Annotated in this window: 54 protein-coding genes, 1 tRNA gene and 1 pseudogene (1 of these 56 running past the window's edge); 23 read left to right on the plus strand and 33 right to left on the minus strand. The window is 59.3% G+C overall.

The genetic code is table 11. The features are described 5' to 3' along the window. Positions 1 to 337: 337 nt before the first annotated feature. The 3 genes from nadA to CEC48_RS17150 all read right to left on the minus strand — a co-directional run bounded on the left by nadA (position 338) and on the right by CEC48_RS17150 (position 4,602). Positions 338 to 1,396 (minus strand): quinolinate synthase NadA, encoded by a 1,059-nt coding sequence (gene nadA, locus CEC48_RS17140; protein WP_003209852.1) that lies wholly within the window; start codon positions 1,394 to 1,396, stop codon positions 338 to 340. A gap of 219 nt (positions 1,397 to 1,615) precedes the next feature. Continuing rightward, positions 1,616 to 3,187: a lactate dehydrogenase gene (locus CEC48_RS17145; protein WP_256579725.1), complete on the minus strand. Its 1,572-nt coding sequence runs from the start codon at positions 3,185 to 3,187 to the stop codon at positions 1,616 to 1,618. A 128-nt stretch (positions 3,188 to 3,315) separates the two neighbouring features. Then, on the minus strand, positions 3,316 to 4,602 hold the full coding sequence (locus CEC48_RS17150; RefSeq protein ID WP_088424821.1) for an OmpP1/FadL family transporter: 1,287 nt from the start codon (positions 4,600 to 4,602) through the stop codon (positions 3,316 to 3,318). A gap of 440 nt (positions 4,603 to 5,042) precedes the next feature. Between CEC48_RS17150 and CEC48_RS17155 the strand changes: the two genes are divergently transcribed. Continuing rightward, the gene (locus CEC48_RS17155) at positions 5,043 to 7,001 is read left to right on the plus strand and encodes a PAS domain-containing sensor histidine kinase (RefSeq protein WP_088424822.1); all 1,959 of its coding nucleotides are present in this window, start codon (positions 5,043 to 5,045) and stop codon (positions 6,999 to 7,001) included. Here the strand turns inward: CEC48_RS17155 and CEC48_RS17160 are convergent. After that, a complete protein-coding gene (locus CEC48_RS17160; protein ID WP_088424823.1) occupies positions 6,998 to 7,903 on the minus strand; it encodes a LysR family transcriptional regulator in 906 nt (301 codons plus the stop codon). The genes CEC48_RS17155 and CEC48_RS17160 overlap by 4 nt on opposite strands. Before the next feature lie 107 nt (positions 7,904 to 8,010). Here CEC48_RS17160 and lldD point away from each other — a divergent pair, with 107 nt between their 5' ends. The 6 genes from lldD (at position 8,011) to pstB (ending at position 13,772) form a co-directional block, all read left to right on the plus strand. After that, positions 8,011 to 9,153 carry an FMN-dependent L-lactate dehydrogenase LldD gene (lldD, locus tag CEC48_RS17165; RefSeq protein ID WP_088424824.1) on the plus strand — a complete coding sequence of 381 codons (1,143 nt, stop codon included), beginning with the start codon at positions 8,011 to 8,013 and terminating at the stop codon, positions 9,151 to 9,153. A gap of 107 nt (positions 9,154 to 9,260) precedes the next feature. After that, complete coding sequence (locus CEC48_RS17170; protein ID WP_088424825.1) at positions 9,261 to 9,875, plus strand: hypothetical protein; 615 nt, start codon at positions 9,261 to 9,263, stop codon at positions 9,873 to 9,875. Positions 9,876 to 10,038: 163 nt separating this feature from the next. Beyond that, on the plus strand, positions 10,039 to 11,055 hold the full coding sequence (gene pstS / locus CEC48_RS17175; RefSeq protein ID WP_088424826.1) for a phosphate ABC transporter substrate-binding protein PstS: 1,017 nt from the start codon (positions 10,039 to 10,041) through the stop codon (positions 11,053 to 11,055). 67 nt (positions 11,056 to 11,122) lie between these two features. Then, positions 11,123 to 12,124, plus strand: a complete 1,002-nt coding sequence (gene pstC, locus CEC48_RS17180) for a phosphate ABC transporter permease subunit PstC (RefSeq protein WP_088424827.1) — start codon at positions 11,123 to 11,125, stop codon at positions 12,122 to 12,124. Continuing rightward, a complete protein-coding gene (gene pstA, locus CEC48_RS17185; RefSeq protein ID WP_088424828.1) occupies positions 12,121 to 12,993 on the plus strand; it encodes a phosphate ABC transporter permease PstA in 873 nt (290 codons plus the stop codon). Before pstC ends, pstA begins: the two co-directional genes overlap by 4 nt. After that, positions 12,993 to 13,772, plus strand: coding sequence for a phosphate ABC transporter ATP-binding protein PstB (pstB, locus tag CEC48_RS17190; protein ID WP_088424829.1), 780 nt, complete (start codon positions 12,993 to 12,995; stop codon positions 13,770 to 13,772). Before pstA ends, pstB begins: the two co-directional genes overlap by 1 nt. Positions 13,773 to 13,889: 117 nt before the next feature. Here pstB and CEC48_RS17195 read toward each other — a convergent pair. From CEC48_RS17195 to CEC48_RS17280, 18 genes are all read right to left on the minus strand, one after another. Continuing rightward, positions 13,890 to 13,965 (minus strand) — tRNA-Lys (locus CEC48_RS17195). A 63-nt stretch (positions 13,966 to 14,028) separates the two neighbouring features. Continuing rightward, positions 14,029 to 14,706 carry a 7-cyano-7-deazaguanine synthase QueC gene (queC, locus tag CEC48_RS17200; RefSeq protein WP_088424830.1) on the minus strand — a complete coding sequence of 226 codons (678 nt, stop codon included), beginning with the start codon at positions 14,704 to 14,706 and terminating at the stop codon, positions 14,029 to 14,031. 1 nt (position 14,707) lies between these two features. Next, positions 14,708 to 15,355, minus strand: a complete 648-nt coding sequence (gene queE / locus CEC48_RS17205; RefSeq protein WP_088424831.1) for a 7-carboxy-7-deazaguanine synthase QueE — start codon at positions 15,353 to 15,355, stop codon at positions 14,708 to 14,710. Between the two features lie 165 nt (positions 15,356 to 15,520). Then, on the minus strand, positions 15,521 to 16,357 hold the full coding sequence (ybgF, locus tag CEC48_RS17210; RefSeq protein ID WP_088424832.1) for a tol-pal system protein YbgF: 837 nt from the start codon (positions 16,355 to 16,357) through the stop codon (positions 15,521 to 15,523). Positions 16,358 to 16,363: 6 nt separating this feature from the next. After that, positions 16,364 to 16,864, minus strand: a complete 501-nt coding sequence (gene pal, locus CEC48_RS17215; protein WP_003209827.1) for a peptidoglycan-associated lipoprotein Pal — start codon at positions 16,862 to 16,864, stop codon at positions 16,364 to 16,366. 55 nt (positions 16,865 to 16,919) lie between these two features. Beyond that, a complete protein-coding gene (tolB, locus tag CEC48_RS17220; RefSeq protein ID WP_176438730.1) occupies positions 16,920 to 18,200 on the minus strand; it encodes a Tol-Pal system beta propeller repeat protein TolB in 1,281 nt (426 codons plus the stop codon). A 17-nt stretch (positions 18,201 to 18,217) separates the two neighbouring features. Next, positions 18,218 to 19,291, minus strand: a complete 1,074-nt coding sequence (tolA, locus tag CEC48_RS17225; RefSeq protein ID WP_088424834.1) for a cell envelope integrity protein TolA — start codon at positions 19,289 to 19,291, stop codon at positions 18,218 to 18,220. Then, positions 19,291 to 19,743, minus strand: coding sequence for a protein TolR (gene tolR, locus CEC48_RS17230; protein ID WP_161635741.1), 453 nt, complete (start codon positions 19,741 to 19,743; stop codon positions 19,291 to 19,293). The genes tolA and tolR overlap by 1 nt, the downstream gene beginning before the upstream one ends. Before the next feature lie 23 nt (positions 19,744 to 19,766). Continuing rightward, the gene (gene tolQ / locus CEC48_RS17235) at positions 19,767 to 20,462 is read right to left on the minus strand and encodes a protein TolQ (RefSeq protein WP_088424835.1); all 696 of its coding nucleotides are present in this window, start codon (positions 20,460 to 20,462) and stop codon (positions 19,767 to 19,769) included. 1 nt (position 20,463) lies between these two features. Continuing rightward, a complete protein-coding gene (ybgC, locus tag CEC48_RS17240) occupies positions 20,464 to 20,919 on the minus strand; it encodes a tol-pal system-associated acyl-CoA thioesterase (protein ID WP_010169950.1) in 456 nt (151 codons plus the stop codon). Between the two features lie 138 nt (positions 20,920 to 21,057). Continuing rightward, the gene (ruvB, locus tag CEC48_RS17245) at positions 21,058 to 22,116 is read right to left on the minus strand and encodes a Holliday junction branch migration DNA helicase RuvB (protein WP_071484352.1); all 1,059 of its coding nucleotides are present in this window, start codon (positions 22,114 to 22,116) and stop codon (positions 21,058 to 21,060) included. Then, positions 22,117 to 22,728, minus strand: a complete 612-nt coding sequence (gene ruvA / locus CEC48_RS17250) for a Holliday junction branch migration protein RuvA (protein ID WP_010169952.1) — start codon at positions 22,726 to 22,728, stop codon at positions 22,117 to 22,119. It lies immediately after the preceding gene. Between the two features lie 115 nt (positions 22,729 to 22,843). After that, on the minus strand, positions 22,844 to 23,368 hold the full coding sequence (gene ruvC / locus CEC48_RS17255) for a crossover junction endodeoxyribonuclease RuvC (protein ID WP_088424836.1): 525 nt from the start codon (positions 23,366 to 23,368) through the stop codon (positions 22,844 to 22,846). A gap of 76 nt (positions 23,369 to 23,444) precedes the next feature. Further along, positions 23,445 to 24,191: a YebC/PmpR family DNA-binding transcriptional regulator gene (locus tag CEC48_RS17260; protein ID WP_063027612.1), complete on the minus strand. Its 747-nt coding sequence runs from the start codon at positions 24,189 to 24,191 to the stop codon at positions 23,445 to 23,447. 151 nt (positions 24,192 to 24,342) lie between these two features. Beyond that, positions 24,343 to 26,118, minus strand: coding sequence for an aspartate--tRNA ligase (aspS, locus tag CEC48_RS17265; protein ID WP_076017427.1), 1,776 nt, complete (start codon positions 26,116 to 26,118; stop codon positions 24,343 to 24,345). A gap of 108 nt (positions 26,119 to 26,226) precedes the next feature. Next, the gene (locus CEC48_RS17270) at positions 26,227 to 26,448 is read right to left on the minus strand and encodes an FmdB family zinc ribbon protein (protein WP_003209804.1); all 222 of its coding nucleotides are present in this window, start codon (positions 26,446 to 26,448) and stop codon (positions 26,227 to 26,229) included. Between the two features lie 219 nt (positions 26,449 to 26,667). Next, positions 26,668 to 27,021 carry a ribbon-helix-helix domain-containing protein gene (locus CEC48_RS17275; protein ID WP_088424837.1) on the minus strand — a complete coding sequence of 118 codons (354 nt, stop codon included), beginning with the start codon at positions 27,019 to 27,021 and terminating at the stop codon, positions 26,668 to 26,670. Positions 27,022 to 27,234: 213 nt separating this feature from the next. Beyond that, complete coding sequence (locus CEC48_RS17280) at positions 27,235 to 27,708, minus strand: Dps family protein (protein ID WP_003209800.1); 474 nt, start codon at positions 27,706 to 27,708, stop codon at positions 27,235 to 27,237. Between the two features lie 428 nt (positions 27,709 to 28,136). Here CEC48_RS17280 and CEC48_RS32035 point away from each other — a divergent pair, with 428 nt between their 5' ends. Next, entirely contained in the window at positions 28,137 to 28,739 is a 603-nt protein-coding gene (locus CEC48_RS32035) for a cold-shock protein (protein WP_003209798.1), read from the plus strand. An 84-nt stretch (positions 28,740 to 28,823) separates the two neighbouring features. Here the strand turns inward: CEC48_RS32035 and CEC48_RS17290 are convergent, their stop codons facing one another. After that, a complete protein-coding gene (locus CEC48_RS17290) occupies positions 28,824 to 29,030 on the minus strand; it encodes a SlyX family protein (protein ID WP_017847119.1) in 207 nt (68 codons plus the stop codon). A gap of 3 nt (positions 29,031 to 29,033) precedes the next feature. After that, entirely contained in the window at positions 29,034 to 29,459 is a 426-nt protein-coding gene (locus CEC48_RS17295) for an HIT domain-containing protein (protein WP_088424838.1), read from the minus strand. A 374-nt stretch (positions 29,460 to 29,833) separates the two neighbouring features. Here CEC48_RS17295 and CEC48_RS17300 point away from each other — a divergent pair, with 374 nt between their 5' ends. Together CEC48_RS17300 and CEC48_RS17305 are read left to right on the plus strand one after the other, a co-directional pair. Next, on the plus strand, positions 29,834 to 30,115 hold the full coding sequence (locus CEC48_RS17300; protein ID WP_088424839.1) for a hypothetical protein: 282 nt from the start codon (positions 29,834 to 29,836) through the stop codon (positions 30,113 to 30,115). 227 nt (positions 30,116 to 30,342) lie between these two features. Then, entirely contained in the window at positions 30,343 to 31,614 is a 1,272-nt protein-coding gene (locus CEC48_RS17305; RefSeq protein ID WP_088424840.1) for an OprD family porin, read from the plus strand. A gap of 190 nt (positions 31,615 to 31,804) precedes the next feature. Here CEC48_RS17305 and CEC48_RS17310 read toward each other — a convergent pair whose 3' ends face one another. Both CEC48_RS17310 and CEC48_RS17315 read right to left on the minus strand, forming a co-directional pair. Beyond that, positions 31,805 to 32,647 carry a mechanosensitive ion channel family protein gene (locus CEC48_RS17310; RefSeq protein ID WP_088424841.1) on the minus strand — a complete coding sequence of 281 codons (843 nt, stop codon included), beginning with the start codon at positions 32,645 to 32,647 and terminating at the stop codon, positions 31,805 to 31,807. A gap of 136 nt (positions 32,648 to 32,783) precedes the next feature. Next, positions 32,784 to 33,269 (minus strand): YajQ family cyclic di-GMP-binding protein, encoded by a 486-nt coding sequence (locus tag CEC48_RS17315; protein WP_088424842.1) that lies wholly within the window; start codon positions 33,267 to 33,269, stop codon positions 32,784 to 32,786. 125 nt (positions 33,270 to 33,394) lie between these two features. On the opposite strand from CEC48_RS17315, the gene CEC48_RS17320 reads away from it, so the two are divergent. The 3 genes from CEC48_RS17320 to CEC48_RS17330 are packed head-to-tail and all read left to right on the plus strand — an operon-like array spanning position 33,395 to position 36,977. Then, the gene (locus CEC48_RS17320) at positions 33,395 to 34,312 is read left to right on the plus strand and encodes a putative 2-dehydropantoate 2-reductase (RefSeq protein WP_088424843.1); all 918 of its coding nucleotides are present in this window, start codon (positions 33,395 to 33,397) and stop codon (positions 34,310 to 34,312) included. A 46-nt stretch (positions 34,313 to 34,358) separates the two neighbouring features. Beyond that, positions 34,359 to 36,395, plus strand: a complete 2,037-nt coding sequence (locus CEC48_RS17325) for an ATP-binding protein (RefSeq protein ID WP_088424844.1) — start codon at positions 34,359 to 34,361, stop codon at positions 36,393 to 36,395. Positions 36,396 to 36,398: 3 nt separating this feature from the next. Beyond that, a complete protein-coding gene (locus tag CEC48_RS17330) occupies positions 36,399 to 36,977 on the plus strand; it encodes a cob(I)yrinic acid a,c-diamide adenosyltransferase (protein WP_088424845.1) in 579 nt (192 codons plus the stop codon). 144 nt (positions 36,978 to 37,121) lie between these two features. On the opposite strand, the gene CEC48_RS17340 is transcribed toward CEC48_RS17330, so the two are convergent. From CEC48_RS17340 to secA, 3 genes are all read right to left on the minus strand, one after another. Continuing rightward, positions 37,122 to 38,066, minus strand: a complete 945-nt coding sequence (locus tag CEC48_RS17340) for a Nudix family hydrolase (protein WP_088424847.1) — start codon at positions 38,064 to 38,066, stop codon at positions 37,122 to 37,124. A 152-nt stretch (positions 38,067 to 38,218) separates the two neighbouring features. Then, positions 38,219 to 39,436, minus strand: coding sequence for a bifunctional glutamate N-acetyltransferase/amino-acid acetyltransferase ArgJ (argJ, locus tag CEC48_RS17345; RefSeq protein WP_088424848.1), 1,218 nt, complete (start codon positions 39,434 to 39,436; stop codon positions 38,219 to 38,221). Positions 39,437 to 39,557: 121 nt separating this feature from the next. Further along, positions 39,558 to 42,293 (minus strand): preprotein translocase subunit SecA, encoded by a 2,736-nt coding sequence (gene secA / locus CEC48_RS17350; RefSeq protein WP_088424849.1) that lies wholly within the window; start codon positions 42,291 to 42,293, stop codon positions 39,558 to 39,560. 305 nt (positions 42,294 to 42,598) lie between these two features. Between secA and CEC48_RS17355 the strand changes: the two genes are divergently transcribed. Further along, the gene (locus tag CEC48_RS17355) at positions 42,599 to 43,054 is read left to right on the plus strand and encodes a DUF721 domain-containing protein (protein WP_088424850.1); all 456 of its coding nucleotides are present in this window, start codon (positions 42,599 to 42,601) and stop codon (positions 43,052 to 43,054) included. Between the two features lie 90 nt (positions 43,055 to 43,144). On the opposite strand, the gene CEC48_RS17360 is transcribed toward CEC48_RS17355, so the two are convergent. Then, positions 43,145 to 44,623, minus strand: coding sequence for a helicase HerA-like domain-containing protein (locus tag CEC48_RS17360; protein ID WP_088424880.1), 1,479 nt, complete (start codon positions 44,621 to 44,623; stop codon positions 43,145 to 43,147). 196 nt (positions 44,624 to 44,819) lie between these two features. Here CEC48_RS17360 and CEC48_RS32205 point away from each other — a divergent pair. Beyond that, positions 44,820 to 45,851, plus strand: a pseudogene (locus tag CEC48_RS32205) (cache domain-containing protein); the annotation flags it as partial. Between the two features lie 93 nt (positions 45,852 to 45,944). Next, the gene (locus CEC48_RS32210; RefSeq protein ID WP_371917769.1) at positions 45,945 to 46,709 is read left to right on the plus strand and encodes a methyl-accepting chemotaxis protein; all 765 of its coding nucleotides are present in this window, start codon (positions 45,945 to 45,947) and stop codon (positions 46,707 to 46,709) included. Positions 46,710 to 46,719: 10 nt separating this feature from the next. Here the strand turns inward: CEC48_RS32210 and CEC48_RS17370 are convergent, their stop codons facing one another. Continuing rightward, on the minus strand, positions 46,720 to 46,920 hold the full coding sequence (locus CEC48_RS17370) for a hypothetical protein (RefSeq protein WP_088424852.1): 201 nt from the start codon (positions 46,918 to 46,920) through the stop codon (positions 46,720 to 46,722). A gap of 86 nt (positions 46,921 to 47,006) precedes the next feature. Next, positions 47,007 to 47,855, minus strand: a complete 849-nt coding sequence (gene purU / locus CEC48_RS17375) for a formyltetrahydrofolate deformylase (RefSeq protein WP_088424853.1) — start codon at positions 47,853 to 47,855, stop codon at positions 47,007 to 47,009. A 351-nt stretch (positions 47,856 to 48,206) separates the two neighbouring features. Between purU and mvaT the strand changes: the two genes are divergently transcribed. Further along, positions 48,207 to 48,581 (plus strand): histone-like nucleoid-structuring protein MvaT, encoded by a 375-nt coding sequence (mvaT, locus tag CEC48_RS17380; RefSeq protein WP_005790963.1) that lies wholly within the window; start codon positions 48,207 to 48,209, stop codon positions 48,579 to 48,581. 90 nt (positions 48,582 to 48,671) lie between these two features. Here the strand turns inward: mvaT and sbcB are convergent, their stop codons facing one another. Continuing rightward, positions 48,672 to 50,099: an exodeoxyribonuclease I gene (sbcB, locus tag CEC48_RS17385; protein ID WP_088424854.1), complete on the minus strand. Its 1,428-nt coding sequence runs from the start codon at positions 50,097 to 50,099 to the stop codon at positions 48,672 to 48,674. Positions 50,100 to 50,288: 189 nt separating this feature from the next. Here sbcB and CEC48_RS17390 point away from each other — a divergent pair, with 189 nt between their 5' ends. The 6 genes in view from CEC48_RS17390 to CEC48_RS17415 are tightly spaced (at most 7 nt apart) and all read left to right on the plus strand, a layout consistent with a single transcriptional unit that may run on beyond the window. Next, positions 50,289 to 50,981, plus strand: a complete 693-nt coding sequence (locus tag CEC48_RS17390) for an RDD family protein (protein WP_088424855.1) — start codon at positions 50,289 to 50,291, stop codon at positions 50,979 to 50,981. Next, positions 50,978 to 51,958, plus strand: a complete 981-nt coding sequence (locus CEC48_RS17395; RefSeq protein WP_088424881.1) for a stage II sporulation protein M — start codon at positions 50,978 to 50,980, stop codon at positions 51,956 to 51,958. The genes CEC48_RS17390 and CEC48_RS17395 overlap by 4 nt, the downstream gene beginning before the upstream one ends. Beyond that, on the plus strand, positions 51,945 to 53,474 hold the full coding sequence (locus CEC48_RS17400; RefSeq protein ID WP_088424856.1) for a DUF4129 domain-containing protein: 1,530 nt from the start codon (positions 51,945 to 51,947) through the stop codon (positions 53,472 to 53,474). Before CEC48_RS17395 ends, CEC48_RS17400 begins: the two co-directional genes overlap by 14 nt. Continuing rightward, positions 53,471 to 54,628 carry a DUF4350 domain-containing protein gene (locus CEC48_RS17405; RefSeq protein ID WP_088424857.1) on the plus strand — a complete coding sequence of 386 codons (1,158 nt, stop codon included), beginning with the start codon at positions 53,471 to 53,473 and terminating at the stop codon, positions 54,626 to 54,628. Before CEC48_RS17400 ends, CEC48_RS17405 begins: the two co-directional genes overlap by 4 nt. Next, positions 54,625 to 55,605 (plus strand): MoxR family ATPase, encoded by a 981-nt coding sequence (locus CEC48_RS17410; protein ID WP_088424858.1) that lies wholly within the window; start codon positions 54,625 to 54,627, stop codon positions 55,603 to 55,605. The genes CEC48_RS17405 and CEC48_RS17410 overlap by 4 nt, the downstream gene beginning before the upstream one ends. Before the next feature lie 7 nt (positions 55,606 to 55,612). Beyond that, positions 55,613 to 56,807, plus strand: partial view of a DUF58 domain-containing protein gene (locus tag CEC48_RS17415; protein WP_088424859.1) — the 5' portion only. Its footprint extends 137 nt past the window's final position; only the first 1,195 of its 1,332 coding nucleotides appear in the window; its start codon is at positions 55,613 to 55,615; its stop codon lies beyond the right edge, outside the window.

Raw genomic sequence — 56,807 nt, forward strand, 5'->3', positions numbered from 1 at the left:
GCCCTTGACCTTGCTTCTAACACTCAAGCCGGCCGGTAGGCCGCTGTGCTCTTGCTTTTGATCTTGATCTGACTGCCCCATTCAGCCCGAGGCCGAACGCAGGTATTGAGGAGCGGGTAAACCGGCAGGACGCCGGTTTAGCCGCGACGGGCCAGGGACGGGCCGTCGCGGCGGCCCGCGGAGCAATGCCGGAGAGAGGGAACGCCGAGCCTAGGCGAGGCGCCGACAGGCGGGGCAGAGCGTTTTGGTTACTTTTGCGCTTTTCAAAAGTGACCCGCTGTAAGAGCGGAACCCTAGGAAGCCGTTACCGCAGCAACGGATATGTACTCAAACCAGATCAAGCGTTCCCCGCCAACCTCAATCGCGCAGCCTGAGTAAAATCCAGCATCCGCTTAAGCGGCCTTACAGCCTGCGGGATCACCGAAGGCTCAACAAAAATCTCATTACTCCCCTCTCGCAAACACTGCAGCGTGCGCTCCAGGGTATTCATTGCCATCCACGGGCAATGCGCACAACTGCGACACGCCGCCCCATTCCCGGCCGTCGGCGCCTCGACAAAAACCTTATCCGGACACAACTGCTGCATCTTGTAGAAGATGCCCCGGTCGGTCGCCACGATAAACGTCTTGTTCGGCAACCGCTGCGCCGCCGCAATCAACTGACTGGTAGACCCCACCGCATCCGCCAACTCAATCACCGACGTCGGCGACTCCGGGTGCACCAGAATCGCTGCGTCCGGGTACAGCGCCTTCATGTCCTCCAACTGCTTGGACTTGAACTCCTCGTGAACGATGCACGCACCGTCCCACAACAGCATGTCGGCCCCCGTCTGACGCTGAATATAGGTGCCAAGATGCTTGTCCGGCCCCCAAATAATCGTCTCACCGTTGTCCATCAAACTCTCGACGATCTCCAGCGCACAACTGGACGTCACCACCCAGTCAGCCCGGGCTTTCACCGCCGCCGACGTGTTGGCATAAACCACCACCGTGCGCTCGGGATGCTGATCACAGAACGCCGAAAACTCATCCACCGGGCAGCCAAGGTCCAGGGAGCACGTAGCTTCCAGGGTCGGCATCAGGATACGTTTTTCAGGCGTGAGGATCTTCGCGGTCTCCCCCATGAATCGCACGCCAGCCACCAATACGGTCTTGGCCGGGTGCGCCGCGCCGAAGCGGGCCATTTCCAGGGAGTCGGACACACAACCACCGGTCTCTTCGGCCAGGGCCTGAATCACCGGGTCGCAATAGAAGTGCGCCACCAACACCGCGTCTTGAGCCTTCAGCTCGGCGGCGATGGCGGCACGGTAGCCCGCCTCTTCTTCGGCGCTCAGCACCTTGGGCTGCTTGGCGTCGAGGTGGGCTTGGACCAGAAGGCGTTCGGAAATTTGCGTCATGTTCGCAAGACCTGCAGGCGCAGTTGCGCGAAAGTCGAGTGTACCACCGGCTCTGGAGCCCTTCGGGCGCCGCCGGACGAAGTGATTGTGTTCATCAAGCACGGTGAAGCTGCGCAAGGCTACAGAATATCGAATGGATTCAAAAGCCTAATCTGGGATTCACCGAGGCATAAAAAAGGGAAACCCAAGCCTGGGTTTCCCTTTTTTACAACGAGCGGTTTAGCGTGGCAAAACCGAAGGATCGTCTTGCAGCAACACCCACTGATGCATGTTCGCCAGCGCATCCTTCAGGATGGTTTCATCGGCGCCCTGGGCCTTCTTGCCTTCCCGCGCCGCGTACTCCAGCAACACCAGGTAGTCGCGATGGCTGCTGGCCTGGTTCGGCGCCGTGGTGTCTTTAACCAATACCCCCATTTCGTAGCGCTGGGTGCGGGTGTTCTGGGTGGCGCTTTGGTCCACGGAGGCGTTGGTCAGGAAGCCGTCCTTGTAGGTGATATTCGCCGAGCTGCTGGCCTTGTCGTCGACCTGCACATAGAGGTAGTTCTGCGACTCGCGCTTGGTGCCAAGGTCCGGCGCCTGCCCACCATTGAGCCCCAAATGAAAACTGGCCTTGAGATTTGATTGCTGGGTCTGATCGATCGTGCGATTCAAGATGTCATTGCCGCCGACGCGCGTCTTCTGGGAGACGTCATAGGCAAACGTGTCGGTTTCTCCCAGGCGCGCCGGGTTGGTGGACTTCACGGCCTGGGTGATGGACGCCTTGAAATCTGCCAGGCCGGTCAACAGGCCTTGATCCGCCGCGCTCCGAGTCAGCGCCGCAGGTGCTTTGGCGCCCTGCGGGTAGTTGCTGTTCATGGCGGTAAACGCGTCCTTGAACATCGCCATCAGGTCCGCATCGGCTTTGCCACGCGACTGGGCCTTGTCGAACTGGGCCAGGTAGCTTTTCAGCGCGATGGCCTGTTGCTTGGCGTTGCCGAGGATGCCGGCGTTTTTCAGGTCAACCGACAGGTTAACTTCGCCCGCCGGGCTGCTCATGCGCGTGGTGCGGCTCTGGCTGTCCGCATGGAATGCGAGGGTAAGGTTGTCGACATTGCTCACTTTCAATTTGCCGCTGAGGTCCACCGAGGACAACACGCTGGAATCAAACTGCGTGAGCTTGCTCAGGTCGAGTTTCGGCGGCTGGGCGGCCAGGCCGTCGATGGCGCCCTGGAAGGCTTCGCCCAACTTGCCGATTTCCTTGAGTTCGGCGGCGCTGAGGGTGCCGCCGTCCACCTTGGCCTGCGCGGCCAGCCCACCGGACTGGCTAGCCAGGCTAAAGGTGACGGTCTTGCCGCTGGCTGTCTTGACGGTGAGGCTGACCAGGTTGTCTGCCTTGCTGTGCAGCAGCGCCTGTTGAACCTTGAGCTCGTCGGGGCTCTGGGTCTTGGACGAGGTGGTACTGAGCGCAGACTGGGAAATGTCGGTGCCGCCCTTCGCAAATTGCTCAATCAAGGTGGCGCCCAAGCCGCTGAACCCTGTGCCTCTGGGCAGTGCATAGAAATTCGTGTTGATCGCGTTGGTCACCGCATCCTGGCTGTCACTTTCCCAGGCATTGATCGGCCCACGGCCGGGTAATTGGCCGTTGCGCGAATACGTCTGGTCTTTAACATCTACCGTGACATTGCCAAGGCTGACCACAGAGGATGGCCGTACGGCAGTGACGTCCGTTTCTGGCGTCAGCGTTGCTGGCGGCGTAACGGCAGGTCGATTGATAAGGGCGATGGCGGAGCTGATCGGCGAAAGCGTAGTCATGACGATCCCTGTCTTGAGCTGGATTGCTCCTAATTTAACCAAGACAGGGAAGGTTTGGTAGCGCGGTTGATACAATTGCTAGCAAAGAGCCATGCCAAAAAAATGACTCTTTGCCCTCTTTCAGTGCATCAGAAGCGGTAAGTCACCGAACCACCAAAACCGTTGGCGCTGTTTTCATACTTGGCGTCGTAGGTCAGGCCCAGCGCTGGCTGGCTCTGGCGCACCTTGACCGGCTCTTCCTTGAGGTAGGAATAGGCGACGTCAAATGTCACGTTTTCGATTGGCGTCCAGCCGGCACCCAGGCTGAATACGGTGCGGTCACCCGTCGGAATACGCACGGAACGGTCGGTGTTGTTGGTCGGCGTCTGATCCACCGAGAACCCGGTACGCAACACCAGTTGCTTGTTGACCCGATATGCCGCGCCAATCGCGTGAGACCAGGTGTCATGCCAGTTCTGCTGTTCGGTGATCGAGTTCAAGCCGCCGAACTGGGCCGCCAGGGCCGACACGCCTTCGTTGTTGACGGTGATCTTCTTCAACTGGCTCCAGCGGGTGTAAGTGCTGCCCAGGTATAAGGTCCAGTCGTCATTCAGTTGATGGGTGACCGAGAAGTCCACCGAGGATGGCGTCGTCACATTGAGGCTGGCGTCATAGCGTTGCGGGCCGCCATCAAACGCATCGGACACCAGGCCGGAAGCGTTGGTCTTGCCGGTGAGGTGGTAGACCACTTGCGAGTGGTAGGTCACGCCGAAGCGCGTGCTTTCCAGCGGTTGCACCAGGATACCGGCGTTAAAACCGGTGGCTGTGTCGTTACCCTTGATCTTGACCTGCTCACCAGCGCCGCCACCGAGGGGCACGTTGGAATCCAGTTCACCCGAGATACGGTTGAAGGTAGGTCCGAACCCCACCGAAACCTTGTCGTTGATGGCATAGCTGACCGTTGGCTGGACGGTGACGACCTTGATTACGCTTTTGCTGCCAAAACCGTTGCCCTGGAAGGCGTTCTCATAGTCGGTTTCGAGGCCGAACGGCGCATAGATACCCAGGCCAAACGCCCAGTGTTCATCAATCGGCGTCACCAGGTAGCCCATCGGCACGGCAATGCCCGGCACCATATCGCCCTTGTCGGTGCCCGGGTTGTTGGCACCAAATTGCGAGGAGCTGGCGTTTTTGATGTTCGATTTGGCATCCAGGTAGGTCGCCCCGATGCTCACTTCATTCTGTTTGATGCGGGCCATGCCGGCCGGGTTGCCGTAAACCGTGCTGGCGTCCTCGGCGGAGGACGAACGCCCGGCGTAGCCGGTACCCATTGAACTGATGCTTTGTTCATTGAGGGCGAAACCACCGGCAAACAGGGATGTGGAGGCAAGCGAAATCGACAGCGCCAAAGCGCTCTTGAAGAGTTTTTTATTCATTATTAGAACTCAAATTATTGGGCAGCACGAGGAAGCTACCAATCTTCGAGCGGGCAAATTATGAAGAGTTTTTCATGCGATAAATTGTCCGACAATTCTACTTATTTCAACGACTTTGGCGGTTTTTAAGGTACTAATTCAGACCCCGAAACCCGAATATGACTGACGGGTTTTAATGTAGATGACGGGCAGTAGCCGGGTTGTTTCCGACGCCACAGGTCAGCCTGCAAGCGAGTGCTATCTGCGGGAGTATCGGCCGATGTGCCAGTACTTCATCCAGCAACGCGAGAACGCTGTCGAATACGCGTCAAGTCGCTGGTGGTATATGCGCCCAAATGACATGATAACGGCCATTTAATACGCGCGGCCTCACTCAAATGAATAGCACTGTCGGGAAGGGTTCTCAGACAAATAGCCCACCTGAACCTGGCGAGAGCGATTTGTCCGCCGCAGGCCTCGACCACAACGAAGCCTTCACCCAGCGCGTACTTGCCAGCATCAACGACTGCATCAAGGTGCTGGACCTCGACGCGCGCCTGACCTTCATGAGCGAAGGCGGCAAGCAGATCATGGAGGTCAGCGACTTCAATGCAATTCGCGGCTGCCCGTGGCCCGACTTCTGGCAGGACCAGGGCCACCTCGACGCCAAGGCCGCCGTGCAGGCCGCCCGGGATGGTAGTAACGCCAGCTTTATCGGCGCCGCCAAGACGTTGGCAGGCAACCTGAAATGGTGGCACGTGAACGTCAGCCCGATCATGGGCAGTGACGGCCTGCCGGAGAAAATCCTCTGCGTCTCCCGAGACATCACGCCCCTGCGCGAAGCTGAAGAATCCCTGCGCAAGCTCAACGAATCCCTGGAACAACGGGTGATCGAACGCACCCGCGACCGCGACCGCATCTGGCGCCTGTCGCCAGACCTGATGCTGGTGGCGCAACTCGACGGTGTGATCTCCGCCGTAAACCCGGCCTGGACGCGCATGCTCGGCCACGCCGAACACGACCTGGTAGGCAGCCAATTGCTGGCGCTGGTTCACCCCGACGACCTGGCCGTCTCATCCTCAGCGGTCAGCCGTTTGGGGGATGGCAAAAACTTCCCCAACTTCAAGAATCGCTACCGCCACCAAGACGGCAGCTACCGCATGATCGCCTGGACGGCCGTGCCCGACAGCGACTACATCCACGCCGTGGGCCGCGATATCCAGGCCGAGGAAGAAGCCAAGGAAGCCTTGCGCCTGTCGGAAGACGCCCTGCGCCAGTCGCAGAAACTGGAAGCCATCGGCCAACTCACCGGCGGTGTCGCACACGACTTCAATAACCTGCTGACGGTGATCAAGTCCTGCGCCGACTTGCTCAAGCCGCCCGCCCTGAGCGAAGCGCGCCGCGTGAAATACGTGGAAGCCATCGCCAGCACCGTTGACCGAGCTGCGCGCCTGACCGCACAACTGCTGACATTCGCCCGCCGTCAGGCCTTGCGGCCAGAGGTGTTCAACGTCGGCGAAAGTGTAATGCGGGTGGGCGAGATGATGGACAGCCTGACCGGCTCGCGGGTCAAGGTGAGCATCCAGGTCCCGGACGATGCCTGCTTTATCAATGCCGATGAAAGCCAGTTCGACACCGCGCTGGTGAATATGGTGGTCAACGCCCGGGACGCCATGGCCGGTAATGGTCATTTGACGATCACCGTGTCAACGGCCAACTGGCTGCCCTCGGTACGCGCCCATCCGGTGCGCATCGCCGATTACGTGACCATCGAACTGGCCGACACCGGCTCGGGTATCCCGCCGGAAAAACTCGACGCCATCTTCGAACCCTTCTACACCACCAAAGGCATCGGCCAGGGCACCGGGTTGGGCTTGTCCCAGGTGTACGGTTTCGCCAAGCAATCGGGCGGTGAGATCCTGGTACGAAGCGAGTGCGGCGAAGGCAGCCAATTCACCTTGTACCTGCCCAAGGTCGAGCCAAGCGCACTGCCGGTTCCTCAAGCAATCAGCGCCTCACCCATCGTCTCAAACCTGGGGGTGTTGATGGTCGAGGACAACGCCGATGTCGGCCTGTATACCTCGCAAACCCTGGAACAAATGGGCTTTCATGTGCTGTGGGTGCCGGATGCCCAAAGCGCGCTGGAAGCGCTCGAACCCAACCCGGAAAGCTTCCAGGTAGTGTTCTCCGACATCTCCATGCCCGGCATGAGCGGCCTGGAATTGCTCGACGCCATCGAAGCCCTGTACCCGTGGCTGCCGGTGGTGCTCACCACCGGCTACAACGACGAATACGCGCGTATTGCGCAGGAAGAGGCCAGCCGTTTTGTCTTGTTGCAAAAGCCGTATTCCACCGAGGCGCTGGCACTGCTGCTGCAGAAAGTCGTCAAGAACCGCCTGCCCCTGATCGCACAAGGCTAAACCGCAGGCTGGGCCGCGTCTGGAACATTGCCCATCTCCAGGGCCAGGTCCAGCCAGGCCCGCGCCGCCGGTGGCAAATGCGCCTGTCGTCGCCAGGCCAGGGCGATGTGCCAATCGGTCTGGGGCTCATCCAGCTGAATCAGGGCGATGCCGGCGTGCAGGTGTTTGTAAGCCAGCATGCTCGGCAAAAACGCCACGCCGAGGCCTGCGGCCACCAAGTCGACGATAAAGTCGATCTGCGCACTGCGGGCGGTGATGCGCGGTACTACACCTCTGCGCTCGCAGGCTGTGAGAATAATCCGGTTAAGCGCAAACCCGGCTTCGAACAGAATAAATGGCGAGTCGGCAAGGTCGGAAAAGTCGACGCTTTTACGCCCGGCCAATGGATGGTCGATCGGCATGACCACCATCAGCGGCTCGACGCGCACGTCCTGATACTCAAATTCGCCCGCCACCGGCACCAGCAGCGCCGCCAGATCCACCTCCCCGGCCTCCAGACATTCGCCCAACTTCTTGCTGCCGTGTTCGATCAGCTCGATCTCGATCTCTGGATAACGCTGTCGATACAGGGCAAACATCGCCGCAAACAACACACCACTGCCCACCGGCGGCAAGCCGATGCGCAATACACCGCGCTTGAGCCCCAGCAAATCATTGATCTCGGCCACCAGGTCACTGCGCTCTGCCAGCAACACCAAGGCGCGACGGTAGGCAATTTCGCCGGCGGCCGTCAGTTCGCTCTTGTGGCCGATGCGACTGAACAGCGGCGTACCCAATTCATCTTCCAGGGTCTTCACCGCCTTGCTGACGGTAGACTGCGTGAGCGAAACCACCTCGGCCGCCTGTGAGAAGCTGCCCTGGCGTACCACTTCGACAAAGGCCAGCAACGTGCGAAGGTTCATGAGTATTCCATTTACGACTTGATTCAAGTTGGAAAAGTTGTTTTTACCATGAAAGGCCTTTGTCTATCCTCACCCCACCGCTTTCTTCACTCGGGGCATCACTGTTCATGATCATTTCGTCTGCATCGGATTACCGCGAAGCCGCCCGCCGCAAACTGCCGCGTTTCCTGTTCGACTACATCGACGGCGGTGCCTACGCCGAACACACCCTCAGGGCCAACAGCTCGGACCTGGCCGACATCAGCCTGCGCCAGCGTATCCTGCGCAACGTCGAGAGCCTGAGCATTGAGACCACGCTGTTCGACCAGCCGCTGGCAATGCCGGTGATCCTGAGCCCAGTGGGCCTGACCGGCATGTTTGCCCGGCGTGGTGAAGTGCAGGCGGCGAAGGCGGCAGCGAACAAAGGCGTGCCGTTTTGCCTGTCCACGGTCTCCGTGTGCCCGATTGAGGAAGTAGCGTCCCAGAGCCCGCAATCCATCTGGTTTCAGCTGTATGTGCTGAAAGATCGCGGTTTCATGAAAAACGCCCTGGAACGGGCCCAGGCCGCCGGGGTGAAAAATCTCGTGTTCACCGTCGACATGCCCACCCCCGGCGCGCGTTATCGCGACGCCCATTCGGGGATGTCCGGCGCCTACGGGCCGCAACGCCAAATACTGCAAGCCATGACCAAACCGGCCTGGGCCTTCGATGTCGGCCTGATGGGGCGCCCCCACGACCTGGGCAACATCTCCAAATACCTGGGCAAGCCCACCCAGTTAAAAGACTACATCGGCTGGCTGGCCAACAACTTCGACCCGTCCATCAGTTGGAAGGACCTGGAGTGGATTCGCGACTTCTGGAAAGGCCCGATGATCATCAAAGGCATCCTCGACCCACAGGATGCCAAGGACGCCGTGAGTTTCGGCGCCGATGGCATCGTCGTCTCCAACCATGGCGGCCGGCAACTGGATGGCGTGCTGTCCACGGCCAAGGCGCTGCCCGCCATCGCACAAGCCGTGGGCAGCGATCTGACGGTGCTGGTGGACTCCGGCGTACGCTCGGGGCTGGACGTGGTGCGCATGCTCGCGCTGGGCGCCAAGGGCGTACTGCTGGGCCGCGCCCAGGCTTACGCACTGGCCGCTGACGGGCAGCGCGGCGTGGAGAACCTGCTGGATATCTTCGCCAAGGAAATGCGCGTGGCCATGACGTTGACCGGGGTGACGTCGATCGCACAGATCGACGAATCGATTCTAGTGCGCGGGCAGAGCTGACCGCGTCAGAAACGTCAGAGCCCCAGTCTTTTTTTAAAGACTGGGGCTCTAGGGATTAGGGCAAAGCGCTACTATTCTCGCTGGAATAAACACCGGCCTCCGCAGACATGATGAAACAAGCTCTTCCCCTCGCCCTCGCGTGCCTGATGCTCGGGGCATGCAGCTACACCAAAACCACCCTTCCGAATGATCAGGAAGCCGCCCGCTACGACCCGGCGACCTCTGCAAGGGTGCGGATATTCTCCTCTCCGGAATTTATCGGCGCCTACCAGCCTGGTAAATCTTGCGCGCAACTGGACACCAAAGCGGTGAACCGCGGGCTGATCGACACCACGGTTTATAAACACCAGGAAAGCTACATTCTATGGCGCAAGGTGGACCTTCGCGGCATGCAACCCGAGAACTACCAGAACAACGTCATTGGCATACCGCCCTCGCAAGCGACGCAGCGTCTGCAGACAGATCGGCTCAGCTACAGCGAATTCGTGCTGCCTGCCGGCAAGCCAAGTGTCGTGCACGTCAAATATCTCGCCCAGGACGGCAGTTGCTCTCCCCCACCCATCATGTTTGAACCGCAAGCAGGCAAGGATTATGAAGTCAGCCTGCAATTTACAAAGGAGAACTTCATTGCCACTCCACGGTGCCAAGTGAGTGTGGTTGCGCTCGATGGTGCAGCTGCGATCAAACAAAGCGTGCCAGTGACAACCCAACCCTGCAGGTAAAACGCAAACCCGTGAGCGGCTTCAAATGGAGCCCTCACATATTTCTAAATGTTTCTTCATAAAGCCAAACCGTCATTAAATAGACATATTTCAGGAATTAAATCGTCACGTCTTAGACAGGTGGAGCCCTCCACTTAATCCTTTTCTTTGAGGTGTCGTCGTGATGTTGCTGACCAAAAAGAGTCTGTCAGTGTTGTTCACTGCCCTGTGCCTGAGTGGTGTTGCTCACGCCACTGACGTCACGGGCGCAGGCTCCAGTTTCGTCTACCCGGTGCTGTCCAAGTGGTCCCAGGAATACAGCAAAAGCTCAAGTGACCGGATCAACTACCAGTCCATCGGCTCCGGCGGCGGGATCGCACAGATCAAGGCGGCAACCGTGGATTTCGGCGCTTCCGACGCCCCGCTGTCGGCGGATGAACTGAAAGCCGGCGGCCTTGGCCAATTCCCAAGCGTGATCGGCGGCATCGTGCCGGTTATGAACGTCGAAGGCGTTGCGCCGGGCCAACTGAAACTCGACGGTGACGTCCTGGCGAAGATTTTCCTCGGTGACATCAAGGCCTGGAACGACCCGGCGATCGCCGCACTCAACCCTGGCTTGAAACTGCCTGGCGCGAACATCACCGTGGTTCACCGCTCGGACGGCTCGGGCACCTCGTACAACTTCACCAACTACCTCGCCAAAGTCAGTGACAGCTGGAAAACCAAAATCGGTTTCGGCACCACCGTGCCGTGGCCAGTCGGCGTGGGCGGCAAGGGTAACGAAGGTGTTTCGGCCTACGTGAAGCAGATCAAGAACTCCATCGGGTTTGTTGAATACGCCTACGCCCTGCAGAACAAAATGACTTACGCGTCACTGAAGAACGCATCCGGCAAATTTGTCGAGCCCAACGCCAAGGCCTTCCAGGCAGCGGCTGATACCGCCGATTGGGCCAACGCCCAGGACTTCAACCTGATCATGACCAACGCACCGGGCGAGAACGCGTGGCCGATCACGGCGACCACCTGGATCATCATGTACAAGCAGCCGAAGAACGCCGAGCAAAGCCAGGCCGCTTTCAACTTCTTCAAATGGTCGTTGGAAAAAGGTCAGCAGCAGGCTGCGGCATTGGACTACGTAGCATTGCCCGATTCCCTCGTGACCCGGATCGAAGGTTACTGGAAGTCTGACTTCGCCCACTGATCCGCCCTCCCATAATCCCCTTGCCCAAACCACTTCATGCTTGAGCAAGGGGATGAGCACATCTGACATGAACGAAACTGTCCAACCCCTGGCCATGACTACTCACGCGAGCGATGTATCGGGTGACAGCCGCGCAGCTCGCGATCAGCGCAACGACCTGTGGTTCAAACGCTCGATGTTCGGCGCCGCCATGCTCGTCTTGCTGTTACTGGCGAGCATTGCCGCCTCGACATTGTGGGGCGGTGGGCTGGCCTTCAAGACCTTCGGTTTCGGTTTCGGTTTCATTACCAGCACCGAGTGGGATGCGGTCAACAACCACTTTGGCGCCCTGGTACCGATTTACGGCACCTTGGTCACGTCATTCCTGGCGTTGCTGATTGCGGTTCCGGTGAGTTTTGGCATCGCGATTTTCCTGACTGAAGTGGCGCCGCCCTGGCTGAGAATGCCAGTCGCCTCCGCCGTTGAATTGCTCGCGGGCATTCCCTCGATTATCTATGGCATGTGGGGGCTGTTTGTTTTTGGTCCATTTATGGCCGAGTACCTTTCACCCTGGATCAATGACTACCTGGGTGCACTTCCCTTTATTGGCTCGCTGTTCCAGGGGCCGCCGCTGGGTATCGGGATGCTGACCGCAGGCATCGTGCTGGCGATCATGATTACGCCGTTCATTACGTCGGTGATGCATGAAGTTTTTCGTAGCGTGCCGACTCAGTTGAAAGAGTCTGCCTACGCATTGGGTAGTACTACCTGGGAAGTGGTGTGGGACATCGTGCTGCCCTACACCCGCTCGGCAGTGGTCGGCGGAGTGTTTCTAGGCCTCGGGCGCGCCCTGGGTGAAACCATGGCCGTCACCTTCGTGCTGGGTAACGCGCAACAGTTCTCCGCCTCGTTGCTGATGCCCAGCAGCTCCATCGCGTCGGTCATCGCCAACGAGTTCAGCGAGGCTTATACCGACCTGCATCGTTCGGCGCTGATTGCGCTGGGCTTCCTGCTGTTCATCGTGACATTTGTGGTGCTGGCGCTGGCGCGGTTGATGCTCATGCGCCTGTCACGCAAGGAGGGCTTATGAACAGCAACGAGCGTCTGTACCGCAAGCGTGCCTTCAAGAACCGCGTGGCCATGCTGCTGAGTTGTGGCGCGACGGCCTTTGGCCTGTTGTGGCTGGCGTGGATTCTGCTGACCACCATCATCAACGGCTTTCAGGCGCTCAACCTGCGCCTGTTTACCCAGATGACGCCGCCTCCCGGAACAGACGGCGGCCTGGCCAACGCGTTTTATGGCAGCGCATTGATGTCGGGGATTGCGCTGCTGATTGGCACACCCATCGGGCTGATGGCGGGCATCTGGCTGGCGGAGTTCGCACGGCATTCGCGCCGGGGCACCACCGTTCGTTTCATCAACGACATCCTGCTGTCTGCGCCATCGATCGTGCTGGGGTTGTTCATCTACACCGGCGTGATCCTGCCACTGAACCTGCTGACCAATCACCAGGTGGGTTTCTCCGCCATCGCTGGTGCCCTGGCATTGGCCCTGCTGGTGATTCCGGTGGTGGTGAGGACGACTGACGAAATGCTCCAACTGCAACCCTCGACCATGCGCGAGGCCGCCCTGGCCCTGGGCGTGCCGCAATGGAAGCTGACGTTGCAGATTGTATTAAGAGCGGCAAAGGCCGGCGTGGTGACCGGTATCTTGCTGGCGCTGGCCCGAATTACCGGAGAAACCGCACCGTTGCTATTCACCGCCTTCGGCAACCAGTTCTGGAGCAGCAACCTGCTCAAACCGATTGCCAGCGTGCCGGTGGTTATTTTCCAGTACGCCATGAGCCCCTTCGACGACTGGCACTCCCTCGCCTGGGCAGGCGCGCTGGTGCTGACGATGTTCGTGTTGGTGCTGAGCTTGCTGTCTCGCCTGATTCTTTTGCGCAATAGGTCCCACTGATGCAATCGACCCGCCCTGATCCTGAGAAAACCAAAATCCGTGTCCGTGGGTTGGAGTTTTTCTATAACAACCAGCGTTCACTGAAATCCATCGACATCGATATTCCGGAAAAACGCATCACCGCGATCATCGGCCCATCGGGCTGTGGGAAGTCGACCTTGCTGCGCGTGTTCAACCGCATCTACTCGATGTACCCCAAGCAGGAGGCCCGCGGTGAGGTGTTGCTGAATGGCGAGAACATCCTCGCCCCCGGCTACTCGATGAACCGGCTGCGCAGCCACGTCGGGATGGTCTTCCAGAAGCCGGTGCCCTTCCCGATGTCGATCTACGACAACATCGCGTACGCCGTGCGCCACCATGAAAAGCTGTCACGCCGGGAAATGGACGACCGCGTCGAGCAGGCCCTGCGCGGCGGCGCCCTGTGGGATGAGGTGAAAGACAAACTCAAGCAGAGCGCCCAGAGCCTGTCAGGCGGGCAGCAGCAACGGCTGTGCATCGCCCGCACCATTGCGCTGCGCCCGCAAGTATTGCTGCTGGATGAACCGACCTCGGCGCTCGACCCGATTTCCACCGGGCGCATCGAGCAGTTGATCACCGAGCTGAAGGAGCAATACACGGTGATCATCGTGACCCACAACATGCAGCAGGCCGCGCGGGTGTCAGACAGCACAGCGTTCATGTTTATGGGGGAGCTGATTGAGCACGGCAATACAGATGAGATCTTCACCAAGCCAAAGATGAAGCAGACCGAGGACTATATAACCGGGCGGTTTGGCTAGGTTTAACGAAAAAGCCGATCACCCTCAGCGTTGAGAGTGATCGGCTTTTATTGGGCAAAAAAAAACCCGGAAATCCTCACTTGCGTGGGCCTTCCGGATTTTCTAAACCGCCAAAAATGGTGGGTCGTGTGGGATTCGAACCTACGACCAATTGGTTAAAAGCCAACTGCTCTACCAACTGAGCTAACGACCCGCTGTGTGGTGGCGCGTATAATACTGATTTCTAAGGATTATTCAACACCTTATTTGAAATAATTCAGAAATAACGCGTTGGGTCCATAATTCCGGCCGCCTGGAAGCCTTCTGCACGCAGTCGGCAGCTGTCGCATTTCCCACAAGCACGGCCGTCATTGTCCGCCTGATAGCAGGAAACAGTCAGCGAGTAATCGACGCCAAGTCCTACGCCAGCCTTCACGATATCGGCCTTGCTGCGGTTCTGCAGCGGCGCCAGGATGCGAAAGCCCTGCCCTTCTACACCGGCTTTGGTTGCCAGGTTGGCCATGCGCTCGAACGACTCGATGTACTCCGGGCGGCAGTCCGGGTAACCGGCGTAATCCAGCGCGTTGACACCAATGAAGATGTCGCGGGCATTCAGCACTTCGGCCCAACCGAGGGCCAGGGACAGGAACACGGTGTTGCGCGCCGGCACGTAGGTCACCGGGATGCCTTCGCTGGGGGCTTGCGGCACGTCGATGGAGCTGTCGGTCAGCGCCGAGCCGCCAATGCCGTTGAGGTTCAGGCCGATCACCTTGTGCTCCACCACACTCAGGTCGCGGGCGACTCGGGCGGCAGCGTCGAGTTCGGCGCGGTGGCGCTGGCCGTAGTCGAAGCTCACGGTGTAGCAGCTGTAGCCTTCTGCACGGGCCATGGCGACCACGGTGGCGGAGTCGAGGCCACCAGACAGCAGGATGACCGCACGCTTTTGATCCGTCATGTCAACGCCCCGGCTCGTCGTTCCACAGGTATTTGTGCAGTTGCAGTTGCAGGCGCACCGGCAGGTTGTCCGCGACGACCCAATCGGCCAGTTCGCGAGCATTCAGGTCATGGTGGCTTGGGGAAAACAGCACTTCGCCGGCGCGACGGTCCAGGCCATATTGGATCAGCTTGGAGGTCGCCCAGTCGTAGTCTTCACGGGAACAGATGACGAACTTGACCTGATCGTTGGTCGTCAGCAGCTCGATGTTCTCGTAGAGGTTGCGGTGCACTTCCTTGGAGCCCGGGGTTTTCAGGTCGAGGACCCGGCTGACCCGAGGGTCGACCGCAGAAATATCCAGCGCGCCGCTGGTTTCCAGCGACACCTCGTAACCGGCATCACACAACTGCTTGAGCAAGGGAATGGCGTTAGGCTGCGCCAGTGGCTCACCACCAGTGACGCAGACATAACGCGGCCGGTAACCGGCCACTTGCTCGAGGATATCTTCAAGGGTACGCACGGTGCCGCCGCTGAAGGCGTAGGCGCTGTCGCAGTACTGGCAACGCAGCGGGCAACCGGTCAGGCGCACAAATACAGTGGGCAGGCCAGCAGTGCGCGTTTCACCCTGCAACGAGTAAAAAACTTCGGTAATACGTAATGTGTCTTGCATAGTCGCCACGGGCGTAACAGCTAAACAGGCTGTCCGCCTCCGTCAGGCACTTCAAGGAATTCCGCCAACGCGTAAACCCCAAAAAGCGTGTGTCATAAAAGGGCGTGGATTCTAACGAAAAAACCCGCGCAGGGCGCGGGTTTCTTGTAACCAGGATTACCGCGCTTACATGCGCTGCAGATCCCGCTGAGCCAACTGGGCAGCGGATGTACCCGGATACTGGGCCACCACCTGCTGCAGAATGCCTTTGACCTTGTCGGTATGACCCAGCCGGCGTTCTACGTCAGCCAGTTTGTACAGCGAATCCGGCACCTTGGCGTGCTTGGGGTACAGCTGGCTGACCTTGGCAAACGCCTGACCTGCACCTTGCAGATCACCCTTGGCCAGGTTCACCTCACCCAACCAGTACTGGGCGTTGCCCGCGTACTGGCTGTTCGGGTATTTGCGCAGGAATGCGGTAAAAGCCTGGCTGGCCTTATCGAAATCCTTGGCTTTGATCAGGTCGAAGGCTGCGTCGTAATACAGCTTTTCCTTCGCAGGATCACCCGGTTCGCTGCTGGCGGCAGGGGCTTGGCTGGCAGCCGCGGCCCCTGCTGCGGCACCACCGGCGGCGGCACTTGGCGCGCCACCGGCAGAAGAATTATCAGGAGTGGCGGCAGGTGTAACGCCGGCTCCAATACGTCGATCAAGATCCTGGTATCGCTCCAGGCCTTCTTGCTTCAGCTGGTTCACTTGATTCTGCAGAACTTCAATCGTGCCTTGTTGCTGCGACAATTGATCCTGCATGCGTTGCAGCTGGTTGAACAGCTCGCCCTGTGCCGAAGGCGCGGCCGTAGCCGCACCCCCGACATAGGCGCCGTTCGTGCCATAACCCGCCGGCGGATAACTGCTCCCGCTATTGTTATAGCCAGAGTTGCTATCTTCCACAGGAACCGCAGCCCACACCGCAAGCGGTGCCAAGCTGAGAGCCAATACAGTTAGAGCACGACGGCACGTTCGCATGACGAATTACTTACGCAGTTCGACGCGACGGTTTTGAGCCCAGGACTGCTCGTCGTGGCCAGTAGCAACTGGACGCTCTTTACCGTAGGAAACCAGTTCCAGTTGGCCCGGAGCAACACCTTGCAGTACCAGGTAGCGCTGAACGGCTTTCGCACGACGCTCGCCCAGTGCCATGTTGTACTCACGAGTACCACGTTCGTCGGTGTTACCTTCCAGAACAACGCGAGCGCCGTTAGCTTTCAGGTCCTTCGCGTGAACGTCCAGAGCGCGCATGGCTTCTGGCTTCAGGTCCGAACTGTCGTATTCGAAGTAGAAAGTGGTGATAGCGCGCAGAGCAGCTTCTTCGCTCAGGGAGCCGTCAACTGCACCAGTGTTAGCGCCGTAACCAGCGTTTGGATCAACAGCTGCGCCTTCACCGGCATTGTCGCCGCCTTTAGACGAGCAACCAACGGCTACGGACAGAGCCAGAGCCAGAGCAGCAAACTTACCAAACTTCAGCATTTCCATCGTGAAACTCCTAATGAACCCCAGTGTGTTAAGTACTTCTTTTTGTAGCGCCGCGTCAGTTCAGGTAAGGGGACCAGGACGGTTCTCTGACTTCGCCTTGTGCGGTAGGAAGCGGGAGCCTTACGCGTCCATTAATGGACACGAGCATCAAGACTCCCCGGCCCTGCTGGCGGGTGGCGTAGATTACCATGGTGCCGTTGGGCGCAACAGTGGCTGACTCATCAAGGTTGGTATCTGTGAGGATTTTTACGGTTCCGCGCTGCAAATCCTGGGCCGCAACCCGGAAATTAGTGAAACCATCCTGACGGTGAATCATCACCAACGTCTTTTCATCAGCCGAAAGCTTAGGTGCAGCGTTGTAGTTACCAATAAAGGTCACTCGTTCGGCGCCGCCGCCGTTGACGCTGGTTTTGTAGACTTGCGGCTTGCCGCCACGGTCGGAGGTGAAGTAGATGGTCGAACCATCCTTACCCCAGAACGGTTCGGTGTTGATGCCCGGGCCGCTGGTAACACGGCTCAGTTGGCGCGAGGCCATGTTCATCACGTAGATGTCCGGGTTGCCATCTTTGGACAGCACGAACGCCAGGCGCGAACCATCCGGCGACCATGCAGGTGCGCCATTCAGGCCTTCAAAGTTGGTGATCTGCTCACGGCGACCGGTATCGATGTGCTGAACGAAGATCCGTGGACGCCTCTGTTCAAAGGACACGTAGGCGATACGCTTGCCATCCGGCGCGAAACGCGGCGACAGGATTGGCTCACGCGATTGCAGCAAAGTCACTGCACGAGCGCCGTCATAGTCCGAACGCTGCAAAGTGTAACGAGTGTTGTCTACCGAAAAACGCTCGGCCGTTACATAAAGCAGGCGGGTGGAGAACGCACCCTTGATCCCGGTCAGCTTTTCAAACGACTGGTCGGAGATGTAGTGCGCCATGTCCCGCAGTTGATCCGTGGTGCCCGACACGCTGCCGGTCAGCACTTGCTGCTCGGTGGCGACGTTGAACAGCGTGTACTGGATCTGCAGGCGACCGCCGGCAGGCGTGATGCTGCCCACCATCAGGTACTGGGCGTTCAGCGCTTTCCAGTCGCGGAAGATGACTTCGCTGGCCTGGGTCGGCTGGCTGATCATGTTGCCTTTGTCGATCGGTGCGTAGTAACCGGAGTTGCGCAGGTCATCACTGATGATCTGCGACATGTCGTCCGGCAGCACGCTGCCGCCCTGCCAGCCAAACGGAACAACGGCGATCGGGGTGGCCCGATCGCTACCGCTGGTGACCAGGATGTTCTTTTCATCCGCCGCCGCTATCCCTGCCATGCAGCAAATAACGACAAGCATTCCTCGAAGAAGGTTTCTCACAAGGCTAGATCCTCAGGTGTGAATGTCATCTTGAATGAACGGTAGGGAGCGAAGTCGCTTGGTTTCATTCCCTGCATCTCGGTCAACCGGCCAATGTTCTTGACCGCTGCTACCGCCGAACTGTCGAACGAACCATCGCCACTGGACTTGGCCACACTGACCGAAGTCACCGTACCGTCCGGCAACATGCCGATCTGCAGCACTACTGTCATGCCTTTGCGTGCCGAAGGAGGACGTGTCCACCCTTCCGCTGCCCGTGAGCGAATCAGGTCATCGAAACTGCCCGCGACTTCATCACCACGTTCATCGGCCAAGGCTTGCTGGCGCTGCGGCGTGTCGGAAAGCAAATCGGCCAAGGCCTGGGCCTTTTTGTCTTCGGTCGATTTACGTGCTGCTTCCTGGGCCTTTTTCTTGGAGGCGTCGGCGGCAGCTTTCTTCTTCGCATCGTCGGCGATTTTCTTCTTCGCCTCGTCAGCTTCAGCTTTCTTCTTGGCGTCGTCCGCGGCTTTCTTCTTCGCGTCTTCGACTATCTTTTTCTTCGCGTCTTCAGCGGCCTTTTTCTTGGCCTCTTCTTCGGCAGCTTTCTTGGCTTCTTCTTCAGATTTCTTCTTGGCTATATCAGCCAATTGTTTCTCTTCGACCTTTTTGGCTTCGGCAGCTTTATCGGCTTTCTTGGCCTCATCAGCCTTTTGCGCCTCGTCAGCTTTCTTCGCCTCGTCGGCCTTTTTCGATTCCTCGGCCTTTTGAGCCGCCTCTTCTTTCTTTTGTTCCGCAGCAGCCTTCACCGCTTCCTGCTCGACCTTCTTCTGTTCCATCTGTTCGACTTCAGTCTGGCGCGCAGCCGACTTCTGGGCCTCACCCGCAATCTTCTGATTGGTCTGGGTGGTGGCCTGGCTTTTCGATTTCAGCTGATACAGGGTCGCCTGCACGATCGGCTTGGCTGGCGGCAGGTCCGGGGTCATGGCAAAGCTGACAAACAGCATGCCAAACACCAGGACGTGCAGGGCAATTGCCCAGACGCTAGGCCAGAAGAAGCTTTCCGAGGCGGACGGCTCTCGCTGTTGGTGCATCAGGGCGCCTCGGTAATCAAGCCAACATTACCGACTCCGGCCTTCTGCAGCCCGCCCATGGCGCCCATGACGGAGCCATAGTCGACGACCTTGTCGCCGCGGATGAACACCTGGGTGTGCTTGCCACCTTCGTTGCCGGCGCGAATGATCTTGGTCACAGCATCAGTCATCTGCGGCAAGGTCATGGCCTTGTCCTGCTGTTTCTGAGTGTCGACTTCGCTGCCAAGGTTCCAGTAATAGGTCTTGTCAGCCTTGATCGAAATGGTCAGGACCTGGGTGTTGTTGTCCTGCGGCAAGGCTTCGCTGGAAACCTTGGGCAGATCAACCTTCACGCCCTGATTGAGCATCGGCGCGGTCACCATGAAGATAACCAGCAGCACCAGCATCACGTCGATGTAAGGCACTACGTTCATCTCGGCGACCGGCTTGCGCTTTTTGCGAGCTCGAGCGATTAAAGCCATTGGGAATTACCTGCTTATTCTTCGCTGGTGTGCACTTTACGGTGCAGGATCGCCTGGAATTCATCGGCGAAGGTGTAGTAACGGCTGATCAAGGTTTCGCCTCGAGAAGCAAAACGGTTGTAGGCGATTACTGCGGGAATAGCTGCGAACAGGCCGATGGCAGTGGCGATCAGCGCTTCGGCGATACCCGGGGCCACGGTGGCCAGGGTCGCTTGCTGGGCTTGGGCCAGGCCGCGGAAGGAGTTCATGATGCCCCATACGGTACCGAACAGGCCGATGTACGGGCTCACCGAACCTACGGTGGCGAGGAAAGGAAGGCTTTGCTCAAGCTTTTCTTCTTCGCGGGAAATGGCGACGCGCATGGCACGGGCCACGCCTTCCATGACTGCTTCCGGGTCAACGCCTGGCTGCTGGCGCAGACGGGAGAATTCCTTGAAGCCGGCGCGGAAGATTTGTTCTACGCCCGAATCCGGGTCCGGGTTGCTGCCGGCCTGGCGGTACAGTTTGGACAGGTCGATACCCGACCAGAAGCGCTCCTCGAAGCTCTCCAGGGCACGTCGACCGGCACGCAGCAGGTTGCTGCGCTGAAAAATCATGACCCAAGAGGTAACCGATGCGGCTACCAGGACCAGCATCACCAGTTGAACCACAACACTGGCATTGCTGACCAGGCTCCACATGGAGGAATGGTCGACGACGGTAGGTTCCACGCTAAATCTCCTGCTCTGAATGTTTACCCGCGCCGCTCACGCCGGCAAAGGCCGCGCGTAGAGTTTCGGGAATGGCCCGGGGTTTCAAACTATTGGTGCGAACACAGGCCACCAGGAACTGCCCCTCACAGAGCAGCGTTGCATCCGTAGCCCGCCTGACCTGCTGTTTAAAACGCAGGCTGGCACGGTTCAATTCGGTTATTTCTGCGCTGACCAGCAGTTCATCGTCCAGTCGCGCCGGCGCGTAGTAACGCGCCTCGCTGGAATGCACGACAAACAACAGGTCCTCCCCCGCAAGCTGGGATTGGGCAAAGCCCAGCTCCCGTAGCCGCTCGGTTCGAGCCCGCTCCATGAACTTTAGGTAATTGACGTAATAAACGATGCCGCCAGCATCGGTGTCCTCGTAATAAACGCGACAGCGATGTGCGAACGACTGATCCCCGTTTTGCGCGCGCATACTCTAGTGCTTACTCCTCAGGTTGCCAATCCGGCCAGGCAACTGTTTTTCATTCTGTGGCACATTTCTAACGAAAGAATGACGACGCCAGCCACTAGGACAGCACAAACGCCGAATAAATCGAATCGCCAAGGTCTTTTAATCGTCTACTGCATCAAGGAATTCGTCTACTACGGGCATCTCGCCCAATCGTGACGGAATGTTTAACCCGAAGTGCAGATAAGCATGCCGGGTGACCACGCGGCCCCTCGGCGTACGCATGATGTAACCCTGCTGGATCAGGTACGGCTCCAGCACATCCTCAATCGTATGCCGTTCTTCGCTGATCGCTGCCGCGAGGCTGTCCACGCCCACCGGGCCGCCGTCGAACTTCTCGATCATGGTCAACAGCAGTCGCCGGTCCTGGTGGTCAAAGCCATGCTCGTCCACATCCAGCAGGTTCAGCGCCAGGTCTGCCACGGGCTTGGTGATGTGGCCCTTGGCCCGCACTTCGGCAAAGTCGCGTACCCGACGCAACAAACGGTTGGCGATCCGCGGCGTACCACGGGCACGACGGGCGATTTCAAACGCGCCTTCCGGGTCCAGGGGCAAGCCGAGGATGTTCGCCGAGCGGCTGACGATGGTGGCCAGATCCGCCGTGCTATAGAACTCTAGACGTTGAACAATCCCGAAACGGTCTCGCAGCGGGTTGGTCAGCATGCCCGCACGGGTGGTGGCACCCACCAGCGTGAACGGTGGCAGGTCGAGCTTGATCGAGCGCGCCGCCGGGCCTTCGCCGATCATGATGTCCAGCTGGAAGTCTTCCATGGCCGGGTACAGCACTTCCTCGACGATGGGCGATAGCCGGTGGATCTCGTCGATAAACAGTACATCGTGGGGTTCCAGGTTGGTCAGCAGCGCCGCCAGGTCGCCCGGGCGCTCCAGCACAGGGCCGGAGGTGGACTTGATCGACACACCCATTTCCTGGGCGATGATGTTGGCCAGGGTGGTTTTGCCCAGGCCCGGCGGGCCGAAGATCAACGTGTGATCCAGTGACTCGCTGCGCCCGCGCGCGGCCTGTATGAACAGTTCCATCTGCTCGCGCACGGTGGGCTGGCCAATGTATTCGGCAAGACTCAGGGGGCGAATGGCCCGGTCCTGGACTTCTTCACGATCACGAGGGCCGGTGGCCGCGATCAGACGATCAGCTTCAATCACTTAAATCATTCCCTTCAGGGCGCGGCGGATCATGTCTTCGCTGCTAAGGTTCTTGTCCTTGATGGCCGACACGGCCTTGCTCGCCTCTTGCGGCTTGTAGCCCAGGGAGATCAGAGCGCTGACGGCATCGCTTTCAGCGCTGGCCACCGGAACACCCGGAGCATCAGGCTGGTTAGGCACCAGGGCAAACATGCTCGGCACGACTTCCCAGGCCTTGAAGCGGTCCTTGAGCTCTACCAGCAAACGCTCGGCGGTTTTCTTGCCAACACCTGGCACCTTGGTCAGTGCCGAAGTGTCTTGGGCCGATACACACCGCACCAGCTCATCCACCTCAAGGCTCGACATCAGCGCCAGCGCCAGCTTCGGCCCCACGCCGTTGAGGCGGATCAGTTCACGGAAGAAATCGCGGTCACGCTTGCCAATGAAACCATAGAGCAATTGCGCGTCCTCGCGCACCACCAGGTGAGTGTGCAGGGTCAGCGGCTCACCGACCGACGGTAGGCGATAGAGGGTGGTCATGGGCACTTCCAGCTCATAGCCCAGCCCGTTTACATCCAGAATCAGGTGCGGCGGCTGTTTCTCAGCCAGGGTGCCGCGCAAGCGTCCAATCACGTTCGAATCCTTAAGAATCGGCTCAGATCAAGGCCTGACCGGTAATAACGCGGGCATGCCGGCCGACAGCACAGGCCGTTCATGCACCCCACGCAGAATGATTGCGCAGATGCTATCAGAGACGCAGCCGGCCGCCACGACTGCGTGCCGCACCCAAGCCATGGGGAAGCAGGCTGGAGCGGGTATGGGCGTGGCAAATGGCAATGGCCAGGGCGTCGGAGGCATCGATTTGCGGTTTGGCGGTGAGCTTGAGCATGTGCATGACCATCATCATCACCTGCTCCTTATTGGCCGCACCGGTGCCGACCACGGCTTGCTTGACCTGGGTCGCGGTGTATTCAGCGATCTCCATGCCTTCCTCGGCGCCGGCAACGATGGCCGCGCCGCGAGCCTGGCCGAGTTTCAAAGCCGAATCGGCGTTTTTTGCCATGAACACTTTTTCGATGCCCATGGTCACCGGGCCGTAGGTCTGGATCACTTCACGCACGCCGCGATAAACGATTTGCAAGCGCTCCGCCAACTCGCCGGCGCCGGTACGTATACAGCCCGACGCCACGTACACGCAGCCTCGCGGGGTCTGCTGGACCACGCCAAAGCCGGTGATTCGCGAACCGGGGTCGATACCTAGGATTAGAGTCATAACGCCTGCGGGCTATAGAAAAAGAAAGTGTCGGGTCTACAGGACTGTAGCCCGACACCGGCATTGCAACATCGGGTCAGACCAACTGTTCGGCCACCGATTCCGGGATATCGGCATTGGAATAGACGTTCTGTACGTCATCCAGGTCTTCAAGCATATCGAGCATCTTGAGCACCTTCTGCGCCCCGTCCAGGTCCAGCTCGGCGCTGGTGGTGGGCAGCATCACGATTTCCGCATCAGTACCTTTGAAACCAGCCGCCTCCAGGGCGTTACGCACGGAATAGAAGCCCGCGAACGAAGTAAATACATCGATGGAGCCGTCTTCGTTGGTCACCACGTCGTCGGCATCTGCCTCCATCGCCGCTTCAATCAGCGCATCTTCGTCAACGCCCGGCGCGAAGGAAATCTGCCCCTTGCGCTCAAACAGGTAGGCCACCGAACCGTCGGTACCCAGGTTGCCGCCACACTTGCTGAACGCATGGCGTACGGCAGCCGCCGTACGGTTGCGGTTGTCGGTCATGCACTCGACCATCACCGCCACGCCACCCGGGCCGTAGCCTTCGTAGCTCAACTCGACCATGTCATCGGTATCGGCCGCTCCGGCGCCACGGGCCACGGCACGGTCGATGATGTCGCGGCTCATGTTGGCGCCGAGGGCCTTGTCCAGGGCCAGGCGCAGACGCGGGTTGGAGCCCGGGTCACCGCCACCCTGGCGCGCGGCTACGGTCAGCTCGCGAATCCACTTGGTGAAGATCTTGCCTTTCTTGGCATCCTGACGCTCTTTGCGGTGCTTGATGTTCGCCCACTTGGAATGGCCAGCCATAACACAACTCCGAAATTCTGTAGAAACCTGTCGATCCCGCCCCAGGCGGGACTTCCCTCTTTAACGTACTGCCCTTGTAACGCAAAGGCGCATCCGAAGATGCGCCCTTAGCTGACAATGTAAAACCCTATCGCGCTTTCACGCTGCGGCCTTACTCAGCCTTTGGTGCCTCGCGCAGACGAATATGCAGCTCGCGCAGCGCCTTGGCATCCACCACACCCGGTGCTTGCGTCATCACGTCGGCAGCACTTTGGGTTTTCGGGAAGGCAATCACTTCACGGATCGACTGGGCACCGGTCATCAGCATCACCAGACGGTCAAGGCCGAAGGCCAGGCCGCCATGGGGTGGTGCGCCGTATTTCAGGGCGTCGAGCAGGAAGCCGAACTTCTCTTGCTGCTCATCTTCGTTGATACCCAGCAGGCGGAAGACCGATTGCTGCATTTCCTTGCGATGGATACGGATCGAACCGCCACCCAGCTCGGTGCCGTTCAGCACCATGTCGTAGGCACGGGACAGAGCGCCAGCCGGGTTGGCTTCGAGCTCTTGCGGCGTGCACTTCGGCGCGGTGAACGGGTGGTGCAGGGCACTGAAGCTGCCGTCGTCGTTCTCTTCGAACATCGGGAAGTCGACAACCCACATCGGCGCCCACTTGCAGGTCAGCAGGTTCAGGTCGTTGCCGACCTTGATCCGCAGTGCACCCAGTGCTTCGCTGACGATCTTCGACTTGTCGGCGCCGAAGAACACGATGTCGCCGTCGACCGCGCCAACACGATCAAGGATCACGTTGAGGTTGGCTTCAGGGATGTTCTTGACGATTGGCGACTGCAGGCCTTCAACGCCCTTGGCGCGCTCGTTGACCTTGATGTACGCCAGGCCCTTGGCACCGTAGATGCCGACGAACTTGGTGTAGTCGTCGATCTGCTTGCGCGGCATGCTCGCAGCGCCAGGCACGCGCAGTGCGGCAATACGGCATTTCGGGTCGTTGGCCGGGCCGCTGAACACCTTGAAGTCGACGTCTTTGAGTTGGTCTTCAACGTCAACCAGTTCCAGCGGGTTACGCAGGTCTGGCTTGTCGGAACCGTAACGGCGCATGGCTTCTTCGAAGGTCATGTGCGGGAATTCGCCGAATTCCAGGTCCAGCACTTCCTTGAACAGGTTGCGGATCATTTGTTCGGTGATGCCCATGATCTCTTTTTCATCGAGGAAGCTGGTCTCGATGTCGATCTGGGTGAATTCCGGCTGGCGGTCGGCCCGCAGGTCTTCGTCACGGAAGCATTTGGCGATCTGGTAGTAACGGTCGAAGCCGGCGACCATCAGCAGTTGCTTGAACAGCTGTGGCGATTGCGGCAACGCGAAGAAGGAACCGGCGTGGGTACGGCTTGGTACCAGGTAGTCGCGGGCGCCTTCCGGGGTAGCACGGGTCAGGATCGGCGTCTCGACGTCGAGGAAGCCGTTCTCGTCGAGGAAGCGACGGATACTGGTGGTCATGCGCGAACGCAGACGCAGCTTCTCGGCCATTTCCGGGCGACGCAGGTCGAGGAAGCGATAACGCAGGCGGGTTTCTTCGCCAACGTCAGAGAACTCGTTGAGCGGGAACGGCGGGGTTTCCGACTCGTTCAGCACTTCCAGTTCGTAACCCAGTACTTCGATCATGCCCGACGCCATGTTGGCGTTGGTGGCACCGGCCGGACGCAGGCGAACCTTGCCGGTGATCTTCACGACGTACTCGCTGCGCACGCGATCAGCGGCGGCGAAGCTCTCGGCGCGGTCCGGATCGAACACCACCTGGGCCAGACCATCACGATCACGGATATCGAGGAAGATCACCCCGCCGTGGTCGCGGCGACGGTGAACCCATCCGCAAAGGGTGATTTCCTGACCTTCCAGGGTCTCGTTCAGTTGGCCGCAATAGTGGCTGCGCATCATGATAGTGGTTTCGCTTCTCGTAATTCGAAATTCAGTGGAGGCCTGCCTCATCACCGTACAGCTAAGTCAGGTGACGGATAATGCAGGAGCCTGCGCGTAGAGTTCAACTCAGTCTGCTTTGTCGCCGCCGGCCAGATTCTTCTTCGAGCCGGTCTTGAAATCGGTCTCGTACCAGCCGTTGCCACTCAGGCGAAAGCCCGGCATGGACAACATCTTTTTAAGCTCCGGTGCCTGGCAGGCAGGGCAATCGACCAACGGCGCGGCGCTGATCTTTTGAATGGCTTCCAACTGATGACCACAGGAAGCGCATTGATAGTCGTACATGGGCATGAAGATGTCTCGGCGATCAGATCACGACGTACGCCGCGCCCTGCCCTGACTTCAACCCGTGGGAAAGTCCCGGCATGCGCAGCAAAGCCCGGGATTATATCTGGTAAATCGAGGCTGTGCAGCCGTAGCGGCGCGCTGCTCTTTATATAGGTGGCTGCAGCAGGCTCCTGCCAGGCGCCCGACCCGGGGTAACCCCGGGGCTGGCAGCTGGCACAAGGATCATGCCTGGCCCGAGTGGACACCTGGCGCGGTGATGCGCCCTTTCAATGCATGAACCACGCAAACCACCCTGACCAGCCCGCTGAAGTTCTTTACACCGCCATAACGCAAGTGCACTTCACGGTCCACGTAGGACAACAGCGCACTGACCGAACAGGTATTGATTTTGGCGATCTCCGTGAGGATATTCCAATAGACCTCTTCGAGCCGCAAACACGTCGAAAAACCATTAAGCCGAACAGACCGGGACAATGGCCTGGCCAAGTTCATATCAAACCCCTTGGTAAAGGGATCGACCTTTATCTTATGCAACCCGCACGTTTCCATAACTCCATTACCTGCTCCGCGTGACATACACTTGACACTCCATTGCCTGACGGCCACTCATCAGTGTTCTCGTTGGCCGTTGAGCTATAAAACATCAAGAAGACAAGTGCAGCCAGAAGACAGGGAGCCGATCGACGTAGGACAAGCCAACGCGCGTATCAGGAAGCTCGCAGGATGAAGGAAATCGCCGGGAAACAGCCACGCGAGGGGCGTCAGCGCGACGCCCACCCGCCACCGGCATTACTTGTTTTCGAGCAGGGAACGCAACATCCACGCGGTCTTTTCATGCACTTGCATGCGCTGGGTCAGCAAGTCTGCGGTAGGTTCATCACTGACTTTATCCAACAGCGGGAAGATGCCCCGGGCAGTCCGGGTAACTGCTTCCTGGCCTTCGACCAATTGCTTGATCATGTCTTCAGCACTCGGTACACCCTCTTCTTCCTTGATCGAAGAAAGTCGTGCGTACACCGAGTAAGCACCCGGCGCCGGAAAGCCCAGGGCGCGAATACGTTCGGCAATTGAATCCACCGCCAGCGCCAGTTCGTTGTACTGCTCTTCAAACATCAAGTGCAGTGTACGGAACATGGGGCCCGTTACGTTCCAATGGAAGTTATGGGTCTTCAGGTAAAGTACATAGGTATCGGAAAGCAGTCGCGAAAGACCATCAACGATTGATTTACGATCTTCTTCACTGATACCAATATCGATTGCCATGTTTTTCCCCTTCAATTGATAAAAAATTCATTGATCAGGTGCAGCACCACTCTAGCAAGAGTACCGGCCTTGCGCAGCCCGGCTGACCTTCTCTAGGTGCGGCAAATCGCCCCTTGCCGAGCGCGCCTGCACGGCAGGCTGGGCTTCAGACACTGCAAGAAAAATTACCCAACGCCTGCGAAAAAGCCTGCACCTGTCTAGGACAAGCGTTTGCCGCAGAAATGCCGCGCCCCTTGCAACAGCCTGAAATGCTTGATTTGAGTAGCCACAGGCTTTGCTGTTAAATAGGCAGCGTGTCGCCGCCGTTTTTTCGCGGCAAGCGGCATAGGCTGATACCCGTGTACGTGCCCAACGCCTCCCTTTTGTTCAGAAGCGAACCGTGCCAGTCAGCTCTTCCTTGTGATCCGTCTTAACGTGAGTTAATCAAAATGTTGAAAATCGTCCACCTGCTAACGGGCGCTGCAGCGTTGCTGCTGTCCTTTATCCCCAGCCTGCGATCAGAAACCCTGCCTTACCTGCAACAACCTGACGCTCTCTACCTGACCTTCTTTGGTCTTCTTAACCTGACACTGGCTCCAGTCATTCCTTACTGGAACAAAGGCCCGCGTCATCAACTGCAAAACCTGGTCAGCGCCCTGCTGGTTCTGGCTGTTGTCGTGCAAACCCTCACCCTGCTGGCGCCTATGCCTGAAGTCGGTGGCCACCCGGCCGTCCTGCTCAGCCTGGCAATAGCACTGGTAGCCATCGTTCTTCATCTGGCCATCAGTTTTTACCGTTCCTCCCCGGCCGCTGCGTCGCAAAGCTACGACATGACCAACCGGGATACCGGTACCGTGAAGTGGTTCAACACCTCCAAGGGCTTCGGCTTTATTTCCCGGGATTCGGGCGACGATATCTTCGTCCACTTCCGGGCGATTCGCGGCGAAGGCCATCGCGTCCTGGTGGAAGGCCAGCGCGTGGAGTTCTCCGTAATGAACCGTGACAAGGGCCTGCAAGCTGAAGATGTGATCGCCGCGTTGCCGCGTCGCTGATTCCAGCACCCCGAAAAAAGAAACCGCGATGCAGCCTGGCTGCATCGCGGTTTTTTTATGCCTCGGGATTGACTCCCCGCCTCATTAATAATGAGGCGGCGGCGCTTCTTCCTCGGACGACTCGAACTGGCCGCCCATTTCTTCCTGGCGCTTGAGCAACGCGGTCATCTGCAACTGCAGGCGCTCGACCGCCCGTTGCTGGGTAACCAGGATGTCATTAAGGGTCTCAATGGTGTCGTCCTGAAAGGCCAGGCGGCTTTCCAGGTCGGTCACGCGGTCTTGAAGGTCCATGGTTCAAGCCTCCAGGAACGTGAAGTCGGACGGCAGGATCTCGCGCAGGCGTGCACGAATCACCGTCACTTGCTCGTCGCTGTATGGCTTCGCCGGATGCTTGCCCCAGACCGGCGCAGGCCAGGCGGCGTCATCGCGCTTGCGCACGATCACATGCACGTGCAGTTGGCTGACCACATTCCCCAGGGCACCAATATTCATTTTGTCGGCGCCAAACCCTTCATTAAGCAACTGCGCCAGCGCCGTGCTTTCCTGCCACACCCGCTGCTGGTCGGCGACATCCAGCTGAAACACTTCGCTGATACCGTCTATGCGCGGCACCAGGATGAACCAGGGGTAATTCGAGTCATTGGACAGCAGCAGCCGGCAAAGGGGGAAATCCCCGATGGGCAAGGTGTCTTGTTGAAGACGTGGATCTAAGGCGAACACAGCAGTCACTCCCGTTCGGCGGGTCAGGTTTCAGGCGCCCAGCATACCTGCGAATGCCTGGCGCTTCACGGCGAATGCATCAGGCCGAATACGCGCCCAAACAGGACATCACGAAAAAAAGCGCACCATTTCGAGACAGGCCAATATTTCAGCTACGCTAAATGACCAATGCATCCAAACCCAGTCAAAGTCGGGATGCGGGACACCCTTCAAGAGCTTGAGCCAGACAGCTTGCAAGGCGTGAAGAGTGACCAGCAGCAAAAATGCCGGCAGGGAACAAATGCACCAAAATGACCCATTTGTGCCTCAAAGGGATCCGCCGACTACCCACCGAACGGGGTGAACCGGTAACGTTTTGCGCTGGTGCAGCTTTTATGCACCACCGCACAGGAGTACAGCAGGCGCGTCAAGGCCAAACCAAACGGCGTAAAAAGCCCGTGCTTATGCGGTTTTTACAGGGCATTGACAATTTTCACGAAAAAATCACATTCGGTTACGCATTTGTGCACGCTTGTTGCATTCACACCCCTATGGTCGACAACAGCACCGGCAGGAAGCCGGTGTTTCGCGCCAGAAAACAACAGCGGGTCAATGCTTTTCAGGGAAGTGTTAAAACTTTCAAGGGTGACTTTTCCACCCTGGTTTCAAGGTTTTAAAACAGCATTGAAGTTGTCAGTCCGGTTACATTCGGACTGTAAATTTGCGACATGGACATAGCAATTTACGACAGGCTCGTAAAGAAGCTGAAAGGATAGATAGGCAAGTATCGCCAATATTGTCAGCGTGATATAAGTTTGCGCCGACACAAAAAAGAAAGAGCCGCCCAGACAAAAATACAGGTGGGACGGCAGTACTCTTCCTAAAACCAAAGGAGCAAATCACGATGCGCGTGATGAAGTGGAGCATGATCGCCCTGGCTGTTTCAGCAGGCACCTCGCAGTTCGCAATCGCGTCCTCCCAGGACGATTCCAAGGGCTTTGTTGAGGACAGTACGTTCAGCATCAACACTCGCCTCATAAACTTTGGTCGCGACTTCCGTAACAACGACACCGGCAAAAGCCGCGTCAACGAAACCGGTCTGGGCTTCAACGGCCTGTACCAGTCGGGCTTCACCCAAGGCACCATCGGTGTGGGTGTCGACGTGATCGGTCTGCTGGGCGTCAAACTGGACAGCGGCAAGGGTCGTTCCGGTACCGGTCTGTTTCCAACAGGCTCCGACGGTCGCTCTGAAGATGATTACTCCAAAGGCGGCGGCGCAGTTAAGTTCCGTATTTCCGATACGGTCCTGAAAGTCGGCGACCAGTACACCACTGCACCTGTATTCGCATCCGATGACAGCCGTCTGCTGCCTGAGCTGCCACAAGGTATCTCGATCACCAGCAACGAGATCAAGGGCCTGAAACTCGAAGGCGGTCACTTCACTTCGAGCGTGGCGCAAGCCCAGACCTACCGCGACAGCCTGGGCCTGACAAAAACTGACTTTATCGGTGGCGTCTACGCCCTCACTCCAGAAGTCAGCGCCAGCCTGTACTACGCGAAGACCGAAGACTACTGGAAAAAAACCTACGCCAACCTGAACTGGACTCACGCGCTTAGCAATGAGCAGTCCCTGGCAGTAGACTTCAACATCTACAGCACCAAAAGTGATGGTGCTGGCCTGCAACGGGCTGAGAAAGACGGCACCACTAAACTGGATAACCGTGCCTACAGCTTGCAAGGCGCGTACACCATCCAGGCTCACACCTTTACCCTGGCCTACCAGAAGGTTAGCGGTGACGGTGACTACGGTTACGGCGTAGACGGCGGCGGCACGATCTTCCTTGCCAACTCCATCGCTCGTTCCGACTTTAACGCTGAAGACGAGAAGTCCTTCCAGGCTCGCTACGACCTGAACATGGCGACTTTCGGCGTTCCAGGCCTGAGCTTCATGACTCGCTACGTTAAAGGTACCGGCGCCAACACCGCTGACACCTCGAACGGTAAAGAGTGGGAACGTGACATCGAAGCCAAGTACGTGATCCAGAGCGGCCCGGCTAAAGACCTGAGCCTGCGTGTACGTCAAGCCACTTATCGCTCCAGCGACGGTGTGTACTACGGTTCGGCGTCGATCGACGAACTGCGTCTGATCGCGCAATACCCGCTGAACATCTTGTAATTGGCAGTTTGATTACAACGATGACTTAGGGCTTCGGCCCTAAACAAAAAGCCGCTCACTTGTTCGCAAGTGAGCGGCTTTTTCATTGCAACTAGATCTCAATACCCGGATAACTAGCAAGCTAACTATCTAGTTTGGTCACCGGATTGAACCTGACCTGATGGCCAAGTTCAATCCGCAAGTCTCGCTATTACTTTGCAGCACTTTCCTGCATTACCCGAATAACCCGCTGCGGAAACGGGATATCGATCCCCGCGCCTTTCAGACGGTCCCGCGCCAGTTCATTAAACATGAACACCACATCCCAATAATCCGAAGTCTTGGTCCAGACTCGCAGGGATACGGTGATCGAACTGTCGCCCAGGGTCGAAACTACCGCTGCCGGCGCCGGATCAGCCAATACGCGCGGGTCCTTGGCCAGTTCCAGCAACACTTCGCGCGCCTTCTGCAAGTCGGCTTCGTAGTCGACACCTACATCAAACACCACCTTGCGGGTCGGCTGACGGTTGGTGTTGGTGATAATGCCGTTGGACAGGATGCCGTTAGGCACGATCACGGTCTTGTTGTCGCCGGTACGCAGCACGGTGTGAAAAATCTGGATGCTGTCGACGGTACCCGAGGTGCCTTGGGCTTCGATCCAGTCACCAATACGGAACGGACGAAACAACAGAATCAGCACGCCACCGGCAAAGTTCGCCAGGCTGCCTTGCAACGCCAGGCCGATGGCCAGGGTAGCGGCACCAATGGCGGCGACGAACGAGGTGGTTGCCACGCCGATCATCGAGGCCACGCTGACCATCAGCATGATCTTGAGGGCGATGTTCGCAAGGCTGGTGATGAAGTGCTGCAGCGCCAGGTCCGCGTTACGGATGGCCAGCAAGCGACCCACGCGGTGGGTCAATACATTGATCAGCCACCAGCCAATGGCCAGGGTAATGACGGCCAGCAGTACCCGGCTGCCGTATTCCATGATCATCGGGATCCACGACTGCGAGGTTTTGATCAAGTGATCCATTTCAGCGTTCAAATCCATGTAGCTTCTCCTATGTAGCGGATGTGCGGCGTTATTGACTGCCTAAAAACGCAAATGAGCCCCGCAGGGCTCAAATACAGGCACTGGCTCTGGGGCGTGGGACGTCACAAACACCCACAGGTTCCCCAAAAGGCCATCAGTCGCGGAAGTTATTGAACTGCAGCGGCATGTCGAAAGTCTTGGCGCGCAAGGCAGTAATGGCCTCTTGCAAATCGTCACGCTTCTTGCCGGTGATGCGCACCTGCTCGCCCTGGATCGCGGCCTGGACCTTGAGCTTGGCGTCCTTGACGTGAGCGACGATTTTCTTCGCCAGCTCCTTGTCGATGCCTTCCTTGAGCACGGCTTCCTGCTTCATCAGCTTGCCGGATGCATAAGCGTCCTTGATTTCAAGGCACTGCGCATCGATCTTGCGCTTGACCAGAGACAGCTTGAGGATCTCAATCATCGCTTCCAGCTGGAAGTCGGCTTCCGCGGTCAGGTTGACGGTCAGCTCCTTTTCCTTGAACTCGAAGCTGCCCTTGCCCTTCAAGTCATAGCGACGATCCAGCTCCTTGACGGCGTTCTCGACGGCGTTGGTGACTTCGTGTTTGTCCAGTTCGGATACCACGTCGAACGACGGCATGTAATTTCTCCAATAAAAAGGGGCGCGGCTCAGTAGAGATGGAGCACGCCCAGGCTAAAATGCCCGGGCATTATAGCGGTTCTTTTGCCTCGTTCACTGCGGGCAGCCTTACGGAGTAAAAACTGATGTCGACCACCTGGCATGTCCTTGGCGCCGGCAGTCTCGGGACACTGTGGGCCGCCCGCCTGGCCCGCGCCGGATTGCCCGTGCGGCTGATCCTGCGGGACCCCGCGCGGCTGGCGAGCTATCAGGCCGCCAAGGGCCTGACCCTGGTTGAGCAAGGCATGGCTCACACCTACCCGGTCGTCGGCGAAACATCCGACAGCCCAGGGCCGATTCATCGCCTGCTGGTGGCGTGCAAAGCCTACGACGCTCAGGAGGCCATCGCACAGCTTGAACATCGACTGGTGCCGGACGCCGAACTGATCCTGTTGCAAAACGGCCTGGGCAGCCAGGACGCGGTCGCAGCTCAACTGCCGCAAGCCCGATGCATTTTCGCCTCCAGCACTGAAGGTGCGTTTCGCGAGAGCGACTGGCGGGTAGTGTTTGCTGGCCACGGCTATACCTGGCTGGGGGATGCGAGCCACCCTACCCCGCCGCTATGGCTCGATGACCTGCAAGCCGCCGGCATTCCCCATGAGTGGAGCACCGACATCCTCAGCCGCCTGTGGCGCAAACTGGCTCTGAACTGCGCTATCAACCCGCTGACCGTGCTGTACCAATGCCGCAATGGCGAGCTGCAAGCCCATCAATGCGAAGTCGCCACCCTGTGCGCCGAACTCGCCGACCTGCTGGAATGCTGCGGCCAACCCGCTGCCGCGCAGGACTTGCACAGCGAAGTGGAACGCGTGATCCAGGCCACAGCGGCCAATTACTCCTCGATGTACCAGGACGTGGCCAATGCCCGGCGCACTGAAATCAGCTACTTGCTGGGCTACGCCTGCCAGGCGGCAGTACGCCACCAACTGACCTTGCCGCACCTGCAACAACTCCAGGTGCGCTTGGTACAGCGACTGTCTGCACGCGGATTGCCCAGCGACTGAAGCACGCGCTACCCTGACTACTTGTTCCTTTGTAGCGAAAACCTTGATGCCACTGCGCCAGCGTCTCGAAAATCTACCGGTTGGGCAGAAACTGCTGGCGGCCCTGCTGGTGTTATTGACCACCGTGTTGCTGGTGGCCAACCTGACCTTTATCAGCGCCGCCTACTGGATCTCCCAGGAAAGCATGGCGCCCCAGGCCTTGCAGGCCATCGGTCGGCTGGTGTCCAACCCGTCGCTCTCCGCCGAAGCGCTGGACTCACCGCTCAAGGCGCAAACCCTGCTGGATGAGTTGACCAGCTACTCGCCATTACGCGCCGCGGCCTTATATGACGGCGAAGGTACGCGTCTGGCCCAGTTGCAACACGCCAATCGACTGCACCTGCCAGACAGTTACCAGCAGATTGAAACCTGGCGCGCCACCGAGTTTCGCAGCAATCAGGTAATCACCATTCCCCGTGCAGGCCAGCCGTCCGGGCATTTGCTGCTGGTGGCCAGCAGCGAACTGCCAGTGGCCTTTTACACCGGGACCTTCACCGCGAGCCTCGGCATCCTGATTTTCAGCGTGCTGCTGTGGCTGGTGATTGCCCGGCAGATCAAGCGCCTGATTACCCGGCCGATCCACGAACTGGAAGAATTGTCGCGCCAGGTCACGCGGGAAGAGAACTACGCCCTGCGTGCCGGTCGCGGCAACCATGACGAAATTGGCAGCCTGGCTGAAGCCTTCAACACCATGCTTTCGCGCATCGAAGCCCGCGAGCAGCAACTCAAGCGCGCGCGGGATGATTCCCAGGCCGCCTACGATCAAGCCCAGGGCCTGGCGGAAGAAACCCGCCACACCAACCGCAAGCTGGAGCTGGAAGTCCAGGTGCGCAGCAAGATCGAGAAAAAACTCACTGGCTTCCAGAATTACCTCAACAGCATCATCGACTCGATGCCCTCGGCGCTGATCGCCCTGGACGAACAACTGTACGTCACCCAGTGGAACCAGGAAGCCACCGCACTTTCCGGCACCCGCCTGGACGAGGCACTGAACCAGCCGATCTTCCTCGCCTTCCAGCCGCTCAAGCCTTTCCTGCCGCAAATCAAGGCCACGGTGGAGCAACATACTGTGGAACGGATTGAGCGGGTGACCTGGGTCAAGGATGACGAGCCCAAGCACTACGCCCTGACTTTCTACCCGCTGATGGGCGGTGCGGGGCGCGGCGTGGTGATCCGGATCGACGACATCACCCAGCGCCTGTCCCTGGAAGAAATGATGGTGCAGTCAGAGAAGATGCTCTCGGTCGGTGGCCTCGCCGCCGGCATGGCCCACGAAATCAACAACCCGCTGGGGGCGATCCTGCATAACGTGCAGAACATCCGCCGCCGGCTCTCCAACGAGCTACCGAAAAACCTCGAGCATGCCGAACAGGTCGGCATTGACCTGGACACGGTCAACCGCTACCTGCAAAGCCGCGAAGTGCCGCAATTGCTCGACGGCATCCAGCAAGCCGGCGCACGGGCGGCGAAAATCGTCACCCATATGCTCAGCTTCAGCCGCCGCAGCAACCGCCAGATGGCACCCTGCGATTTACCGGCCTTGATCGACCAAGCGGTGGAAATTGCCGGCAACGATTTCGACCTCACCGTCGGCTTCGACTTCAAGGGCCAGGCGATCATTCGCCAGTTCGACCCACAGTTGGGCCCGGTCCCCGGCACCGCCAACGAACTGGAGCAAGTACTGCTCAACCTGCTGAAAAACGCCGCCCAGGCGATTCACCAGCGTGAAGATGACAGCGAGCCCGGGCGTATCATCCTGCGCACCCGGCTCAACCCGCCGTGGGCGGAAATCCAGGTGGAAGACAACGGCGTCGGCATGAGCGAGAACGTGCGTAAACGCACCTTCGAACCGTTCTTCACCACCAAGGAAATCGGCCAGGGCACCGGGCTGGGGTTATCGGTTTCGTATTTCATCATCACCAACAATCACAAGGGGCAGATGGAAGTGCATTCCACCCTCGGCCAGGGCACCTGCTTTACCCTGCGCCTGCCCTTGGCCGGCAGCCAACTGCCCCCCAACGAACTCACTCAACTGGAGCGCTAACCCATGGGCTTTCGCCTGTCGAAAATTTACACCCGTACCGGTGACAAGGGCGAAACAGGCCTGGGCGACGGTCGCCGCGTGCCCAAGGACCATCCACGGGTGGAGGCGATTGGCGAAGTTGATGCGTTGAACAGCCAACTTGGTTTGTTGCTGGCGGGGCTGGAGGAACAGAGCGGGCAGCATCCGGCGCTAAAGGATGTGGTCGAGGTGCTGACGCCTTGCCAGCATCGACTGTTTGATCTGGGCGGCGAGTTGGCGATGCCGGTGTATAAAGCGCTGAATGCGGCGGAAGTCGACCGACTTGAGGCTGCGATCGATCGTTGGAATGAAGAGGTCGGGCCGCTGGAAAACTTCATTCTGCCGGGTGGTTCGGCGTTGATTGCCCAGGCTCATGTATGCCGCAGCCTGGCCCGCAGTGCCGAGCGGCGCTGCCAGCACCTGAATGCGGTGGAACCGCTGGAGGGCGTGGGGTTGGCGTATATCAACCGGTTGTCGGACTTGCTGTTTGTGGCAGCCAGGGTGATTGCCAAGCGTCAGGGCGTTGCGGAAATTTTGTGGCAGGCGGCCGCGAAGCCGCACTAATGCTGACTGACTGAAACTTGTGGCGAGGGAGCTTGCTCCCGCTGGGCTGCGCAGCAGACCCAAATTTTGGGAGCGCTTCGCACTCCAGCGGGAGCAAGCTCCCTCGCCACAGGACACTCCCCGGCCACAAGCCTAGGTTATGCCTCAAACCTCAGGCCAGAACGCCCGAATCCCCGCCACACCTTGAGCCCCGGCTTCCCAGGCCTTTTCCCGCTCGGCAGGCCCAACCCCACCCAGTAAGAACACCGGCCTGCTGAACCCGCTGATCAACTGCTGCGCCTGCTCCCAGCCCAACGGCTGGGCATCAGGATGAGTCTGGGTCGGCTGCACCGGCGACAGCGTGACGAAATCCACGTCCATCAATTCTGCCAACGCCAATTCCTCAGCATTGTGGCAAGACGCCGCCAACCACCGATCCTTGGGCAAAGGGCGCCCCTTGCTGGCGTACTTGCGCAGTTGCGCCGAGGTCATATGCCAGCCGGCTGCGGGAAAATCCCCCAGCCATTCAAACGGCCCCTTGAGCATTAACTGAGCCTTGCCCGCACACAGCCCGACAGCGTCCACCGCCAGGTCACGGTATTTGGGGTCGTAACCGTTGGGAGCACGCAACTGAACCAGCTTGATGCCGCCAGCGATGGCTTTTTGAATGCCGCGCAGTACGACTGGAGTTTCCAGCTCACCAGGCGTGATCAGGTATTCAGCCGGCAAACGCGCCGCTGCAACGATCGGCGCGTTAGCCGCCGGAAACTCGTAGTTCGGCAGGTCCCGCGGAGCCACCCACTCAAGCGGCTGCCCTTCGGCACCGTGGGGTTCGCCGGTAAAGGCCGAGACTTCCCAGACATCCAGCAACACCTGTTTGTCCGGGTAATCATGCTGCACCTTGATCAACGGGCGAGCCGCCGTGACCTGGATACCCAACTCCTCCTGCAATTCACGGGACAGTGCGGTCGCGACCGACTCATCGGCCTCCACCTTGCCACCGGGAAACTCCCAGAGGCCGCCCTGATGCTGGGTATCGGCACGGCGCGCCAGCAGAATCCTGCCGTCGACACCCCGAATGACCGCTGCTGCTACATGAACTCGTTTCACCGCATTGTTCCTCTAAACGTAAATCCACCTGTAGGAGCGAGCTTGCTCGCGAAAGTCGTTAACGATAACGCAGGCTTCCTGGTTCAACGGGGCGCCCTCTGGTTTTTCGCGAGCAAGCTCGCTCCTACAGTGATACCGGCCCTACCTGCGTATCAGGTGCGGTATTCCGCGTTGATCTTCACGTACTCGTGGGACAGGTCAGTGGTCCAGATGGTTTCGCTGCACTCACCGCGACCCAACTCGATACGGATGGTGATTTCTTCCTGCTGCATCACCGCAGAACCCTGGGCCTCGGTGTACGTCTCGGCACGGGCGCCACGGCTGGCAATGCACACTTCGCCGAGGAACACGTCGATCTTGCTCACGTCCAGGTTCGGCACACCGGCACGCCCCACCGCAGCCAGGATACGGCCCCAGTTCGGGTCGGAGGCAAACAGCGCAGTCTTGATCAGCGGCGAGTGGGCCACGGTGTAGCCCACGTCCAGGCATTCCTGGTGATTGCCGCCGCCGTTGACTTCAACCGTCACAAACTTGGTGGCGCCTTCGCCGTCACGCACGATGGCCTGGGCCACGTCCATGCACACTTCGAACACCGCCTGCTTCAACGCCGCGAACAACGGGCCGTTGGACGAGGTGATTTCCGGCAGGTCGGCCTGGCCGGTCGCAATCAACATGCAGCAATCGTTGGTCGAGGTGTCGCCGTCGATAGTGATGCGGTTGAACGACTTGTTGGCGCCGTCGAGCATCAGGTTTTGCAGCACGTCGCGGGAGACTTTGGCGTCGGTGGCGATATAGCCAAGCATGGTCGCCATGTTCGGGCGAATCATGCCGGCGCCTTTGCTGATGCCGGTAACGGTGATGGTCACGCCTTCGTGCACAAACTGGCGGCTCGCGCCTTTTGGCAGGGTGTCGGTGGTCATGATGCCGATGGCCGCAGCCGCCCAGTTATCCACCGACAGGTCATCCAGTGCAGCTTGCAGCGCGCCTTCGATTTTCTCTACCGGCAGCGGCTCACCGATCACGCCGGTGGAGTACGGCAGCACCTGGCTGGCATCAACGCCGGTCAGCTCCGCCAGCTTGGCGCAGGTGCGGGCGGCGGCGGCCAGGCCTGGCTCGCCGGTACCGGCGTTGGCATTGCCGGTGTTGGTCAGCAGGTAACGCACCGGGCCTTCAACCCGCTGCTTGGCCAAAATCACGGGCGCTGCGCAAAACGCGTTCAGGGTGAACACACCTGCGACGGTCGAGCCTTCGGCACAGCGCATCACCACCACATCCTTGCGCCCCGGGCGTTTGATGCCGGCCGAAGCGATACCGAGTTCAAAACCGGCAACCGGGTGCAACGTGGGCAAAGGACCAAGACCAACAGCCATGAATGCGCTCCTAAAAATAGTGGATGTGTTTCCCGTCGCCATCGACGGTGATGAAATGGCAAAACGCCGCGACGGCTGATGCCGGTCGCGGCGCGGGGTGTTGCAGCGTCAGGTGAAAATCTTAGTTGATTTCGCCGTGGCAGTGTTTGAACTTCTTGCCCGAACCGCACCAGCACAGCTCGTTGCGACCCAGCTTCTGCTCATTGCGCACCGGGGCTTGGGCCAGGGCCACATCGACCTCTTCGCCCAACTCTTGCGGAGCCTCAAGACCAGGCGCTTCGTCGTGCTGGAACTGCATGCGCGCAGCCAGTGCTTCGGCTTCCTGACGCAGGCGAGCCTCTTCCTCGATCGGGTCTTCGCGACGCACCTGAACGTGGGACAGCACACGAATCGAATCGCGCTTGATCGAATCCAGCAACTCGGAGAACAGCGTGAACGACTCACGCTTGTACTCCTGCTTCGGGTTCTTCTGGGCATAGCCACGCAAGTGGATGCCGTGACGCAGGTGATCCATGGTCGACAGGTGGTCTTTCCACAGATCGTCCAGCACGCGCAGTACGATTTGCTTCTCGAAGGTGCGCAGTGCTTCGGCACTCGCCTGCTCTTCTTTTTCGTTGTAGGCGGCCAGCAGCTCGGTCATGAGCTTCTCGCGCAGGGTTTCTTCGTACAGGTGGTCGTCTTCGTCGAGCCATTGCTGGACCGGCAAGTCGACACCGAAGTCGCTCTTCAACGCCGCTTCCAGGCCGGCAACATCCCACTGCTCAGGCAACGATTGTGGCGGAATGTGCGCGCTGACGGTGGCGTTCAGTACATCCTGGCGGAAATCGGCAATGGTCTCACCAATATTGTCGGCAGCCAGCAACGTGTTACGCATGTGATAAATCACTTTACGCTGTTCGTTGTTGACGTCATCGAACTCGAGCAGTTGCTTACGAATGTCGAAGTTGCGGCCTTCTACCTTGCGCTGCGCCTTCTCGATGGCGTTGGTCACCATGCGGTGTTCAATCGCTTCACCGGACTGCATGCCCAGGGCCTTCATGAAGTTCTTCACCCGATCCGAGGCGAAGATACGCATCAGGCTGTCTTCCAGGGACAGGTAGAAACGGCTGGAACCGGCATCACCCTGACGACCGGCGCGACCACGCAGCTGGTTGTCGATACGGCGCGATTCGTGACGCTCGGAAGCGATCACCTGCAAGCCGCCGGACTCCAGCACTTGCTGGTGACGCTTCTGCCAGTCGGCCTTGATCTGCGCGATCTGCTCAGGCGTTGGATCTTCCAGGGAAGCCACTTCCACTTCCCAGTTACCGCCCAACAGGATGTCGGTACCACGACCGGCCATGTTGGTGGCGATGGTCAGTGCGCCTGGGCGACCGGCCTGGGCGATGATCTCGGCTTCTTTTTCGTGGAACTTGGCGTTGAGGACCTTGTGCTCGATGCCTTCCTTGTTCAGCAAGCTGGACATGTGCTCGGAAGTTTCGATGGTGGCAGTACCCACCAGCACCGGACGGCCCTGGGTCATGCATTCCTTGATGTCGGCAACGATTGCAGCGTATTTCTCGTCGGCGGTCAGGAACACCAGGTCGTTGAAGTCTTTACGCGCCAGCGGCTTGTTCGGCGGGATAACCATCACCGACAGACCGTAGATCTGGTGGAATTCGAACGCTTCGGTGTCGGCTGTACCGGTCATGCCGGACAGTTTGTTGTACAGACGGAAGTAGTTCTGGAAGGTGGTCGAGGCCAGGGTCTGGCTTTCAGCCTGGATGTTCAGGACTTCCTTGGCTTCGATCGCCTGGTGCAGGCCTTCCGACAGACGGCGACCCGGCATGGTACGACCGGTGTGTTCGTCGACCAGTACGACCTGGCCGTCCTGCACGATGTATTCGACGTTGCGATGGAACAGCTTGTGGGCGCGCAGGCCGGCATACACGTGGGTCAACAGGCCCAGGTTGTGCGCCGAGTACAGGCTCTCGCCTTCAGCCAGCAGGCCGATCTGGGTCAGCATGTCTTCGACGAACTGGTGACCGGCTTCGTTGAGTTCGACCTGACGGGTCTTCTCGTCGATGGTGAAGTGACCTTCTTTGGTCACCACGCCTTCCACTTCCTCAATGTGTTGTTCAAGGCGCGGGATCAGCTTGTTGATCTCGGTGTACAGGCGCGAGCTGTCCTCGGCCTGACCGGAAATGATCAGCGGGGTACGGGCTTCGTCGATCAGGATGGAGTCGACTTCGTCGATCACGGCAAAATTGAGTTCGCGTTGGAATTTTTCTTCCATGCTGAACGCCATGTTGTCGCGCAGGTAGTCGAAACCGAATTCGTTGTTGGTACCGTAGGTGATGTCGGCAGCGTAGGCGGCGCGCTTCTCTTCCGGCGGCTGGAACGGCGTGACAACGCCGACGGTCAGGCCGAGGAATTCATACAGCGGACGCATCCAGTTGGCATCCCGGCGGGCCAGGTAGTCGTTCACCGTCACAACGTGCACGCCCTTGCCGGACAATGCGTTGAGGTAAACGCCCAGGGTTGCCACCAGGGTCTTGCCTTCACCGGTACGCATTTCGGCAATCATGCCTTCATGCAAGGTCATGCCGCCGATCAACTGAACGTCGAAGTGGCGCATGCCCATGACACGCTTACCGGCTTCACGGGCGACCGCAAAGGCTTCGGGAAGCAGCTTGTCGAGGGTTTCACCTTTGGCTATGCGGGCCTTGAACTCTTCGGTCTTGGCGCGCAATTGCTCGTCCGAAAGGGCAACCATCTGCTCTTCGAAGGCATTGACCAGCTGCACCGTCTTGAGCATGCGTTTAACTTCGCGCTCATTCTTGCTTCCAAAAAGTTTCTTTAACAAAGGCGCAAACATATCGGCAGGTTCTTCCACACATAGGGATGGAGGGCGCCCCGTGAGTCGCCCGAGCAGCCCTCACGGCCGCATGCGAACGAGCATTCTACCCGGAAACGTGGGTGAGGAAAGTGGCGTTATTCCACGATGCTGGCACGGCGCTCTTAGAGGGCTTGTTTAAAATAAGGGCTTTTTGCTGAACTTCAACCCATTCGGGTAATAAGTTACTCGTTGATTTAATGGATAAACTGCCGGCAATGCAATGGCCGCGGTGACGCAGACGCTTTCTGCTACCATGGCCGCTCTGTTACTTAAGGTGTCTAGTCATGGCATTTCGCCCTCTTACGGCTCGTGCTCCCGCCGTGTTGCTTCGCGAAGCCAAGCCTTTAAAAGCCATCTTCGGCCATGCGCAACGCCTTGGTCATCTGCAACGCCTGGTAGAAAGCCAACTGCAACCCGCCGCCCGCGAACACTGCCATGTGGCCTCGTGGCGTGAAGGCAATCTGCTGCTGATCGTCACCGACGGCCATTGGGCCACGCGCTTGCGCTATCAGCAAAAACGCTTGCAGCGCCAATTGATGGCCTTCGACGAATTCGCCAGCCTGACGCGCATCCAGTTCAAAGTGCAGCCCCCTACCGTGCAGCAAGGTGCGGTGGGGCATACCATGGATTTGTCGGAGATTGCCGCCGAAACCATTCAGGCCACTGCAGACGGGATTACCGATCCGAACTTGCGCGCTGCGCTGGAGCGCCTGGCCGCTCACGCCAAGCCCAAACTGTAGGAGCGAGCTTGCTCGCGAAGCACTCAGAGACACCGCGATCAGCCAGGCTGCCCGCGTCATCGTTAAAGTCCATCGCGAGCAAGCTCGCTCCTACTTACGCTTGCTGCCGCCCAACAACGACCCCAATAGCCCACGCACCAACTGTCGGCCCATCTGATTGGCCGCCTGCTGCATGGCTGATTTCAGCGCCTTGCCAGCCGTGGTCCCAAGGAACGCACCGGCCTTGTCGGTGAAGCTCGGCTCTTGCGCAGCGGGCGTCGCTTCCTGTTGCGGGCCCAGCTCCTTGCGAGCCATCAATATTTCGTACGCCGATTCCCGATCAACCGGTTTGTCATAGCGCCCCAGCAATGGCGAACTGGCAATCAGCGCCGCCCGCTCGGCTTCGCTCAGCGGCCCGATCCGCGATTGCGGCGGCGCCACCAGCACGCGTTGGACTACTTCAGGCGTCCCCTTTTCCTGCAAGGTTCCCACCAACGCCTCACCGGTACCCAGCTCGGTCAGCACCGCCAGCGCATCAAACGCCGGGTTGGGGCGAAAGCCATCGGCCACAGCCCGCAGGGACTTCTGTTCTTTAGTGGTGAACGCCCGCAGCCCGTGCTGGATGCGCAAGCCCAGTTGCGCCAGCACGGTGTCCGGCAGGTCTCCCGGAGACTGGGTGACGAAATACACGCCGACGCCTTTCGAGCGAATCAACCGCACCACTTGTTCCAGGCGATCCTGCAGGGCCTTGGGGGTGTCGGCGAACAGCAGGTGCGCCTCATCGAAAAACAGCGCCAGCAGCGGTTTTTCGGCATCACCGCGTTCCGGCAATTGCTCGAACAGTTCGGCCAACAGCCAGAGCAGGAAGGTCGCGTAGACCTTCGGCGCTTCATGCACCAGGCGGCTGGCGTCCAATAGATGTATGCGACCGCGCCCGTCACTGGCCGGTTGCAGAATATCTTCCAGTTGCAGGGCCGGCTCGCCGAACAACGCTTCGGCGCCCTGCTGCTCCAGCACCGCCAGGCGCCGCAACAGGGCCTGGCTGGAACCGGTGGTCATCAAGGCCGCGTCTTCGCCCAGCAACTCCGGGTGGTAGCGCAAATGATTGAGCAGCGCCTTGAGGTCCTTGAGGTCCAGCAGCAACAGGCCTTCGCGGTCGGCCACCTTAAAGGCTGCGTAAAGGGCCGATTGCTGGCTGTCGGTGAGTTCCAACAGGCTGCCGAGCAACAGCGGGCCCATTTCACTCATGGTGGTACGCAATGGATGACCGGACTGGCCGTGGATATCCCACAACGTCACCGGATAAGCCTTGGCCGTGTAATTAAGGAAAGGCATGCCGGCAATCCGCTCGGCAACCTTGCCCTGAGGGCTGGCCGCAGCGCCCAGGCCACACAGGTCGCCCTTGATATCGGCGGCGAATACCGCCACGCCCGCATCGCTGAAGGCTTCCGCCAGACGCTGCAACGTGACGGTCTTGCCGGTACCGGTGGCGCCCGCGATCAGGCCATGGCGGTTGGCCAGGCGCATCGACTGGGCGATCGGCTGGCCCTGAAGATCGGCACCAATAATAAGTTGCGAGGAGTCAGGCATTTTGTCACCCATGGTTAATCTTTAGCGCTGCATGGTCGATACAGTTAACGCGAGAGACCCAAAAAGTCTTAGAAAAATGGGCCGGATAATTCCTGCAGGAGCAGATGGAAATATCACACTTTTTTTGACGCAGCCATTTTGCACATCCCAAAAGGACGCGCATCGGATATTAAGACCATAGCGGACGCCACAAGCCATGAATAAAAATCTGCGTTTCAGCCATAAAATCCTGCTTGCCGCCGCGCTTATCGTCATTGCCGCTTTTGCGTTGTTTACCCTCTACAACGATTACTTGCAGCGCAATGCGATTCGCGACGACCTGAACAATTACCTGCATGAAATGGGCGACGTCACTGCCAGCAACATCCAGACCTGGCTCACCGGGCGCATTGTGCTGATAGAAAGTGCCGCACAGAACATCGCCATCAACCCGGAATCCAGCACCGTCGCCAGCCTTCTGGAACAGAAAGCCCTGACCTCTTCATTCATGGCCACCTACCTTGGCGACAGCAATGGCGGCTTCGTCATCCGCCCCAACACCAAGATGCCCGACGGCTTCGACCCACGTGTACGCCCCTGGTACAAGGGCGCGCAGAGCAGCAACGACTCAACCCTGACCGAACCCTACATTGATGCGGCCACCGGCCAGTTGATCATCTCCATCGCCACCCCCAGCAGCAAAGCGGGCCAGAGTGTCGGCGTAGTAGGTGGCGACCTGAGCCTGCAAACGCTCGTGGACAACATCGGCGCCCTGAACTTCGGCGGCATGGGTTATGCCTTCCTGGTCAGCGCCGACGGCAAAGTGCTGGTGCACCCGGACAAAAGCCTGGTGATGAAAACCCTGGCCGACGTCTATCCGAACAACACGCCCAAGATCAGCAGCGACTTCAGCGAAGTCGAGGTAAACGGCAAAACCCGTATCGTCACCTTTACCCCGATCAAAGGCCTGCCATCAGTGAACTGGTACCTTGGCCTGTCGGTGGATAAAGACAAATCCTTCGCCATGCTCAGCGAATTCCGTACCTCGGCGATCATTGCCACAATCATCGCCGTGGTCATCATCATCGCCCTGCTGGGCATGCTGATCCGCATCCTCCTACAACCACTGCACGTCATGACCCGCGCCATGGAAGACATCGCCGACGGCGAAGGTGACCTGACTCGCCGCCTGACCATCCAGAACCATGACGAATTCGGCGTGCTTGGCAGTGCGTTCAATCGCTTCGTGGAGCGGATTCACACCTCGATTCGCGAAGTGTCCTCGGCCACCGAGCAGGTCAATGAAGTAGCGCTGCGCGTGGTCAGCGCCTCCAACTCCTCAATGGTCAATTCCGACGAGCAGGCCAACCGTACCAACAGCGTCGCCGCTGCCATCAACGAACTGGGGGCCGCCGCCCAGGAAATCGCCCGCAATGCCGCGCAAGCCTCCAACCAGGCCAGCGATGCCCGGCACCTGGCCGAAGACGGTCAGCAGGTGGTCGAGCGCAACATCAAGGCGATGACCCAATTGTCCGAGATGATCAGCGCCTCCAGCACCAATATCGAAGCGCTTAACAGCAAGACCGTGAACATCGGGCAGATTCTGGAAGTGATCACCAGCATTTCCCAGCAAACCAACCTGCTGGCCCTCAACGCGGCGATTGAGGCCGCACGGGCCGGGGAAGCCGGGCGCGGGTTTGCGGTCGTGGCCGATGAGGTGCGCAACCTGGCACACCGCACCCAGGAGTCGGCGCAACAGGTGCAAAAGATGATCGAGGAGCTGCAAGTCGGCGCCCGGGAGTCGGTCAGCACCATGAGTGAAAGCCAGCGCCACAGCCAGGACAGTGTGGAAATCGCCAACCTGGCGGGCGAACGCCTGAACAGCGTGACCCTGCGCATCGGCGAAATTGACGGGATGAATCAGTCGGTGGCCACCGCTACCGAGGAACAGACCTCCGTGGTGGAGTCGATCAACATGGACATCACCGAGATCAACACCCTCAATCAGGAAGGTGTAGAAAACCTGCAATCAACCTTGCGGGCCTGTTCCGACCTGGAACAGCAGGCATCACGATTGAAACAACTGGTGGGCAGTTTCCGGATCTGATTCAACCGGGTCAGTGGCTGCCTTGCGCAGCGGCTGATGCCTTTTCTTCCGGTGATTCGGATGTGTCCTGCAACTGTTCCCACAACTCGGCGGCGCCTGGAAACTCGGTGCCGTCCTCACTGCTCAGGTCATCCGGGTCATAGCGACTCAAACAACCTTCTCCCAGCGTCGCGGGGGCTTTGGAAGTGGCTTTATCGAGTGGATCGCTCATTCTCCAATCCTCACCTGTGGCCAAAGAAAAAGGGCCTGTAGCGATTTAACGCCCAGGCCCTTCATTCTTCAATCAAAACGCTTCAATCAGAACACGACAGTCTTGTTGCCGTGCACCAGCACCCGGTCTTCCAGGTGATAGCGCAGGCCGCGAGCCAGCACCATCTTCTCGACGTCACGGCCAAAACGGACCATGTCTTCGATGCTGTCGCTATGGCTGACGCGCACTACGTCCTGCTCGATGATCGGACCGGCGTCCAACTCTTCGGTGACATAGTGGCACGTTGCGCCAATCAGCTTGACGCCACGCAACGACGCCTGGTGATACGGCTTGGCACCTACAAACGACGGCAAGAAGCTGTGGTGAATGTTGATCACCTTACCAGCGTACTCCCTGCACAGTTCCGGCGGCAGGATCTGCATGTAGCGCGCCAGTACCACGACGTCTGCGTCGTGGTACTTGACCAGGCGCGAGACCTCGGCGAAAGCCGGCTCCTTGTCCTGCGGGTTGACCGGCACGTGGTAGAACGGGATGCCGTGCCACTCGACCATACTGCGCAGGTCGTCATGGTTGGAAATCACGCAGGAGATCTCGCAGTCCAGTTCGTCGCTGTGCCAGCGGTGCAACAAATCTGCCAGGCAGTGGGACTCACGACTGGCCATCAGCACCACGCGTTTTTTCTGTTCCGTGTCGGTAATGCGCCAGGTCATCGAGAACTCTTCAGCGATCGGCGCAAATGCCTCGCGAAATGCCTCAAGACCAAAGGGCAGCGTATCGGCACGAATTTCGTGACGCATGAAGAACCAGCCGCTGAGATTGTCCGAGTGATGGCTCGCTTCGGTGATCCAGCCGTTGTGGGAAGCCAGAAAGTTACTGACCTTGGCAACGATGCCAACCCGGTCCGGGCAAGCAATCACCAGCCGAAAAGTGCGCATTAGGGGGAAACTCCAGAACTTCACAAAGGCCGCCATTCTAGCGATTGCGCAGAAAAACTGCAGTATTCCTCAACGCTTATTCTGATCGCGCGCGCCAGCCCTGCCCCTTAATAGCGTAAGGTTTTACCCACTACATGTGTGCAAACGCGTGGACTCAACCAGTTAGCCAAGACTTAACGAGAGTATCTTTAGGTCTTAACCCTTACTAATTAACTCAATTCCAGGCTTTTGCCACAAACAACCAAAGTAAATTACGTAAATACGGCCTTAAATGTTTACTTGGGCAAACCGTCTGACTATTATTGGGCCACTATCCCCCTTTCACCCAGCGCCCTACATAAGGTAGTCCACATGTCCCTGATCAACGAATACCGCGCCACCGAAGAAGCTATCAAAGAGCTGCAAGCCCGTTTGAAGAACCTGTCCCAAGACGACAAACTGCAAACCGAGCTGGAATTCGAAGGCAAATTGCGCACCCTGATGGGCGAATACTCCAAATCCCTGCGCGACATCATCGCGCTGCTGGATCCAGAGTCGAAAGTTAAAGCTCCACGTGGCGCCGTAAAAACTACCGGCACCAAGCGTGCGCGCAAGGTTAAACAATACAAAAACCCGCACAACGGTGAAGTGATTGAAACCAAAGGTGGCAACCACAAGACTCTGAAAGAGTGGAAAGCCAAGTGGGGCGGCGACGTGGTTGAAGGCTGGGCTACCCTGCTGGGCTAAGCCTCGCCAGGACGCTGCGTGATACGCAACGCAATAAAAAACGCCAGCTAGCTGGCGTTTTTTATTGTCCGCATTTTACCCGCACACCGATTACAGGCTCATTCGAGTCGCTAAAGAGTCAACATACTCCTGCCACTCATCAAGCACCTGCCGCTGAAACGGTGTAGCACTAACAGCCAACTCAAGACGTGCCTGCTTAAAACCCTCAAGGGTGTTTGGCGCGCCCCATTGCGGGTCTGACAAACGTTGCTGACAGAAAACTCTCCAGCGTTGTTGCTCCTCACTATTCAGGGTGTGCGGAAAGTTACGGGCGCGATAGCGAAATAATAATTCCGGCAAACGCTCATCATCGAAAGGCCATTGCTGGCGCGCTAGTTGCTCAGGCTCGGCGACTCTCACTTGTTCACATAAACGTCGATCACGATCACCGATAAAACCATCGTATAGCTGCTGCTCCGGATCGGCGCTCGACGCAAAATCTTCCTCGGCGTAAATCGCTGCTAATTTATCGCGCCATAGTTCTTGTGCGTCGCTTAGCCGCAGGGCACGAGCTGCGTACTCATCCATATCCAGTTGCAGACGCTCGCGGTCTTGCGCCCGCAGCACACTTAAAGGCGCGACCACCGGGCAGCGATTGATGTGCAACAACTTGAGCGGCACCGGCAACTCGCCTTCCGCAAGGTCGTCACGGCGGGTATATAAGCGCCGACGCAGGGTGTCGGCGTCCTCGTCCAACAGCCCCTGCGGGTCGAGCCCCAGGTCGCAGACGATCAACGCATTGCGGTTGCGCGGGTGCCACGCCAGCGGCAGCACCACGCCCAGGTAATGACGCTCGGCAGAAAAACGGCCGGAGATATGCACCATCGGCTGCAACAACCGCACCTGGTCCATGACCCGTTGCTTGCTGCGTAACTGAAACAGCCAGTCATAGAGCTTGGGTTGCTTCTCACGGACCAACCGGGCCAGGGCGATGGTGGCACGTACATCGGACAAGGCGTCGTGGGCCTGCCCGTGATCGATGCCATTGGCGGCCGTCAACCGTTCAAGCTTGAGGGTGACGCGCCCGTCCTGTTCCGGCCAGACGATCCCGTCCGGGCGCAGGGCGTAGGCGGTGCGTACCACGTCGATCAGGTCCCAGCGGCTGTTACCGCCTTGCCATTCCCGGGCATAAGGGTCAAAAAAGTTGCGGTACAAACTGTAGCGCGTCATCTCATCGTCAAAACGCAAGGTGTTGTAGCCGGCCCCGCACGTGCCCGGGGCCGCCAGTTCCGCGTGCACCCGTGTCATGAAGTCGGCTTCGGCCAGGCCCTTTTCCGCCAGCACGCCGGGGGTGATGCCGGTAATCGCGCACGCCGCCGGATGCGGCAGGATATCGTCGCTGGGCTGGCAGTAGAGATTGACCGGCGGCCCTACCTCGTTGAGCTCAAGGTCGGTGCGAATGCCGGCTACCTGCAGCGGGCGATCGTTACGCGGGTTGATGCCGGTGGTTTCATAGTCGTACCAGAAAATGGTGGTCACGGGCTATTCCTGTGCTGAAGACCGGCAAAGTCTAGGCGCTGGAAGGCACCGGCGGCCAGCACTGTGTTCACTGTACAAACATTCAGTAAATCGTTGAGTGGTTGCTTCCACCGTCGACACTGCTAGCATCGGTCTTTCCAACTCCGCCGCTGCCGCCCAGGCGCCAGCGCCGCACTGCCAAGGACCGCGATGCCACCTGCGCCACTGGATACCCGCTACCAGATCGAGACCCCGGAGGGCATCGACCTGCCCCTGCGCCCGGCCGGCCTGCTGGTCCGCTCGCTGGCCTTTGCCTTCGACCTGGGGTTGCGCGGCCTGATTCTCGGCATCCTGTTCATCGCCCTGGCTTTTCTCGGTAACCTGGGTATTGGCCTGGGTTCGCTGCTGCTGTTCCTCGTCAGTTGGTGGTACATGGTGCTGTTCGAGGTCCTCAACCAGGGCTGCTCACCCGGCAAGCAGATCATGGGCCTGCGGGTGGTACAGGACGACGGCACACCCATTGGCTGGTCGGCCTCGCTGATCCGTAACCTGCTGCGTTTTGTCGACATGCTGCCGTTCGGCTACTTCCTCGGCGCCATCAGTTGCCTGCAACACCCCAACTTCAAGCGCCTGGGCGACCTGGCGGCCGGGACCCTGGTGATCTACCGCGAACAACCACTTTCCCGTCCGCAAGTGCCGCAAGCCCCGCCACTGCGACTGCCGTTCGCCCTTGAGCTGAACGAACAACGGGCGATTCTCAGCTTCGCCGAACGCCAGGGCGAACTGTCCACCGAGCGAGTCAACGAACTGGCCGCCATCCTGGCCACACCTCTGCAGGTCTCCCCTGCCCGTGCAGTGGCAGAACTCAACGGCGTGGCCCGTGGTTTGTTGGGGCCAGCATGAAGCAGAGTCTTTTCGAAAGCCGTCACCAGCCACAATGGCAAGCCTTTGCCACACAGTTGGCACAGTTGGAAAAAGGCAAGGCCAAGCACACTGACTTCGCCGACTTCCCCCATCAGTACCGGCAGTTGTGCCAGCATCTGGCGCTGGCCCAGGAGCGCGGCTACAGCAGCTATCTGGTTGACCCGTTGCAGCAACTTGCCTTGCGCGGCCATCAACAGTTGTATCGTCATCGCAGCCAGTTGGGCGCAAACGTGCTGAGCTTTCTGCTGGCAGACTTTCCCAGGCTGGTTCGCGCGCAATGGCCATTCGTGCTGGCCGCCAGCCTGCTGTTCTTCGGCAGCCTGATCGGCATCGCATTGCTGGTGTACCTGTTTCCAGACTTGATCTACAGCATCGTCAGCCCCCAGCAGGTGGCCGAGATGCAGGGCATGTACGATCCCGATGCCAGCCGGCTGGGCCGGGCAGCCGAACGCGCCTCCAGCGAAGACTGGATGATGTTTGGCTACTACGTGATGCACAACATCGGCATCGCCTTCCAGACCTTTGCCGCCGGGCTGTTATTCGGCCTGGGCAGCGTGTTTTTCCTGTTCTTCAACGGCCTGATCATTGGTGCCGTCGCCGGGCACCTGACACAAATCGGCTACGGCCAAACTTTCTGGTCATTTGTGATTGGCCATGGCGCCTTCGAACTCAGCGCTATCGCCCTGGCTGGCGCGGCCGGCCTGCAACTGGGCTGGGCATTGATAGCGCCGGGGCAACTGACAAGAGGCGAATCCCTGCGGCTGGCCGCGCGTAAAAGCGTGCAAATGATTTGTGGGGTGATGGTGTTCCTGCTGATCGCCGCGTTTATCGAGGCGTATTGGTCCTCCACCACGGCCGTGGCGCCGTGGATCAAGTACCTGGTGGGCGCCGCCCTGTGGTTGCTGATGGCCGCCTACCTGCTGTTTGCCGGACGGAACCGCCATGCGCCTGAGTGATGCCAGCGTCGTGATCCGCCCGCGTACCTCCTGGGAAGCCATGGACCTCGGCATCCTGCTGGCCCGCGAACATCGGCTGCTGCTGATGAGCAGTTGGGCCATCGTGACCTTGCCGATCTTCGCCCTGTTCAGCGTGCTGCTGTGGAACCATCCCTCCACTGCGCTGTTGCTGTTCTGGTGGTTGAAACCGGCATTCGACCGCCTGCCCCTATACATCCTGTCCAAGGCCCTGTTCGGCGAAACACCGAGCCTCAAGCAGGCACTGCGCCAATGGCCGCGCCTGCTCAAGGGCCAACTGCTGGCCAGCCTGACCTGGCGGCGCTTCAGCCTGAGCCGCAGCTTCGTGATGCCGGTCGTCCAGCTCGAAGGCCTGAATGGCCAGGCGCGCCAACAACGTCTTGGGGTGCTGCAACAACGCAACGCCGGTGCCGCGCGGTGGTTGACCCTGATCGGGGTGCACCTGGAAATCGCCCTGTGGTTCGGGTTGATGGCCGTGTTTTATTTCTTCCTGCCGCAACAGGTGGAACGGGACTGGGATTGGCAACAGCTGGTCCTCACCGCCGGGCACGACTGGCTGTGGCTGGAACACCTGACCAACGCCTTCTATGCCTTGATCCTGATGTTCTGGGAACCTATCTATGTCGCCTGTGGTTTCAGCCTGTACCTGAACCGCCGCACCGTACTGGAAGCCTGGGACCTGGAACTGGTGTTCCGCCGGCTGCGTCAGCGTTTGAGTGGCGTGGCGCCACTCCTGTTGCTGGTGATCGGACTGATGCTTGCCCCGGCGACTCCACCGGTGTGGGCCGATGAGGCGGCTCCCCAAACGCCGCTGAGTACGCAATCGGCCAATCAGTCGATCAAGGCACTGCTGGAGCAGCCACCGTTCAAAAACCCGGAAACCGTCACCCGCTATCGCTTCGGCGAGGATAAAGCTGCGGACAAAAACAAACCGGCAGGTGACGCCAAGCTGCCGGCCTGGCTGGAAGCATTGCTGAACAACCTCAACAGCGATTCGTTCAAGCACGTCGCCAAGGGCCTCGAGGTACTGCTCTGGGGATTGCTGTTGGGTGGGCTGGCACTGGTGATCTGGCGTTATCGCGACTGGCTGCACGCCTTTGTCAGCCGGCGCAGCCCGCGCAAGCCAAAGGCTGTCAAACCCGCTCCCGCTCAACTATTCGGCCTCGAACTGGGAGCCGACACCTTGCCGGAGGACATCGCCGGCACCGCAGAACAGCTCTGGGCAACACAGCCCCGGGAAGCTCTCGGTTTGCTGTACCGTGGCTTGCTCAGCCGCTTGCTGCACGACTTCAATCTGCCACTGAAAAACGCCGACACGGAAGGCCAGGTCCTGGAGCGTATCCGCCAACTGCAACAACCGCAGTTGCTGGCATTCAGCGACGAACTGACCCGCTACTGGCAAAACCTTGCCTATGGCCACCGCCTGCCGCCCACCGTGGCGCAACAACAGCTATGCAACAGTTGGCGAGCCCTGTTCGGTTCGGGAGCGGCGCAATGAACCGGCCATTACTGTGGGTCGGGCTGCTTGTGGCGTGCTTGCTCGCAGCCGGCGGCTTTTATGCCTGGCACAAGGCAACTCCGTATCAGGAAAAGGTGGACCGCGGCCCTTCGCCCGAAGCCCTGGCTAACCCATACCTCGCGGCGGAACACTTTCTGCGCCAGCAAGGCCTGGTGGTGGAGCACGCCAACAGCCTGGAGCGGCTGGCCAGTCTTTCACCCAAAGGCAACACGCTGCTGTTGCTGGGCGAGCGCAGCAACATGAGCCCGCCCCAGGTTGATCAACTGCTGCAATGGACCCGGGCTGGCGGCCACCTGCTGCTGGTAGCCGAAGCGCTGTGGGATGAGGACACCGGTAAAAGTGGTGACCTGCTGCTGGATCGCGTGCAGATCCACCAAGCTTTCAGTGAAGAGTTCGACACGCCAGCACCCGCGCGTAAAAAGAAAACGCCGGACCTGACCAAACTCTATGTGGACAACGAAACGGCCCCGGCCTATTTCAGCTTCGACACCGACTTCAATCTCACCGACCCCAAACACCTGGCGCAATTTTCGGCCAACAGTGCCAAGTCGACGCACCTGATGCAGGTCAACCTCGGGCAAGGCCGTGTGACCGTGGTGACCGACAGCGACCTGTGGAAAAACCCAGCCATCGGCCAACACGACAACGCCTGGCTGCTCTGGTACCTGAGTCAGGGCACTCAGGTCACGCTGCTGTTCAACACCGATGTCGAGGATCTGTTCAGCCTCTTGCTGCGCTACTTTCCCCAGGCATTGGTGGCACTTGCCGCACTGATCGCCCTGGGGTTATGGCACGCCAGCATGCGCCAGGGGCCGATCCGACAACCGGCACCCAAGGCACGCCGGCAATTGCAGGAACACTTGAAAGCCAGTGCCGACTTCCTGTTGCGCCGCGGCGGGCAGAACAGCCTGCTGCAAGCCTTGCAGCGCGACATCCAGCGTACGGCAAGGCGCCGCCATCCGGGGTTCGAACACCTCGACACCGCCGAACAATCGCGAGTCCTTGAACGCCTGACCCGCCAACCCTCCCTCGTCATCAGCCAGGCCCTCGGCCCACTCCCGGCGAAACGGCTCTCCAGCGCCGACTTCAGCCGCCAGGTGGCCTGCCTGCAAACCCTCAGGAATGCCCTATGAGCGAATTTCCCGCCGCTGACCCGATTCAGCGCGCCAGCCAACTGGCCCAGGCCTTGCGCGCCGAACTGCGCAAGGCGGTCATCGGCCAGGACCAGGTGATCGATGACGTACTCACGGCGTTGATCGCCGGTGGCCATGTACTGCTTGAAGGCGTTCCCGGCCTGGGCAAAACCTTGCTGGTACGTGCCCTGGCGCGCTGCTTTGGTGGCGAGTTCGCGCGCATCCAGTTCACGCCGGACCTGATGCCCAGCGACGTGACCGGCCATGCCGTGTACGACCTGCATACCGAGCAGTTCAAGCTGCGCAAGGGGCCGTTGTTTACCAACCTGCTGTTGGCCGACGAGATCAACCGTGCCCCGGCGAAAACCCAGGCGGCGTTGCTCGAAGCCATGCAGGAACGCCAGGTCACCCTCGAAGGCGAAGCGCTGCCCATTGGCCAACCGTTCATGGTGCTGGCCACCCAGAACCCCATCGAGCAGGAGGGTACTTACCCGTTGCCCGAAGCCGAACTGGACCGCTTCATGCTCAAGGTGCGCATGGACTACCCGCAGGCGCAACACGAACTGGACATGGTGCGCGAAGTCACCCGCTCGTCCCGGGCCGACATGCTCGATGTACAACCGCTGCGCACGGTGCTGCACGCTGAAGATGTACTGCTGTTGCAACAGATTGCCAGCGAACTGGCACTGGATGAGCAAGTGCTCGACTACGCCGTACGCCTGGCCCGCACCACCCGCAGTTGGCCGGGGCTAACCATCGGCGCCGGCCCCCGGGCCTCCATCGCTCTGGTTCGTGGCGCACGGGCCCGGGCGTTGCTGCGCGGTGGCGAGTTCGTGACCCCGGACGACATCAAGGGCTGCGCCCTGGCAGTGTTGCGCCACCGGGTGCGCATTGCCCCGGAGCTGGATATCGACGGGCTGGAAGTCGACCAGGTGCTCCAGCAACTGCTGGATCAAGTTCCGGCGCCACGGCAATGACACGCCTATGAGACCGACCCGCCTGCTATTGATCTGGCTCGGTGTGCTGCTGGGCTTGAGTATCCTGCTCGGCGCACTGGTGGCGCTGCAGGTCAAGGTGCCAGACACCCTGCACTCGGTGACGTGGGGCTTGCTGCTGGCGCTGCTGCTACTGACCCTTTTGGACGCCAGCCGCCTGCGCCGCCGGCCGTCCCCGCGCGTGCGACGGCAGATGCCCGGCAGCCTGGCATTAGGTCGCTGGGGGGATGTGCGAGTGACGCTGGAACACGACTATCCCCAGCCGTTGGTAGTCCAGGTATTCGACCATGTGCCGGACGGTTTGGCGGTGGAGAACCTGCCCCAGTCCATCGAACTGCGACCCGGTGAGCAGAGCGAATTGGGCTACCGGCTACGACCGCTGAGGCGCGGGCATTTCAGTTTTACCCGCTGTGAAATCCATCTTCCCAGCGCATTGGGGCTGTGGTCGGCAAGACGCCTGATAGACATCAGCGACGCCACCCGCGTCTACCCGGACTTCGCCCGCCTGTACGGCGCGCAGTTGCTGGCAGTGGACAACTGGCTCAACCAGCTTGGCGTACGCCAGCGGCAACGGCGCGGGCTGGGGCTGGAGTTTCATCAACTGCGCGAGTTTCGCGAGGGCGACAGCTTGCGCCAGATCGACTGGAAAGCCACCGCCCGGCAACGCACGCCCATTGCCCGGGAGTACCAGGATGAGCGCGACCAGCAGATCATGTTCCTGCTCGATTGTGGCCGGCGCATGCGTAGCCAGGACGCCGAACTGTCGCACTTCGACCACGCCCTCAACGCCTGCCTGCTACTCAGTTACGTAGCGTTGCGCCAGGGCGATGCCGTAGGGCTCTGCACGTTTGCCTGCGACCAGCCGCGCTACCTGGCGCCGGTCAAGGGCAGCGGCCAGCTCAACCTGTTGCTGAACACGGTGTATGACCTGGACACTTCCCGGCGTACAGCCGATTACCAGGCGGCCGCCAGCCAATTGCTGGCCCGGCAGAAACGTCGCTCCCTGGTGATTGTGGTGACTAATTTGCGGGACGAGGAGGATGAAGAGTTGCTGAGCGCCGTCAAACGCATCAGTCGCCAGCATCGGGTAATGGTCGCCAGCCTGCGAGAAGAGGTCCTTGACCAGTTACGCCAAGCCCCCGTGCAAACCCTGCCCGAAGCCCTGGCCTATTGCGGCAATGTCG

This window comes from Pseudomonas sp. K2I15, from assembly GCF_002204795.1.
GTDB lineage: Bacteria > Pseudomonadota > Gammaproteobacteria > Pseudomonadales > Pseudomonadaceae > Aquipseudomonas.

Coding starts and splice junctions, on each gene's coding strand:
- nadA (WP_003209852.1), bottom strand. CDS start 1,396: ATGACGCAAATTTCCGAACGCCTTCTGGTCCAAGCCCACCTCGACGCC.
- CEC48_RS17145 (WP_256579725.1), bottom strand. CDS start 3,187: ATGACTACGCTTTCGCCGATCAGCTCCGCCATCGCCCTTATCAATCGA.
- CEC48_RS17150 (WP_088424821.1), bottom strand. CDS start 4,602: ATGAATAAAAAACTCTTCAAGAGCGCTTTGGCGCTGTCGATTTCGCTT.
- CEC48_RS17160 (WP_088424823.1), bottom strand. CDS start 7,903: ATGAACCTTCGCACGTTGCTGGCCTTTGTCGAAGTGGTACGCCAGGGC.
- lldD (WP_088424824.1), top strand. CDS start 8,011: ATGATCATTTCGTCTGCATCGGATTACCGCGAAGCCGCCCGCCGCAAA.
- CEC48_RS17170 (WP_088424825.1), top strand. CDS start 9,261: ATGATGAAACAAGCTCTTCCCCTCGCCCTCGCGTGCCTGATGCTCGGG.
- pstS (WP_088424826.1), top strand. CDS start 10,039: ATGTTGCTGACCAAAAAGAGTCTGTCAGTGTTGTTCACTGCCCTGTGC.
- pstC (WP_088424827.1), top strand. CDS start 11,123: ATGAACGAAACTGTCCAACCCCTGGCCATGACTACTCACGCGAGCGAT.
- pstA (WP_088424828.1), top strand. CDS start 12,121: ATGAACAGCAACGAGCGTCTGTACCGCAAGCGTGCCTTCAAGAACCGC.
- pstB (WP_088424829.1), top strand. CDS start 12,993: ATGCAATCGACCCGCCCTGATCCTGAGAAAACCAAAATCCGTGTCCGT.
- queC (WP_088424830.1), bottom strand. CDS start 14,706: ATGACGGATCAAAAGCGTGCGGTCATCCTGCTGTCTGGTGGCCTCGAC.
- queE (WP_088424831.1), bottom strand. CDS start 15,355: ATGCAAGACACATTACGTATTACCGAAGTTTTTTACTCGTTGCAGGGT.
- ybgF (WP_088424832.1), bottom strand. CDS start 16,357: ATGCGAACGTGCCGTCGTGCTCTAACTGTATTGGCTCTCAGCTTGGCA.
- pal (WP_003209827.1), bottom strand. CDS start 16,864: ATGGAAATGCTGAAGTTTGGTAAGTTTGCTGCTCTGGCTCTGGCTCTG.
- tolB (WP_176438730.1), bottom strand. CDS start 18,200: ATGCTTGTCGTTATTTGCTGCATGGCAGGGATAGCGGCGGCGGATGAA.
- tolA (WP_088424834.1), bottom strand. CDS start 19,291: ATGCACCAACAGCGAGAGCCGTCCGCCTCGGAAAGCTTCTTCTGGCCT.
- ybgC (WP_010169950.1), bottom strand. CDS start 20,919: ATGCGCGCGCAAAACGGGGATCAGTCGTTCGCACATCGCTGTCGCGTT.
- ruvC (WP_088424836.1), bottom strand. CDS start 23,368: ATGACTCTAATCCTAGGTATCGACCCCGGTTCGCGAATCACCGGCTTT.
- CEC48_RS17260 (WP_063027612.1), bottom strand. CDS start 24,191: ATGGCTGGCCATTCCAAGTGGGCGAACATCAAGCACCGCAAAGAGCGT.
- aspS (WP_076017427.1), bottom strand. CDS start 26,118: ATGATGCGCAGCCACTATTGCGGCCAACTGAACGAGACCCTGGAAGGT.
- CEC48_RS17270 (WP_003209804.1), bottom strand. CDS start 26,448: ATGCCCATGTACGACTATCAATGCGCTTCCTGTGGTCATCAGTTGGAA.
- CEC48_RS17275 (WP_088424837.1), bottom strand. CDS start 27,021: ATGTCACGCGGAGCAGGTAATGGAGTTATGGAAACGTGCGGGTTGCAT.
- CEC48_RS17280 (WP_003209800.1), bottom strand. CDS start 27,708: ATGGCAATCGATATTGGTATCAGTGAAGAAGATCGTAAATCAATCGTT.
- CEC48_RS32035 (WP_003209798.1), top strand. CDS start 28,137: ATGTTGAAAATCGTCCACCTGCTAACGGGCGCTGCAGCGTTGCTGCTG.
- CEC48_RS17290 (WP_017847119.1), bottom strand. CDS start 29,030: ATGGACCTTCAAGACCGCGTGACCGACCTGGAAAGCCGCCTGGCCTTT.
- CEC48_RS17300 (WP_088424839.1), top strand. CDS start 29,834: ATGCACCACCGCACAGGAGTACAGCAGGCGCGTCAAGGCCAAACCAAA.
- CEC48_RS17305 (WP_088424840.1), top strand. CDS start 30,343: ATGCGCGTGATGAAGTGGAGCATGATCGCCCTGGCTGTTTCAGCAGGC.
- CEC48_RS17310 (WP_088424841.1), bottom strand. CDS start 32,647: ATGGATTTGAACGCTGAAATGGATCACTTGATCAAAACCTCGCAGTCG.
- CEC48_RS17315 (WP_088424842.1), bottom strand. CDS start 33,269: ATGCCGTCGTTCGACGTGGTATCCGAACTGGACAAACACGAAGTCACC.
- CEC48_RS17320 (WP_088424843.1), top strand. CDS start 33,395: ATGTCGACCACCTGGCATGTCCTTGGCGCCGGCAGTCTCGGGACACTG.
- CEC48_RS17325 (WP_088424844.1), top strand. CDS start 34,359: ATGCCACTGCGCCAGCGTCTCGAAAATCTACCGGTTGGGCAGAAACTG.
- CEC48_RS17330 (WP_088424845.1), top strand. CDS start 36,399: ATGGGCTTTCGCCTGTCGAAAATTTACACCCGTACCGGTGACAAGGGC.
- argJ (WP_088424848.1), bottom strand. CDS start 39,436: ATGGCTGTTGGTCTTGGTCCTTTGCCCACGTTGCACCCGGTTGCCGGT.
- secA (WP_088424849.1), bottom strand. CDS start 42,293: ATGTTTGCGCCTTTGTTAAAGAAACTTTTTGGAAGCAAGAATGAGCGC.
- CEC48_RS17355 (WP_088424850.1), top strand. CDS start 42,599: ATGGCATTTCGCCCTCTTACGGCTCGTGCTCCCGCCGTGTTGCTTCGC.
- CEC48_RS17360 (WP_088424880.1), bottom strand. CDS start 44,623: ATGCCTGACTCCTCGCAACTTATTATTGGTGCCGATCTTCAGGGCCAG.
- CEC48_RS32210 (WP_371917769.1), top strand. CDS start 45,945: ATGGTCAATTCCGACGAGCAGGCCAACCGTACCAACAGCGTCGCCGCT.
- CEC48_RS17370 (WP_088424852.1), bottom strand. CDS start 46,920: ATGAGCGATCCACTCGATAAAGCCACTTCCAAAGCCCCCGCGACGCTG.
- purU (WP_088424853.1), bottom strand. CDS start 47,855: ATGCGCACTTTTCGGCTGGTGATTGCTTGCCCGGACCGGGTTGGCATC.
- mvaT (WP_005790963.1), top strand. CDS start 48,207: ATGTCCCTGATCAACGAATACCGCGCCACCGAAGAAGCTATCAAAGAG.
- CEC48_RS17390 (WP_088424855.1), top strand. CDS start 50,289: ATGCCACCTGCGCCACTGGATACCCGCTACCAGATCGAGACCCCGGAG.
- CEC48_RS17395 (WP_088424881.1), top strand. CDS start 50,978: ATGAAGCAGAGTCTTTTCGAAAGCCGTCACCAGCCACAATGGCAAGCC.
- CEC48_RS17400 (WP_088424856.1), top strand. CDS start 51,945: ATGCGCCTGAGTGATGCCAGCGTCGTGATCCGCCCGCGTACCTCCTGG.
- CEC48_RS17405 (WP_088424857.1), top strand. CDS start 53,471: ATGAACCGGCCATTACTGTGGGTCGGGCTGCTTGTGGCGTGCTTGCTC.
- CEC48_RS17410 (WP_088424858.1), top strand. CDS start 54,625: ATGAGCGAATTTCCCGCCGCTGACCCGATTCAGCGCGCCAGCCAACTG.